General features: G+C 32.9%; 57 protein-coding genes and 1 riboswitch (2 of these 58 running past the window's edge). Of the genes, 49 read left to right on the top strand and 8 right to left on the bottom strand.

Annotated elements, in window-relative coordinates:
• From nusB to M4L39_RS03600, 14 genes are all read left to right on the top strand, one after another.
• Positions 1-224 carry the 3' portion of a transcription antitermination factor NusB gene (nusB, locus tag M4L39_RS03665; protein ID WP_277580802.1) on the top strand. Its footprint begins 163 nt before the window's first position, so only the last 224 of its 387 coding nucleotides appear in the window; its start codon lies beyond the left edge, outside the window; it ends in the stop codon at positions 222-224.
• 14 nt (positions 225-238) lie between these two features.
• The gene (gene xseA / locus M4L39_RS03660; RefSeq protein WP_277580801.1) at positions 239-1,576 is read left to right on the top strand and encodes an exodeoxyribonuclease VII large subunit; all 1,338 of its coding nucleotides are present in this window, start codon (positions 239-241) and stop codon (positions 1,574-1,576) included.
• Positions 1,569-1,805, top strand: a complete 237-nt coding sequence (locus tag M4L39_RS03655) for an exodeoxyribonuclease VII small subunit (protein WP_046465408.1) — start codon at positions 1,569-1,571, stop codon at positions 1,803-1,805. Before xseA ends, M4L39_RS03655 begins: the two co-directional genes overlap by 8 nt.
• Complete coding sequence (locus M4L39_RS03650) at positions 1,795-2,676, top strand: polyprenyl synthetase family protein (RefSeq protein ID WP_277580800.1); 882 nt, start codon at positions 1,795-1,797, stop codon at positions 2,674-2,676. Before M4L39_RS03655 ends, M4L39_RS03650 begins: the two co-directional genes overlap by 11 nt.
• 341 nt (positions 2,677-3,017) lie before the next feature.
• Positions 3,018-3,470 (top strand): transcriptional regulator AhrC/ArgR, encoded by a 453-nt coding sequence (gene ahrC / locus M4L39_RS03645; protein ID WP_002507526.1) that lies wholly within the window; start codon positions 3,018-3,020, stop codon positions 3,468-3,470.
• Positions 3,471-3,491: 21 nt separating this feature from the next.
• Positions 3,492-5,171, top strand: coding sequence for a DNA repair protein RecN (gene recN / locus M4L39_RS03640; RefSeq protein ID WP_277580799.1), 1,680 nt, complete (start codon positions 3,492-3,494; stop codon positions 5,169-5,171).
• A gap of 52 nt (positions 5,172-5,223) precedes the next feature.
• Positions 5,224-6,120 carry a phosphate acyltransferase gene (locus tag M4L39_RS03635; protein ID WP_277580798.1) on the top strand — a complete coding sequence of 299 codons (897 nt, stop codon included), beginning with the start codon at positions 5,224-5,226 and terminating at the stop codon, positions 6,118-6,120.
• Between the two features lie 262 nt (positions 6,121-6,382).
• Entirely contained in the window at positions 6,383-7,444 is a 1,062-nt protein-coding gene (buk, locus tag M4L39_RS03630) for a butyrate kinase (protein WP_277580797.1), read from the top strand.
• A gap of 10 nt (positions 7,445-7,454) precedes the next feature.
• On the top strand, positions 7,455-8,876 hold the full coding sequence (gene lpdA, locus M4L39_RS03625) for a dihydrolipoyl dehydrogenase (RefSeq protein ID WP_277580796.1): 1,422 nt from the start codon (positions 7,455-7,457) through the stop codon (positions 8,874-8,876).
• Between the two features lie 15 nt (positions 8,877-8,891).
• Positions 8,892-9,890, top strand: a complete 999-nt coding sequence (locus M4L39_RS03620; RefSeq protein WP_277580795.1) for a thiamine pyrophosphate-dependent dehydrogenase E1 component subunit alpha — start codon at positions 8,892-8,894, stop codon at positions 9,888-9,890.
• A complete protein-coding gene (locus M4L39_RS03615; RefSeq protein ID WP_277580794.1) occupies positions 9,883-10,866 on the top strand; it encodes an alpha-ketoacid dehydrogenase subunit beta in 984 nt (327 codons plus the stop codon). The genes M4L39_RS03620 and M4L39_RS03615 overlap by 8 nt, the downstream gene beginning before the upstream one ends.
• A 12-nt stretch (positions 10,867-10,878) precedes the next feature.
• Positions 10,879-12,147: a dihydrolipoamide acetyltransferase family protein gene (locus M4L39_RS03610; RefSeq protein WP_277580793.1), complete on the top strand. Its 1,269-nt coding sequence runs from the start codon at positions 10,879-10,881 to the stop codon at positions 12,145-12,147.
• Positions 12,148-12,613: 466 nt separating this feature from the next.
• On the top strand, positions 12,614-13,051 hold the full coding sequence (gene brxB / locus M4L39_RS03605) for a bacilliredoxin BrxB (protein ID WP_277580792.1): 438 nt from the start codon (positions 12,614-12,616) through the stop codon (positions 13,049-13,051).
• Between the two features lie 12 nt (positions 13,052-13,063).
• Positions 13,064-14,056, top strand: coding sequence for an aromatic acid exporter family protein (locus M4L39_RS03600; RefSeq protein WP_277580791.1), 993 nt, complete (start codon positions 13,064-13,066; stop codon positions 14,054-14,056).
• A gap of 158 nt (positions 14,057-14,214) precedes the next feature.
• Here M4L39_RS03600 and prli42 read toward each other — a convergent pair whose 3' ends face one another.
• Positions 14,215-14,313 carry a stressosome-associated protein Prli42 gene (gene prli42, locus M4L39_RS03595; protein ID WP_277580790.1) on the bottom strand — a complete coding sequence of 33 codons (99 nt, stop codon included), beginning with the start codon at positions 14,311-14,313 and terminating at the stop codon, positions 14,215-14,217.
• Positions 14,314-14,532: 219 nt separating this feature from the next.
• On the opposite strand from prli42, the gene M4L39_RS03590 reads away from it, so the two are divergent.
• The 4 genes from M4L39_RS03590 (at position 14,533) to M4L39_RS03575 (ending at position 20,123) form a co-directional block, all read left to right on the top strand.
• Positions 14,533-15,669, top strand: a complete 1,137-nt coding sequence (locus M4L39_RS03590) for a M20/M25/M40 family metallo-hydrolase (RefSeq protein ID WP_277580789.1) — start codon at positions 14,533-14,535, stop codon at positions 15,667-15,669.
• A 68-nt stretch (positions 15,670-15,737) separates the two neighbouring features.
• A complete protein-coding gene (gene gndA / locus M4L39_RS03585) occupies positions 15,738-17,147 on the top strand; it encodes an NADP-dependent phosphogluconate dehydrogenase (RefSeq protein ID WP_277580788.1) in 1,410 nt (469 codons plus the stop codon).
• Positions 17,148-17,455: 308 nt separating this feature from the next.
• Positions 17,456-18,481 (top strand): LacI family DNA-binding transcriptional regulator, encoded by a 1,026-nt coding sequence (locus M4L39_RS03580; protein ID WP_277580787.1) that lies wholly within the window; start codon positions 17,456-17,458, stop codon positions 18,479-18,481.
• Positions 18,474-20,123: a glycoside hydrolase family 13 protein gene (locus M4L39_RS03575; RefSeq protein ID WP_277580786.1), complete on the top strand. Its 1,650-nt coding sequence runs from the start codon at positions 18,474-18,476 to the stop codon at positions 20,121-20,123. The genes M4L39_RS03580 and M4L39_RS03575 overlap by 8 nt, the downstream gene beginning before the upstream one ends.
• Positions 20,124-20,204: 81 nt before the next feature.
• On the opposite strand, the gene M4L39_RS03570 is transcribed toward M4L39_RS03575, so the two are convergent.
• On the bottom strand, positions 20,205-21,077 hold the full coding sequence (locus M4L39_RS03570) for an AraC family transcriptional regulator (RefSeq protein ID WP_277580785.1): 873 nt from the start codon (positions 21,075-21,077) through the stop codon (positions 20,205-20,207).
• Between the two features lie 289 nt (positions 21,078-21,366).
• Positions 21,367-22,851: a glucose-6-phosphate dehydrogenase gene (zwf, locus tag M4L39_RS03565; RefSeq protein ID WP_277580784.1), complete on the bottom strand. Its 1,485-nt coding sequence runs from the start codon at positions 22,849-22,851 to the stop codon at positions 21,367-21,369.
• 150 nt (positions 22,852-23,001) lie between these two features.
• Here zwf and rnz point away from each other — a divergent pair, with 150 nt between their 5' ends.
• Positions 23,002-23,922, top strand: coding sequence for a ribonuclease Z (gene rnz, locus M4L39_RS03560; protein WP_277580783.1), 921 nt, complete (start codon positions 23,002-23,004; stop codon positions 23,920-23,922).
• A gap of 281 nt (positions 23,923-24,203) precedes the next feature.
• Here rnz and proC read toward each other — a convergent pair whose 3' ends face one another.
• Positions 24,204-25,019, bottom strand: coding sequence for a pyrroline-5-carboxylate reductase (gene proC, locus M4L39_RS03555; protein ID WP_046465391.1), 816 nt, complete (start codon positions 25,017-25,019; stop codon positions 24,204-24,206).
• Positions 25,020-25,161: 142 nt separating this feature from the next.
• Here proC and M4L39_RS03550 point away from each other — a divergent pair, with 142 nt between their 5' ends.
• Complete coding sequence (locus M4L39_RS03550; RefSeq protein WP_277580782.1) at positions 25,162-25,920, top strand: SDR family NAD(P)-dependent oxidoreductase; 759 nt, start codon at positions 25,162-25,164, stop codon at positions 25,918-25,920.
• Between the two features lie 142 nt (positions 25,921-26,062).
• Here M4L39_RS03550 and M4L39_RS03545 read toward each other — a convergent pair whose 3' ends face one another.
• On the bottom strand, positions 26,063-26,977 hold the full coding sequence (locus M4L39_RS03545) for an aldo/keto reductase (RefSeq protein WP_277580781.1): 915 nt from the start codon (positions 26,975-26,977) through the stop codon (positions 26,063-26,065).
• Positions 26,978-27,194: 217 nt separating this feature from the next.
• On the opposite strand from M4L39_RS03545, the gene M4L39_RS03540 reads away from it, so the two are divergent.
• The 3 genes from M4L39_RS03540 (at position 27,195) to xerD (ending at position 29,218) form a co-directional block, all read left to right on the top strand.
• Complete coding sequence (locus M4L39_RS03540; protein ID WP_277580780.1) at positions 27,195-27,737, top strand: NUDIX hydrolase; 543 nt, start codon at positions 27,195-27,197, stop codon at positions 27,735-27,737.
• A 105-nt stretch (positions 27,738-27,842) separates the two neighbouring features.
• Complete coding sequence (locus M4L39_RS03535; RefSeq protein ID WP_046465387.1) at positions 27,843-28,289, top strand: Fur family transcriptional regulator; 447 nt, start codon at positions 27,843-27,845, stop codon at positions 28,287-28,289.
• 41 nt (positions 28,290-28,330) lie between these two features.
• The gene (gene xerD, locus M4L39_RS03530) at positions 28,331-29,218 is read left to right on the top strand and encodes a site-specific tyrosine recombinase XerD (RefSeq protein WP_277580779.1); all 888 of its coding nucleotides are present in this window, start codon (positions 28,331-28,333) and stop codon (positions 29,216-29,218) included.
• 96 nt (positions 29,219-29,314) lie between these two features.
• On the opposite strand, the gene M4L39_RS03525 is transcribed toward xerD, so the two are convergent.
• A complete protein-coding gene (locus M4L39_RS03525; RefSeq protein WP_277580778.1) occupies positions 29,315-29,818 on the bottom strand; it encodes a DUF309 domain-containing protein in 504 nt (167 codons plus the stop codon).
• Positions 29,819-29,911: 93 nt separating this feature from the next.
• Here M4L39_RS03525 and M4L39_RS03520 point away from each other — a divergent pair, with 93 nt between their 5' ends.
• The 6 genes from M4L39_RS03520 to M4L39_RS03495 all read left to right on the top strand — a co-directional run bounded on the left by M4L39_RS03520 (position 29,912) and on the right by M4L39_RS03495 (position 35,457).
• A complete protein-coding gene (locus M4L39_RS03520) occupies positions 29,912-30,646 on the top strand; it encodes a segregation and condensation protein A (protein ID WP_277580777.1) in 735 nt (244 codons plus the stop codon).
• Positions 30,636-31,178 (top strand): SMC-Scp complex subunit ScpB, encoded by a 543-nt coding sequence (gene scpB / locus M4L39_RS03515; RefSeq protein ID WP_277580987.1) that lies wholly within the window; start codon positions 30,636-30,638, stop codon positions 31,176-31,178. The genes M4L39_RS03520 and scpB overlap by 11 nt, the downstream gene beginning before the upstream one ends.
• Positions 31,171-31,908 (top strand): pseudouridine synthase, encoded by a 738-nt coding sequence (locus M4L39_RS03510; RefSeq protein ID WP_277580776.1) that lies wholly within the window; start codon positions 31,171-31,173, stop codon positions 31,906-31,908. The genes scpB and M4L39_RS03510 overlap by 8 nt, the downstream gene beginning before the upstream one ends.
• Before the next feature lie 133 nt (positions 31,909-32,041).
• Entirely contained in the window at positions 32,042-32,767 is a 726-nt protein-coding gene (locus M4L39_RS03505; protein ID WP_277580775.1) for a response regulator, read from the top strand.
• Positions 32,751-34,526, top strand: coding sequence for an ATP-binding protein (locus M4L39_RS03500; RefSeq protein WP_277580986.1), 1,776 nt, complete (start codon positions 32,751-32,753; stop codon positions 34,524-34,526). Before M4L39_RS03505 ends, M4L39_RS03500 begins: the two co-directional genes overlap by 17 nt.
• 184 nt (positions 34,527-34,710) lie before the next feature.
• Positions 34,711-34,846, top strand: a riboswitch (FMN riboswitch).
• A gap of 65 nt (positions 34,847-34,911) precedes the next feature.
• Positions 34,912-35,457, top strand: coding sequence for an ECF transporter S component (locus tag M4L39_RS03495; RefSeq protein WP_277580774.1), 546 nt, complete (start codon positions 34,912-34,914; stop codon positions 35,455-35,457).
• Positions 35,458-35,725: 268 nt separating this feature from the next.
• On the opposite strand, the gene M4L39_RS03490 is transcribed toward M4L39_RS03495, so the two are convergent.
• A complete protein-coding gene (locus M4L39_RS03490) occupies positions 35,726-35,974 on the bottom strand; it encodes a ferredoxin (RefSeq protein WP_002507556.1) in 249 nt (82 codons plus the stop codon).
• A 109-nt stretch (positions 35,975-36,083) separates the two neighbouring features.
• Between M4L39_RS03490 and M4L39_RS03485 the strand changes: the two genes are divergently transcribed.
• The 4 genes from M4L39_RS03485 (at position 36,084) to ypdA (ending at position 41,633) form a co-directional block, all read left to right on the top strand.
• Positions 36,084-37,049, top strand: a complete 966-nt coding sequence (locus M4L39_RS03485; RefSeq protein WP_277580773.1) for a helix-turn-helix domain-containing protein — start codon at positions 36,084-36,086, stop codon at positions 37,047-37,049.
• A complete protein-coding gene (locus M4L39_RS03480) occupies positions 37,036-38,415 on the top strand; it encodes a RecQ family ATP-dependent DNA helicase (RefSeq protein ID WP_277580772.1) in 1,380 nt (459 codons plus the stop codon). The genes M4L39_RS03485 and M4L39_RS03480 overlap by 14 nt, the downstream gene beginning before the upstream one ends.
• Positions 38,416-38,563: 148 nt before the next feature.
• Positions 38,564-40,450 carry a LysM peptidoglycan-binding domain-containing protein gene (locus M4L39_RS03475; RefSeq protein ID WP_277580771.1) on the top strand — a complete coding sequence of 629 codons (1,887 nt, stop codon included), beginning with the start codon at positions 38,564-38,566 and terminating at the stop codon, positions 40,448-40,450.
• Between the two features lie 196 nt (positions 40,451-40,646).
• Positions 40,647-41,633: a bacillithiol disulfide reductase YpdA gene (gene ypdA / locus M4L39_RS03470; protein WP_277580770.1), complete on the top strand. Its 987-nt coding sequence runs from the start codon at positions 40,647-40,649 to the stop codon at positions 41,631-41,633.
• A gap of 109 nt (positions 41,634-41,742) precedes the next feature.
• Here ypdA and M4L39_RS03465 read toward each other — a convergent pair whose 3' ends face one another.
• Complete coding sequence (locus M4L39_RS03465) at positions 41,743-42,717, bottom strand: asparaginase (protein ID WP_277580769.1); 975 nt, start codon at positions 42,715-42,717, stop codon at positions 41,743-41,745.
• Positions 42,718-42,795: 78 nt separating this feature from the next.
• On the opposite strand from M4L39_RS03465, the gene cmk reads away from it, so the two are divergent.
• From cmk to M4L39_RS03385, 16 genes are all read left to right on the top strand, one after another.
• Complete coding sequence (gene cmk, locus M4L39_RS03460; RefSeq protein WP_277580768.1) at positions 42,796-43,455, top strand: (d)CMP kinase; 660 nt, start codon at positions 42,796-42,798, stop codon at positions 43,453-43,455.
• A gap of 307 nt (positions 43,456-43,762) precedes the next feature.
• Positions 43,763-44,944, top strand: a complete 1,182-nt coding sequence (rpsA, locus tag M4L39_RS03455) for a 30S ribosomal protein S1 (RefSeq protein WP_277580767.1) — start codon at positions 43,763-43,765, stop codon at positions 44,942-44,944.
• Between the two features lie 188 nt (positions 44,945-45,132).
• Positions 45,133-46,443 carry a ribosome biogenesis GTPase Der gene (der, locus tag M4L39_RS03450; protein ID WP_277580766.1) on the top strand — a complete coding sequence of 437 codons (1,311 nt, stop codon included), beginning with the start codon at positions 45,133-45,135 and terminating at the stop codon, positions 46,441-46,443.
• Between the two features lie 18 nt (positions 46,444-46,461).
• Complete coding sequence (locus M4L39_RS03445) at positions 46,462-47,460, top strand: NAD(P)H-dependent glycerol-3-phosphate dehydrogenase (protein ID WP_277580765.1); 999 nt, start codon at positions 46,462-46,464, stop codon at positions 47,458-47,460.
• 168 nt (positions 47,461-47,628) lie between these two features.
• Positions 47,629-47,901: an HU family DNA-binding protein gene (locus tag M4L39_RS03440; RefSeq protein ID WP_002483248.1), complete on the top strand. Its 273-nt coding sequence runs from the start codon at positions 47,629-47,631 to the stop codon at positions 47,899-47,901.
• 338 nt (positions 47,902-48,239) lie between these two features.
• Positions 48,240-48,809: a heptaprenyl pyrophosphate synthase subunit A gene (locus tag M4L39_RS03435; protein ID WP_277580764.1), complete on the top strand. Its 570-nt coding sequence runs from the start codon at positions 48,240-48,242 to the stop codon at positions 48,807-48,809.
• Positions 48,810-48,815: 6 nt separating this feature from the next.
• A complete protein-coding gene (locus M4L39_RS03430) occupies positions 48,816-49,517 on the top strand; it encodes a demethylmenaquinone methyltransferase (RefSeq protein WP_277580763.1) in 702 nt (233 codons plus the stop codon).
• A 26-nt stretch (positions 49,518-49,543) separates the two neighbouring features.
• The gene (locus tag M4L39_RS03425; protein WP_277580762.1) at positions 49,544-50,497 is read left to right on the top strand and encodes a polyprenyl synthetase family protein; all 954 of its coding nucleotides are present in this window, start codon (positions 49,544-49,546) and stop codon (positions 50,495-50,497) included.
• 141 nt (positions 50,498-50,638) lie between these two features.
• Positions 50,639-51,088 (top strand): nucleoside-diphosphate kinase, encoded by a 450-nt coding sequence (ndk, locus tag M4L39_RS03420; RefSeq protein ID WP_277580761.1) that lies wholly within the window; start codon positions 50,639-50,641, stop codon positions 51,086-51,088.
• A 477-nt stretch (positions 51,089-51,565) separates the two neighbouring features.
• Positions 51,566-52,732, top strand: a complete 1,167-nt coding sequence (gene aroC / locus M4L39_RS03415) for a chorismate synthase (RefSeq protein ID WP_277580760.1) — start codon at positions 51,566-51,568, stop codon at positions 52,730-52,732.
• Between the two features lie 38 nt (positions 52,733-52,770).
• Positions 52,771-53,838 carry a 3-dehydroquinate synthase gene (aroB, locus tag M4L39_RS03410; protein ID WP_277580759.1) on the top strand — a complete coding sequence of 356 codons (1,068 nt, stop codon included), beginning with the start codon at positions 52,771-52,773 and terminating at the stop codon, positions 53,836-53,838.
• Positions 53,839-53,847: 9 nt separating this feature from the next.
• A complete protein-coding gene (aroA, locus tag M4L39_RS03405) occupies positions 53,848-55,146 on the top strand; it encodes a 3-phosphoshikimate 1-carboxyvinyltransferase (protein WP_277580758.1) in 1,299 nt (432 codons plus the stop codon).
• 4 nt (positions 55,147-55,150) lie between these two features.
• The gene (locus M4L39_RS03400) at positions 55,151-56,398 is read left to right on the top strand and encodes a hypothetical protein (protein ID WP_277580757.1); all 1,248 of its coding nucleotides are present in this window, start codon (positions 55,151-55,153) and stop codon (positions 56,396-56,398) included.
• 18 nt (positions 56,399-56,416) lie between these two features.
• A complete protein-coding gene (locus M4L39_RS03395; protein ID WP_277580756.1) occupies positions 56,417-56,977 on the top strand; it encodes a YpiB family protein in 561 nt (186 codons plus the stop codon).
• Positions 56,978-56,981: 4 nt separating this feature from the next.
• Positions 56,982-57,584 carry a DUF1405 domain-containing protein gene (locus M4L39_RS03390; protein WP_277580755.1) on the top strand — a complete coding sequence of 201 codons (603 nt, stop codon included), beginning with the start codon at positions 56,982-56,984 and terminating at the stop codon, positions 57,582-57,584.
• A 37-nt stretch (positions 57,585-57,621) separates the two neighbouring features.
• Positions 57,622-57,671: the 5' portion of a zinc metallopeptidase gene (locus M4L39_RS03385; protein ID WP_002512429.1), read on the top strand. Its footprint extends 646 nt past the window's final position; only the first 50 of its 696 coding nucleotides appear in the window; the start codon lies at positions 57,622-57,624; its stop codon lies off the right edge, out of view.

Genomic DNA, 57,671 nt, shown 5'->3' with positions numbered 1-57,671 from the left:
ACGAAACGATTTTAGATGAAAAAATCCAACCAAACTTAAAAGATTGGACCCTAGACCGTTTATTGAAAACAGATCGCATTATCTTAAGAATGTCTACTTTTGAATTGTTACATAGTTCAACACCACAAAAAGTAATTATAAATGAAGCTGTTGAATTAGCGAAACAATTCAGCGATGATGCTCATTATAAATTCATCAATGGTGTATTGAGCAATATTGAATAAAAGAGTGATATAAAATGGCAGACTATTTAAGTGTTTCCGCATTAACTAAATATATTAAATATAAATTTGACCAAGATCCCCACCTACAATCTGTATTGATTAAAGGGGAACTCTCTAACTTCAAAAAGCATAGTAGTGGTCATCTTTATTTTAATGTCAAAGATAAAAACAGTGTCATTAGTGCAATGATGTTTAAAGGCAATGCTTCTAAAATTGATTTTGATCCTAAAGAAGGAGACGAAGTATTATTAGAAGCACGCGTTTCTGTTTATGAGCGTAGAGGGAATTATCAAATCTATGTTAATAAAATGCATATTGATGGTGTAGGTAATTTATACCAAAAATTAGAACAACTGAAAAAGAAATTAACTAAAGATGGTTTTTTCGATCAAAATCATAAAAAGTTAATACCTAAATATCCTAAAAAAATAGCAGTACTAACTGCAGGTACTGGCGCAGCTATTAGAGATATTCATACTACGATAAATAGTCGATATCCTCTAGCTGAACAAGTACAAATTAATACTTTAGTACAAGGTGAACAAGCTAAAAATGATATAGTCGAAAAGATAAAACAGGCCGATCAATTGAATGTTGATACAATTATTATAGGTCGTGGTGGGGGTTCTATAGAAGATTTATGGAACTTTAACGAAGAAGATGTAGTAAAAGCGATATATTTTTGTGAAACACCGATTATATCTGCTGTTGGACATGAAACCGATTTTACATTAAGTGACTTCGTAGCTGATGTACGTGCTGCTACGCCAACGCAAGCAGCAGTTATGGCCACACCAGACCAATATGAATTACGTCAATACTTAAAGCAAACGAACCTTTCACTCACTCGTTTTATCAAACAACATATGCAACAACAAAGAAAATATTTGGAACATGTAACTTCATATTACAAATTCCAAACACCAACTTTGTTATATGATCAGCAAATTCAAAAACGTGATGATTTAGAAAAGCAGTTAAGCCTATCAATGAATTTAAGGATTAAAAATGAACAACAACAATTACAATTGTTAACTAATAAATTTAACTTGAAGAATTTCAAACAAAATATTAATAGAGAACAATTAACAAATAATCAAAAGCGTACAGATTTAAATAAAGTCATGAACAATTTTATTACCAATCAACAAAATAAGCTTGCTAGTAAACTAGAAAGCTTAAATAATTTAAGTCCAACAAACACAATGTTACGTGGCTATACAATTGTAAATAAAGATGATGATGTAATAACGAGTACAAATGACTTAGCTGAAAATGATAACATTGTATTAACAATGAAAGATGGCATTGTTGATGCACAAGTTAAGAAAGTAAGGTGTAAAGATGAGTAATAGTAATACACAAAGTTTTGAAGAAATGATGAAAGAACTCGAAGGTATCGTTCAAAAACTTGATAATGAAAATGTATCATTAGAAGAATCTTTAAATTTATATCAACGTGGTATGAAACTATCTGCAACTTGTGATGAAACATTAAAAGATGCTGAAAAGAAAGTCAATGAGCTTATGACTGATGAAAATGTTGAAAACGAGGAGACGATTGATAACGATGGCGAATAACAAAATGAATAATTTAATAGAAGAAATTAATCAAAAGTTATCTACAACTATTCCAGAGTCTTCCCTTAACACTAATATAGAAGAGAGTATGCGTTATTCTTTAGAAGCAGGCGGTAAACGAATAAGACCTGTCTTATTATTATTAACTTTAGATATGTTATCAAATGAATATAAATCAGGATTATCAGCTGCCCTAGGATTAGAAATGGTCCATACGTATTCATTAATTCACGATGATTTACCACCATTAGACAATGATGATTATCGTAGAGGACAACTTACAAATCATAAAATTTTTGGTGAATGGAAAGCGATACTTGCTGGAGATGCATTGCTTACCAAAGCTTTTGAAATCATTACTAACGACCCTAGTCTAAATGATACAGTTAAGATTAAACTGATTAAACGTTTATCATTTGCGAGCGGTCACTTAGGAATGGTAGGTGGCCAAGTATTAGATATGCAAAGTGAAGGTTCATCTATAGACATAAATACACTCGAAAAAATTCATAATGCTAAAACTGGCGCGCTACTTAAATTTGCAGTTATGGCTGCCGTTGATATTGCCGAACCAGAGCAATCTGTAGCAAAACTTTTAGAAACATACAGTGAACACTTAGGTTTAATGTTTCAGATTAAAGATGATTTGCTCGATATTTATGGTGACGAAGCAAAATTAGGAAAAGCAGTAGGTAGTGATATTGAAAATGATAAAAGTACTTACGTATCTTTATTAGGTCAAACTGGTGCAGAAGAGAAGATGAAATTTCATACTGACGCTGCATACCAGTGTTTAAACGAATTACCGGATTCTTATAATACTCAAGATCTTGAAGCTATTATTGAATTGTTTAATAATCGTGAATCATAATACGGTGCATTAGATAATTAGTATAACGTTTTTCAATCTTTAAATTTTTCTCAGTTAATAAATACTTAACAGCTAAAAAAATCATGCTACATATATGTAGCATGATTTTTTTATTGAGTAAATATATATTATTCAATAATTATTCATCAATTTAATAATTATTTTACATAATACACTGAATTTTTACACCTATTATATGAATGGCTTGTAGTGACATTTTACTGATATATAGCATTATTAACGTTATATATTTAACGGCATTTCAAATTAACTTTAGTAGTAGAATTCACATGCTTGTGGTAAAATAAATGTATAAATATTCGTTTACAGAGGTGCTATACATGGCTAAAAAATCAGTGAGACATATAAAAATAAGAGAAATCATATCAAATGAAAAGATAGAAACACAAGATGAATTAGTAAAACGTTTAAATGAGTACGAATTGAATGTCACACAAGCAACAGTTTCAAGAGACATTAAAGAGTTACAACTTATAAAGGTACCGACGCCTGCTGGACAATATGTCTATAGTTTGCCTAACGACCGAAAATATCATCCTTTAGAAAAATTAGGTAGATATTTAATGGATTCATTTGTAAATATTGACGGAACTGGTAATTTATTAGTTCTAAAAACATTACCTGGTAATGCTCAGTCAATCGGTGCAATTTTAGACCAAATTGATTGGGAAGAAGTTTTAGGAACTATTTGTGGTGATGATACTTGCTTAATTATCTGTAGAGATGATTCAGCAAGCGAAAAAATTAAGACACGCATCTTTAATTTATTATAAGTATAAGGAAGTGATATAAGGATGCTACAAACTTTATCCATTAAACAATTTGCAATCATTGATGAATTAGAAGTGCATTTTGATGAAGGCTTAACAGTATTAAGTGGTGAAACAGGTGCAGGTAAGTCCATTATCATTGATGCGATTGGACAACTCATTGGCATGCGCGCTTCTTCAAATTATGTAAGACATGGTGAAAAGAAATCAATTATTGAAGGTATCTTCGACATCGATGAGAGTAAGGAAGCCATTTCCATATTACGTGATTTATCAATTGATATAGACGAGGATTTTTTATTAGTTAAAAGAGAAATCTTTAGTTCTGGAAAAAGTATGTGTAGAGTTAATAATCAAATTGTTACACTGCAAGATTTGCGAAAAATAATGCAAGAACTGCTAGACATACATGGTCAACATGAAACGCAATCATTATTAAAACAAAAATATCATTTACAATTATTAGATAATTATGCAGAGGATACATATAAATCTTTACTTAATGATTATGTATCTACTTTTGATCAATATAAAGCTAAAAAGAAAGAACTTGAAGATTTGGAAACTGCAGATCAAGCACTACTCCAGCGATTAGATTTGCTTAAATTTCAGCATGAAGAATTACAGGAAGCACAATTAACGGATGGGGAAGTATCACAACTCGAAACAGACATTAAACGTATTCAAAACTCTGAAAATTTAAGCTTAGCACTAAACAATGCACATCTAACACTAACTGATGAACATGCAATTACCGATCGTTTGTATGAATTAAGTAATCAACTACAGTCAATTAGTGATATCTTGCCTGATAAATATGACGGCCTTAAAGAAGAAGTAGATCAATTTTACTATACATTAGATGATGCAAAGCATCAGCTATATGATGAACTCACTAATACAGAATTTGATGAACAGTACCTTAATGAACTTGAAGCTAGAATGAACGTATTAAATAGTTTGAAACGTAAATATGGTAAAGATATTAGCGAACTTATTATTTATCAAGATAAATTGGACAATGAAATCAACAAAATTGAAAATTACGAAGAAAGCACATCACAATTACGTGAAGAAATAGAGTCACTTTATGATAAAGTTTTCAAGTTAGGTAAAAAATTATCTCAAAAACGTCGCGTTGTAGCTCAATCGCTACGAGATAATATAGTTGAGGAAATTCAAAATTTACAAATGAAAGATGCGAACCTAGAAATTTCCTTTAAACCGTTAGATACACCTAACCGTGAAGGTATTGAATTTGTAGAATTTTTAATTAGTCCTAATAAAGGCGAACCACTTAAAAGTTTAAATAAAATTGCTTCTGGAGGAGAATTATCTAGAATTATGTTGGCGCTCAAGACAATCTTTGTCAAAACAAGAGGTCAAACAGCAATTTTATTTGATGAAGTAGACTCTGGTGTTTCTGGTCAAGCAGCACAAAAGATGGCTCAGAAAATGAAAGATTTAGCACAACACATACAAGTAATATGTATTTCTCATTTACCACAAGTAGCTACAATGAGTGATCAACATTTATTTATTAGTAAAGCTTCTAAAGATGATAGAACAACTACTCATGTTAAAGAATTATCTGGTGAAGAACGTATTGATGAAGTCGCAAGAATGATTTCTGGAGCAAGTGTTACTGAGCTTACGCGTCAGAATGCTAAAGAAATGATAGAACAAAATCACCTTAATGATTAATAATACGAACGTATAAATACTACTTTACTTATAGGGAAAGGTGTTGGTTTTCATGCAATATCAACATTTAATTAATCCGTCTACAACTTTAAAGGGTAATATAGCCATTTTATATGCTAACGATGAAAAGATGCTGTCAGTCGTGCTAGAAGCACTTACTTTAACAGATATAGAAGTGTTTTTATATGATACACAAGATCCAACTGAAATTATAAGATCTTTTAACATAGATGCACAATTATTAAACAGAATTCACATTAATACGTTTGTTGATGAAAATGAATTATTTAAACAATGTGCACAAGATTTATCACGCGGTAAAGTGTCGATATTAATGAAAGGCAATTTAACGTCTTCATCATTACTGTCATTTGTTTTAAGTAATAAGAATTTTTTAGAACATCATGGTTTTCTGAGTCATGTCGCATGTTTCGATATACCAAATTATCATAAAGCATTAATGATGAGTGATGTTGCGTTAAACATTTCACCGTCGGTAGAAGAAAAAAGACAAATTATTAAAAATTTATCAGTATTTAGTAAAGCATTAGGTTATGGTCAGTTTAAAATAGGTTTATTATCATCTGTCGAAAAAGTTACAAGGAAAATCCAATCTTCTACAGATTCTGAAAAAATCAAAAATATTTTTAATAGAGACTCGGATGATTATTTGATTGTTGACGGCCCTCTAGCCTTTGATAACGCGATAAGCATGGAAAGTGTTATTAAAAAGAATATAAAGTCTACTGTAGCTGGTGACGTCGATGCATTACTTGTATCACATATTGATGTTGGCAACGCATTATATAAGTCATTCACATATTTTGCTGATGCACGTGTAGCAAGTCTAGTTTTAGGCGCAAAATTTCCCATTGTACTTACTTCTAGAGCTGATAATAAACAAAACAAACTCGATTCGTTATTGTTAGCACTAAAGGTTTTAAAATGACCTTGTTATCAAAGGCTCATTTTTCTTGTTGCAATAAAAAATAGGTTATTAATTTTATATTTTGTCTATTTGATGTAAAATATAAGTGGATATTATAAATAGTTTAATATAAGCCTTTTATATGCAATGACTTTTCAATATTGACTGTTTATTTCAACTTAAAAGCAGATAAACTAGCCGTTGCATAATGATAAAATCCATGTTCTTTGAGCAAATAAAGTTAGTAGTTTTCTATTTTATTTTCAATAAAGAAGGTGAGGCAATGTCTCAAATTTTAGTGCTTAATTTAGGTAGCACATCTTCTAAGGTTGCTATTTATACAGATGCGTATTGCAAGTATAATGACACAATACGGCATGACCTCGAAATTACTTCCTTAAATCTGATAGAGCAAATCAAACATCGACGATTTGAAATTGAACGTTTTGTAAAAAAAGTAGCTGACGTGAAATTTAGTGACTTTGATGGCATTGCGTGTAGAGGCGGATTATTAAAACCTATAAGTGGTGGTGTCTATGCAATTAACGAAATGATGTATAATGATCTTCGGACATTTAAATACGGCGACCATGCATCTAATTTAAGTGGTATTATCGGTTACGAATTAAGTCGAGATCTTCTAATACCTGTTTTTACAATTGACTCTGTAGTTGTAGATGAATTGATGGATATTGCTAGAGTTACAGGTATCAAAGGCATAAAACGAAGGTGTATTTTTCATGCATTAAACCAAAAAGCTGTTGCAAGCTTATATGCAAATTCATCCGGTAGAACATATAAACAAGTTAATGTTATTGTCGCTCATATGGGCGGTGGTATAACAATTGGAGCACATAGACAGGGGCTTGTTGTTGATGTAAACGAAGGCTTGCTAGGTGAAGGTCCTTTTAGTCCTGAACGGGCAGGTTCTATTCCAAATGATTTGTTATATGAATATGGCTATACAAACAATTTTACACCGCAAGAAATGAATCGCTTTTTAAGCAAAGAATGTGGTTTTGTTAATATGTTTAAAACCAATGATACAAAAGTGTTATCACTTCAATATGAATCAGATAGTGATGTAAAATTAGCGTTTGATGCTTTAGCATATCAAGTTGCGAAAGCGATTGGCGAAAGAGCAATCGTTTTTAAAGGGAATGTTGATCAAGTTATCCTTACTGGCGGATTGGGTTACAATAAAATATTAACATCATTAATCCAATCTTATGTTGATTGGATAGCACCCGTTACAATTTATCCAGGTGAAAAAGAAATGGACGCTTTAGCGACACGCACATCGCTTGTTTTAAAAGGTAAAGAAATTGCCAAAGTTTATAGTTAGGAGTGCAAACATGTCAGAAGAAAAATATGATTTAGTAATATTAGGTGGAGGAACAGCCGGTTATGTATCGGCGATCCGAGCATCTCAACTAGGAAAAAAAGTTGCACTTGTAGAAAAGTCTTTAATCGGAGGCACTTGTTTACATAAAGGATGTATCCCGACAAAAGCACTTTTGAAATCTGCTGAAGTTATGCATACGGTTAAAAATTCTAGTGAATTTGGTGTTGATATAAACGATTTTAAGTTGAACTTTTCACGTGTTCAAGAACGTAAACATGAAATCGTCCATCAAATGTTTAACGGTGTGAAACATTTGATGGACCATAATAAAATCGATGTATTTAATGGTACTGGTCGCTTATTAGGACCTTCAATATTTTCACCACAAAGTGGCACTGTTTCTGTAGAATTTGAAGATGGTCAGTCAGAGTTAATTCCGAATAATAATGTGTTGATTTGTACAGGTTCTCAACCTATGGAGCTTCCATTTTTACCATTTGATCATAATATTGTGCTATCTAGTGATGACATTTTAAAACTTGAGCATTTACCAAATTCTATCGCAATTGTTGGAGGCGGTGTAATTGGTTTAGAATTTGCATCATTACTAATAGATTTTGGTGTCGAAGTAACAGTGATTGAAGCTGGAGAACGTATTATACCAACTGAAAGTAAATCAGTAGCAAAAGTATTGAAACAAGAATTAACTGAGCGAGGCGTAATATTCTATGAAAATACGCAACTAGCTGAAGAAAATATTGAAATTGATGAAAATAATATAACAATAACGCTGAATGAAACGTCAGTTACATTCGATAAAGCACTTGTATCGATAGGTCGTAGACCAAACACTGATGATATCGGCTTAAATAATACTAAAATCAAGTTGACTGATAAAAAACATATCATCGTCAATGAATATCAACAAACTGAGGATAAACATATTTACGCTGCTGGTGATTGTATTGGTAAATTGCAACTTGCGCATGTAGGTTCAAAAGAGGGAATCATTGCTATTGAACATATGTTTGATGCATCGCCCTTACCGATAGACTACTTAAAAATGCCAAGATGTGTTTACAGTCAACCTGAAGTCGCAAGCATTGGCAAAAATTTAGAAGAAGCTAAAGCAGAAAATATTAAAGCACGTGCAGTTAAAGTTCCGTTTAAAGCAATTGGTAAAGCTGTAATTGAGGACACACAAAATCAAAGTGGTTTTTGTGAAGTCGTGATCGATCAAGAAAATGATACTGTATTAGGGCTGAATATGATTGGACCTCATGTCACAGAACTGATTAATGAAGTATCATTATTCCAATTTATGAATGGTTCAACATTAGAACTTGGTTTAACAACCCATGCACATCCTTCTCTTTCTGAAGTATTAATGGAATTAGGATTAAAAGTTGAGAATAGATCGATTCACGTTTAATAAGGAGGCAATAAAATGTTTGATTATAAATCAGTAGGCTTAGAAAAAGAAGACCTACAAGCAATGTACAAATGGATGGACTTAGGTCGTAAAATAGACGAACGTATGTGGCTACTAAACCGTGCAGGCAAAATCCCCTTTGTCATTAGCTGCCAAGGACAAGAAGCAACACAAATAGGTATGGCTTATGCTATGCAAAAAGGTGATATTTCTTCACCTTATTATAGAGATTTAGCACTCGTAACTTATTTAGGTATGACACCTCTAAATTCTATGTTAGCCGCTTTTGGTAAACGTGATGATATCAACTCAGGTGGAAAACAAATGCCTTCTCATTTTGGTCAAAGCGACATAGGCATGCTTTCTCAAGGTTCTCCAGTAGGAACTCAAATTTTACACGCTGTTGGTGCTGCTTTAGCATTGAAAATGGATAACCAACCGAACATAGCAATGACAACTGTCGGTGAAGGTAGTTCAAACCAAGGTGATTTTCACGAAGGTTTAAACTTTGCAGGAGTACATAAATTACCGTTCATTTGTGTAATTGAAAACAATAAATATGCGATTTCAGTTCCTGATTCACTACAATATGGAGCTGAAAAACTTTCTGACCGTGCTATTGGCTATGGAATACATGGCGAGCATGTGGATGGAAATGATCCAATAGCTATGTATAAAGTGATGAAAGAAGCTAGAGAACGTGCTTTAAATGGTGGAGGATCAACACTTATAGAAGCTATGTGTACAAGAATGACTGCCCATTCATCTGATGATGATGATAAATACCGTTCAAAAGAAGAGCGCGATGAGCTTAAATCTTTAGACTGTAACCTTAAATTCAAAGCATTTTTACTTGAAGAAGGATTTATTGATAAAGACTGGTTAGATGAACTAGAAAAAGAACATAAAGAAATTGTCAATCAAGCAACTAAAGAAGCTGAGCAAGCGCCTTATCCATCAGCAGATGAAACTTATACACACGTTTACGAAGAAGGAGGCGCAAACAATGGCTAAATTATCCTATTTAGAAGCTATCCAGCAAGGGCTAGATCAATCAATGGAAAAAGATGACGCCGTTTTCGTATTAGGAGAGGATGTCGGCAAAAAAGGTGGCGTATTTGGGGTCACTTTGGGATTACAAGAAAAATATGGTGAAGCTCGTGTATTAGACACACCATTAGCAGAATCTAATATTGTTGGGACAAGTATAGGTGCAGCAATGTTAGGTAAACGTCCTGTTGCTGAAATTCAGTTCGCTGATTATATTTTACCAGCTACAAACCAAATCATTAGTGAAGCTGCTAAGATGAGATACCGTTCCAATAATGATTGGCAATGTCCAATTACAATTCGTGCGCCGTTTGGTGGCGGAATTCATGGCGCACTTTATCATTCACAAAGTGTCGAAGCGATATTTGCATCTACACCTGGCTTGACTATTGTAATACCTTCTACACCTTATGATGCAAAAGGCTTACTATTGTCATCAATTGAAACAAACGATCCAGTACTATTCTTTGAACATAAAAAAGCATATCGATTATTAAAAGAAGAAGTACCAGAAGCCTATTATACTGTGCCTATCGGTAAAGCCGATGTGAAACGTGAAGGCGATGATATTACTGTTTTCACTTATGGTTTATGTGTGAACTACTGTATCCAAGCAGCAGATATGTTATCTGAAGATGGTATTAATGTAGAAGTTGTTGATTTGCGTACAGTTTACCCTTTAGATAAAGAAACAATTATTGAACGTGCAAAATTGACTGGTAAAGTATTATTAGTTACAGAAGATAACTTAGAAGGTAGTATTATTTCTGAAGTATCTGCGATTATATCTGAAAACTGTTTATTTGATTTAGATGCACCGATAATGAGACTTGCGGGACCAGACGTTCCATCAATGCCATTTGCACCAACTCTTGAAGACGAGTTTATGATCAATCCAGATAAAATAAAAATTAAAATGCGAGAACTCGCAGAATTTTAAGGAGGCACAATCATGGAAATCAAAATGCCTAAACTCGGTGAAAGTGTGCATGAAGGAACAATAGAACAATGGCTTGTATCTGTAGGTGATACTGTTGAAGAATACGATCCATTATGCGAAGTTATCACTGATAAAGTAACAGCAGAAGTGCCATCTTCATTTTCAGGAACAATAAAAGAAATTATAGTAGAAGAAGGCACAACTGTAGCGGTAAATGAAGTCATATGTCTTGTTGACATTGGTGATGAATCACAAGAAACAAACAATGCAAATACACAACAAACATCAGAATCTAATGAGGCTCAAGATCCTGATTCAATTGACATAAATGCTAACGTGAATAATACTTCATATGAAGATAAACCAAAAAATAATGGACGCTTTTCACCGGTAGTCTTTAAACTTGCTTCTGAAAATCAAATCGAGTTATCTGAAGTTATTGGTACTGGTTTTGAAGGACGCGTTACAAAAAAAGACATTGAAAAGGTAATTAAAGCTGGTACGAACAAAACGCCTTCTACGATTGTTGCACCTAAAGATTCACCAAAAGTTACAAAGCAGGCATATTACAATGAACCATCTCCTGGATCATCGATTCCAGTTAATGGTGTTCGTAAGCAAATTGCCCAAAACATGGTGAACAGTGTTAATGAAATACCACATGCATGGATGATGGTGGAATCAGATGCTTCCAATTTAGTGAAAACGCGTAATTATCACAAGCAAAGTTTCAAAGAAAGTGAAGGTTATAATTTAACTTTCTTCGCATTTTTCGTAAAAGCTGTTGCTGAAGGCTTAAAAGCATATCCACTATTAAATAGTAGCTGGTTAGATTCAGAAATCATTATGCACAAAGATATAAATATTTCTATTGCTGTTGCAGATGAAGATAAATTATATGTGCCTGTAATAAAAAATGCAGATGAAAAATCCATTAAAGGTATTGCTCGTGAAATTAACGAGCTTGCACACAAAGCGCGTAACAAAAAATTACGCTCTGATGATATGCAAGGCGGTACTTTTACTGTGAATAACACAGGAACATTTGGTTCTGTTTCATCTATGGGTATCATCAACCATCCTCAAGCAGCAATATTACAGATTGAATCTATTATTAAAAAACCTGTTGTTATTGATGACATGATTGCAATTCGCAATATGGTTAATTTATGTCTATCGATAGATCATCGTATATTAGATGGTCTTCAAGCAGGTAGATTCATGAATTTTGTAAAAACACGTATTGAACAATATTCAATTGAACATACAAGCATATATTAATATATTTGACTAGGTATTCTGATTATTTTTAAGTTTAATAACAAATGTCAACAAAGTCTCTGACTTTGTTGACATTTTTTTGCAGACTTTCCGTGTGCACTGTCTCAGCCTGTAATCTTCGTCTAGTGATTTCCCTTCAGGAATCGGCCCAAATCACTACTTTTTTTAATCAAAAAATAAGATAATCTATTTAAATTAAACAGGGGTGGTGTTTTAATGTTAAATAAGCCTATGGATAAAAGAGAACAACTTGTAAAAGGGGCAGAAATAGTCTGAATGACCGCTTTTGTTTTAAAATCAAGATATATTTATTTTGATGATTTAACATGTGTTTTATCAACCGTTCGAGACATAAATTCTATGAATTCAAGCAATGCTTTTATATATAATAATCACACATGTTGAAGTATTACGAATATATTAGTAGAATAAAAGTAATAATTCAGAAATGAAAGGTGACGTTATTATGGATTTAAATTTTGATTTATATATGACTGATGTTGTTAATCAAGCAAGAAATGAGATAGAACAAGCTGGATACGAGCAATTAACATCTCCAGAAGAAGTAGACAAAGTATTACAACAAGATGGAACGACACTTGTGATGGTTAACTCGGTATGTGGTTGTGCCGGTGGTATTGCTAGACCAGCAGCAACACATGCTTTACATTATGATAAAACACCTGACCGTCTTGTAACTGTATTCGCTGGTCAAGATAAAGAAGCAACACAACAAGCTAGAGATTATTTTGAAGGTTATGCACCATCAAGTCCATCGTTTGCATTAATCAAAGATGGCAAAATTGCCCAAATGGTAGAACGTCACCAAATTGAAGGTCATGACGTTATGGATGTCATCACACAATTACAAAACACATTCGACACTTATTGTGACGAAAAATAGAGGGACTAACACATGACACGTTTAAATCCATACCGCATCGGATTTAGAACGATAAAGACTGCAATTGGCATGGCGTTAGGTATTATTATCGCAAAATTAATCGGCTTAGATAATTTTGCATCTAGTGCCATTTTAGTAGTTCTTTGTATTAAACATACAAAGGTGCATTCACTACAAGCAATTGTATCTCGTTTTGTATCTTGTCTTATGATACTAGCACTTGGTTCTATTGTTTTTAATTTATTAGGACAAAATGCAATTGTATTAGGTATCATTGTACTGCTTTTTATTCCTTTAACTGTTGTATTTAAAGTTCAAGAAGGTGTTGTTACAAGTTGTGTTATCTTACTTCATGTTTTCAATGCTAAAACGATTGATATGGATTTATTTTTCAATGAAGTTATCTTATTAATTGTTGGTCTGGGCATCGCATTCTTAATGAACGTTATTATGCCAAGTTTAGATAGTAATTTAAAACAATATAAACAACAAATTGAAAATCAATTCACTGATATTTTTCAAATGTTCAGTAAGGCTTGTAAAAACCCAAATCCAAGCTTAGATATCTCCTTTGAGAAGTTAAAAACTACGATTCGCAAAGCAAAATCAATCGCATTTAGAGATGTTAAGAATCATTATGTTAGGAATGAAAATTCTTATTATCATTATTTTGATATGCGGGAAGAACAATTAGAACTATTACGAAGAATGGCTCTAATCCTTCAAAATATTGAAATAAACGATTGCTTATTATCCAAAATATCTAATTTATTTGCTGAAGTAGGAACAAATGTAAATAGTAATGATTATACTGCGTTAAGATTACATTCGTTATATGAAATTCGAATAGAGTTAAATGAATTAGACTTACCTACATCACATGAAGCTTTTCGAACACGTGCAAACTTATTACAACTTTTAAATGAACTTGAATCATATTTATTACTAAAATCACAATTTGGATCATTGAGATTACATAATGACCCTAAAATTGCAACATCCTAAATATGAAAGCCATACAAAATCCTTATAATTTCAAGGATTTTGTATGGCTTTATTCATTTTTTAACTGAACTCATCAACTATACAAATATTAGTGATTCATCACTTCAAATAATAAAATAACGTTTAATTAACATTTATACTTTCAAAAACCATTGTGATTAATTCACTAATGGAACGACACTTGTCAATACCAATGCAAGTATAATAGCTACTAACATGACTACAATAATGACTTTTAGAACTTTGTTGTTACTCAAAGATGATTCCTCCAAATCTCGAATATGGAATTAAAGCATAGATAAAATACACTGTATCTATCAATATAAATCAATTACAACATATTCAGTTTCAAACTACTTTATAATATTATAATATCATACGAACCCTCTAGAATTGAAACATATTAGTTTTGCTTACGTACGCATTTCGTTACACTAAAATGTATGGCATATAAATAATGGAATGGGGATTTTCGAATGATAAACAAACAACGACTCTTAAATACTTTTTTGGAATTAGTGCAAATTAATTCTGAGAGTGGATATGAAATGGAAATTCAACAGTTACTCAAAGCTAAATTTGAAAAATTGGGATTAAAGGTAGTTGAAGATAATGCAGGAGAAAATGAAAATTTGGGAGCAAATAATTTAATTTGCACATTAAAGGCTACGACAAATGATGAAAATATAGATAATATCTATTTCACAAGTCATATGGATACAGTTGTGCCTGGTGTTAATGTAAAACCGATAGTAAAAGATGATGGTTATATCTATTCAGATGGAACTACAATTTTAGGTGCTGATGATAAAGCTGGATTAGCGACTATTTTAGAATTAATTTACATATTAAATGAACAAGATACACCACATGGTAAGATTCAATTTGTGCTTACTGTTTCAGAAGAATCTGGTTTGGAAGGCGCAAAAGCATTGGATACATCTTTACTCGATGCTAAATATGGCTATGCTATCGATGCAAGTGTAGACGTGGGAACAACTGTTATTAATGCTCCCACGCAAAAGAAAATCAATACTACAATTCATGGTAAAAAGGCTCATGCGAGTGTACCTAATAAAGGTGTAAGTGCGATTAATATTGCTGCTAAAGCTATCAGTGCGATGAAATTAGGTCAGATAGACAAATATACAACAGCAAATATAGGCCGTTTTGAAGGCGGTTCAGCAACAAACATTGTTGCTGACAAAGTAACACTTATGGCTGAAGCACGATCACACTCAGACGAAAGTATAAACGCTCAGGTAGCTCATATGAAATCTGTTTTTGAAAAAACAGCTGAAAAATATGGTTGCTCTGCTACAGTTGAAATTATTAATAGTTACCCTGGCTTTAAAATTGCACAAGATGCCACAGTTACTAATGTAGCTAAAGCCAGTGCAGTTGCTTTAGGATTAACGCCGAATACAGTTATGGCTGGTGGGGGTTCTGATGGTAATATAATCAATCAATTAGGTATACCTACTGTCATATTAGGTGTAGGTTACGAGCACATCCATACAACTGAAGAACGTATGTCAATTGATGCTTTAAATCTATTAGCAGAACAGCTTATAAAAATAGTTGAAATAATTGCTCAAAAATCTGAAAACTGATTAAGTGAATATAAGTGATGCTTTATGATACAATATATGAGAAAACTTTAATAAGAGAGGTTAGTTAAATGACACAACAAATTGGTGTAGTAGGTTTAGCCGTAATGGGTAAAAACCTTGCTTGGAATATTGAATCACGAGGATATAGCGTTTCAGTTTTTAACCGTTCATCTTCTAAAACAGATGAAATGGTAACAGAATCTGAAGGTAAAAATATACATCCGACGTACTCTATAGAGGAATTTGTGAATTCTCTAGAAAAACCCCGTAAGATTTTATTAATGGTGAAGGCAGGACCAGCAACAGATGCAACAATCGATAGCTTATTACCATTACTAGATAATGATGATATTTTAATCGATGGTGGTAACACTAATTATCAAGATACAATCAGACGTAATAAAGCACTAGCTGAAAGTGGTGTTAACTTCATCGGAATGGGCGTTTCTGGTGGTGAAGTTGGCGCGCTTACTGGTCCTTCATTAATGCCTGGTGGACAACAAGAAGCATTTGATAAAGTAAGTGACATTGTAGAAGCAATCTCTGCTAAAGCTGAAGATGGCGCTGCATGTGTAGCTTATATTGGACCTAACGGTGCCGGTCACTACGTTAAAATGGTACACAATGGTATTGAATATGCAGATATGCAGTTAATTGCTGAAAGTTACGCAATGATGAAAGACTTACTTGGTATGTCTCATGAAGAAATTTCACAAACATTCAAAGACTGGAATGCTGGCGAACTTTCAAGTTACTTGATTGAAATCACTGGTGACATTTTCACTAAATTAGATGATGATGGTAATGGTCCATTAGTTGAAAAAATCATGGATACTGCTGGCCAAAAAGGTACAGGTAAATGGACTTCTATTAACGCTTTAGAATTAGGTATTCCATTAACAATTATTACTGAATCAGTATTTGCACGCTTTATATCTTCAATTAAAGAAGAACGTGTGAATGCTTCTAAACAATTAAATGGACCAAGTACTAAATTTGAAGGTAACAAAGAAGAATTCCTTGAAAAAATCCGTAAAGCACTATATATGAGTAAGATTTGTTCATACGCACAAGGCTTTGCTCAAATGAGAAAAGCTAGTGACGACAATGAATGGAATTTAAAACTTGGAGAGCTTGCTATGATTTGGCGTGAAGGTTGTATTATTCGTGCGCAATTCTTACAAAAAATTAAAGAAGCTTATGATAACGATACAGAATTACAAAATCTATTATTAGATCCATACTTCAAAGATATCGTAACAAACTATCAAGATGCATTACGTGATGTTGTAGCTACTGGTGTACAAAATGGTGTTCCAACACCAGGTTTCTCTGCAAGTATTAACTATTATGATAGCTATCGTTCAGAAAACTTACCAGCTAACTTAATTCAAGCTCAACGTGATTATTTTGGTGCACATACTTACGAACGTAAAGACCGTGAAGGCGTATTCCATACACAATGGATTGAAGACTAATAAATATTTTTATATAACATTTCAAAAGACGTGAAACTACTTCGCGTTTGAAACTACTAGCAAAGTCTTAGAACTTTACTAGTAGTTTTTTTATGCAAATTTTCAAGTCATAGCCATAATATGCTATAGATTACCAAATGAATGAGTTTCATTAAAAGAATATAAATAAACCATAGTCGCAACAAAAAACAGCAACTTTGTGCAATCGTTTGCACAAATACTTTGACATTCCCTTTATATTTACTTATCATTACAAATATAGTATTGAAAGCGCTTTAACTTTATACATTAGTAAAGGATGACTCAATTTGGTAACTATAAAAGATGTTGCACAAGCAGCAAATGTAGCACCATCGACAGTTTCACGCGTCATTAGTGGTAACAATCGTATAAGCGATACTACTAGAGTAAAAGTATTATCGGTGATGAAAGAATTAGGCTACCAACCAAATCATGCAGCACGAACATTAGTCACAAAACAATCTAAAACAATAGGTATCATTCAAAAAAGTGGGCGCAATGAAACAAGACAAAATCCATTTATCATAGATGTCCTCTCAGGTGTTTATAAAACTTGCAAAGCACATGGTTATGCAACAATATCAACCACAAGTGAGCAATATCAAAATATTGAATTAGAAGTGAAGCAGATGATTTCTTATCATGCCGTAGATGGGTTTATTTTATTATACTCAAGAGAAAACGATATGATAGAAAATTTACTATCACAATATAATATGCCATATGTTGTTGTAGGAAAGACTCTATCGAATCAACAAGTTATTCATATAGATAATGATAATGTTGAAGCATCGGAACAATTAACACGCTATCTCGTAAGTCTTGGGCATACTGATTTTTTATTTTTAGCTGAACGTGGAAATTATGAAGTTATTAAAGATCGAATTAAAGGATTTTCTAGTGTCCTTAAGCAATATGCACAAATCGGTCGTATCGAATATTTTGATATGAACTACCAAAGCATAAAATCATATTTTTATCATTTAATCCTACATAACGCATTACCTTCAGTCATTATTACATCAGATACAATGCTCAATCATATTGTGCTTAGTGTATTGTATGAATTACAACTTCATGTACCAACAGATCTACAAACAGCAACATTCAATGATTCTTACTTAACTGAATTTGCAGCACCACCACAAACTGTAGTCGATATTCATCCTGACTTATTAGGTGAAGCAGCAGGTGACTCAATCATTCAATTAATAAGTGATGAACATATTATCGATTTTAATAAAGTTATCCCAACAGATATTATTAAACGAGCCTCAACACAACAAATAAAAAAGGAGCAATCACATGAATAAGCAGTGGTGGAAAGAAGCAGTAGCGTATCAAGTTTATCCTCGAAGCTTTAACGATTCAAATAACGATGGTATTGGAGATTTACAAGGGGTTATTGAAAAGCTAGATTATATACAAGGTTTAGGCATCGACATCATCTGGTTAAGCCCAATGTATAAATCACCAAATGATGATAACGGTTATGATATTAGTGATTATCAAGATATAATGGACGAATTCGGAACAATGGCAGATTTCGATCAATTATTAGACGGTGTACACCAACGTGGAATGAAACTCATCTTAGATTTAGTAGTCAATCATACTTCGGATGAGCATCCATGGTTTATTGAATCTAAATCTAGTAAAGATAACCCAAAAAGAGACTGGTATATCTGGGGGGATCCAAAAATGGATGGATCTGAACCTAATAATTGGGAAAGTATTTTCAATGGTTCTACATGGGAATATGATAAAACAACTGATCAATATTATTTTCATTTATTTAGTAAAAAGCAACCTGATTTAAATTGGGAAAACAAAGACGTTAAAGCAGCTATCTTTAGGATGATGAACTGGTGGTTTGAAAAAGGTATTGACGGGTTTAGAGTGGATGCAATTACGCATATCAAGAAAACATTTGAAGCAGGCGATTTACCAGTTCCTGAAGGAAAAACGTACGCGCCTGCGTTTGACGTAGATATGAACCAACCTGGCATACATGATTGGTTACAAGAAATGAAGGACCAATCCCTAAGTAAATACGATATTATGACCGTGGGTGAAGCAAATGGTGTGAATCCTAATAATGCGGATGAGTGGGTTGGCGAAGACAAAGGTAAGTTTAATATGATTTTCCAATTTGAACACTTAGGTTTATGGAATACTGGCGATGTAAAATTTGATGTTAAAGCATATAAAAATGTATTAAATAGATGGCAAAAGAAACTTGAAAATGTAGGGTGGAATGCATTGTTCATAGAAAATCATGATCAACCTAGACGTGTGTCTACATGGGGTGATGATGAAAAGTTTTGGTATGAGTCAGCTACAAGTCATGCAGTTGTATATTTCTTACAACAGGGCACACCATTTATATATCAAGGTCAAGAAATCGGTATGACCAATTATCCATTTGAAAGTGTGGAAACATTTAATGATGTTGCTGTAGTTAATGAGTATAATATCGTTAAGGCACAGGGTGGCGATTTAACTGAACTGTTAAACAAACACAAAATGGAAAATAGAGATAATTCGCGTACACCAATGCAATGGACTAATACTACAAACGGTGGTTTTTCTGAACATGATCCTTGGTTCCCAGTTAATCCTAATTACACTGAGATCAATGTATCGTCACAGCAGCAAGATTCAAATTCAATATTGAGTTTTTACAAATCTCTTATACAACTAAAAAAATCACATGATGTTTTTACGTATGGTACTTTTAATCTGATAGACGCTGAAAACGAACGCACATTTGCTTATATTAGAGAATTAGAAGGTAAACGTGTACTTGTAGCAGGAAACTTAACTGATAAGACTGCAACTTTGAAATTCAATGAAAATATAAATGAAAATAGTATTCACCTCCATAATTACAAAGATAATAAATTAAATTTAAATGCATTACGTCCATTTGAAGCTTTTGTAATAGCTTTATAAAAAGTTAGTTTATTTAAATTAAAAAAAACACCTCTAATGATATTTGAATTATTTTGAATTCAAATTATGTCGGAGGTGTTTTTATAATTCGTTGTCATGATATTGTTCTTGATCTACAGGCATCCATAGCTGAACTTTAGTGACAGCATCATCAAAAGATAATTCTAAAGGATAAACTTCCACATACAGGCTGTTATGTTCATATGGTAAGGTCATTTGAAGGCTTGTTTCGATATAATACCAAGCTTCGTTTATGACATAGTCTAAATCACCTTGTAAGTTAAATTTAGCATATTGTCTTTCTGGTAGGAAACGACTTTCTAAGTGTGCAGGATATCTTTCACTTGGCACACCCACAAATATTTCCATACCTTGATCTAACGGACAATTGACTACAAATAACTCATGTGGACTTACATCATTATAACGTTGGAGCTCTTTTATTTTTCCATCGACTAATAAATCTTCTAAAAAGTCAGGTACTTTATATGGATTTTCTAATTCATCTGCATCTAAAAATTGATTATAACCCACTAATGACAGTCCTTGCGTATCTTCTAATCTGTAATTATAAGGTGCAGTTTCTGTTGTTGTCAGTTTAATATAAAGTCTTGGCTGCATTTTGAGTTCATCCCGTTTGGTATTCACTTGGATGGGTGAGACCCCATGAAAATCACTAAAGTCATTTGCGAACGCATTTGTATCACTATAATTATATTTTTTAGCAACATCCATTAAACGACTTGAACCATTAATAATCTCTTTTGCTGCTAACGTCATTCTACGTGATCTCGAATATTCGCTCGGAGATTGACCAACGATCATTTTAAATGATTGATCAAGATGATAAGGTGAAAGACCAACGTAATCACTGAGTTCTTGCAAATGAAAAGGCTCTAGCAAATGATCTTCTATATAAACAATTGCCTGTTGTATTTGCTTGATAACGTCCAAAACTTTCACTCCTAATTTTCAAATGACTCATTCGCCATCATTGCTTTTAAATTTATTATTGGAAACCTTTAGCATCGTTTACCTAATTAATTATATTCTACATCATTTTACTTATACTTACATCTCAAAAATATTAAATAGAGTAATATGTAAATAAGCAAACTAGTAGGCTTCTGTAATTTGTTCAATAGCTTAAATCATAACACAAAAAAAGGTTAAGAAAAAAGCAACAACACCAGTGATTTTTTACACTAGTGTTGTTGCCTCATGTTATAGAAAGATAAACAGATTAATGAATATCGTCCCACCAATGGAAACCATCTCTACTTAAGAGTAATTCGCTTTCTAATGGACCATTTGATCCCGCTTCATAGTTAGGGAATTCCGGTTCATTTTGGTCCCATTCTTCTTGTATTGCATCTACAAATTTCCAAGTGGATTTTAACTCTTCCCAATGGGTAAAGTTAGTAGCATCACCATTTAGACAATCAAATAGTAAATTTTCGTAAGCATCGACAGTATTCATTTTATCTTGTGCGCTCATTGCATAAGATAATTGAACAGGTTCTGTTTCAATACCTTGAACATTTTTCTTCGCGTTTAAATGTAATGATACACCTTCATTAGGTTGGATGTTGATGACAAGTAAATTTGAATCTAATTTTTTATCTGTTTCATAATATAAATTCATAGGCACTTCTTTAAACTCAACAACAACTTGAATCGATTTACTCTTCATACGTTTACCTGTTCTAATATAAAATGGCACGCCCGCCCATCTAAAGTTATCGACAGTTAATTTACCTGAAACGAAAGTAGGGGTTGTTGAATCTTCAGCAACTCGGTCTTCATCTCTGTATCGTCTTACTTTTTGTCCATCAATTGTACCTTCGTCATATTGTCCACGAACAAAGTTTTGACGGACTTCTTCTGATTCTAATTTACGTAATGATTTGAGCGCTTTAACTTTTTCAGCTCGTATATCTTCACTGTGCAAACTAATTGGTGCTTCCATTGCTAATAACGCAACCATTTGTAACATATGGTTTTGGACCATATCTTTTAAAGCACCACTTGATTCATAGTAACCACCTCTATCTTCAACACCTAATACTTCTGAAGATGTTACTTGAATGTTAGAAATGTATTTGTTGTTCCATAATGGTTCGAACATTGCATTAGCGAAACGAAGTACTTCTATATTTTGTACCATGTCTTTACCTAAGTAATGATCAATACGATAAATCTCTTCTTCTTTAAATGAACGACGTAATTGTTCATTAAGTTGTTCTGCTGACTCTAAATCAGTACCGAATGGTTTTTCTATAACTAAACGTTTGAAACCAGTAGTCTCGGTTAATCCAGATGATTTCAAATAATCAGAAATCACACCAAAGAAATTAGGAGCCATAGCTAGGTAGAATAATCTATTACCTTGAAGTTGGAATTCAGTATCTAATTTATTACTCACTTCTAGTAGTGATTGATAACTTGCTTCATCACTCACATCATGTTTGTGATAGAATACATGTTCCATAAATTTATCAAGATGTTTTGTATCTTTAACATGTTCTTGAATTGATGATTTCACTTGACTACGGAAATCATCATTTGTTAAGTCTCTTCTACCTATCCCGATGATTGCAACTTGTTCATTTAAGTTTTCTTGTTGATACAAATGGAATAATGATGGAAATAATTTTCTGTGACTAAGATCACCAGTTGCTCCAAAAATTGTTATTAAGCATGGAATATCTTTGTTTCTAGTATTCAAGATCAAAACCTCAATTCTTTTTATAAATCTCTATTTATTATAGACCAATATTCAGTATTGTTCATACAAATTTGCTCGGAAGTATTTAATTTTAATATATTTTTTATTCTTTTATGTGATAAAATGTGAACAAGAAGAGGAGGCATATGCATGGAAATCACATTTTTTGGCACGAGTGCAGGTCTACCAACCAAAGAAAGAAACACCCAAGCAATTGCATTAAATTTAGAACCTTACTCAAATAATATTTGGTTATTTGATGTGGGCGAAGGGACGCAACATCAAATATTGCATCATTCAATCAAATTGGGTAAAGTTGATCATATTTTCATTACGCATATGCATGGGGACCATATATTTGGTTTGCCCGGACTATTAACGAGTCGTTCATTTCAAGGTGGAGAAGGTAAGCCACTCACAGTAGTTGGACCAAAGGGTATTCAACAATTTATAGAGACAGCATTACAATTATCCGAATCCAGATTAAATTATCCAATCACATACATAGAAATTGAAGATCAATTAAACTATCATCACGATGGGTTTAATGTGAGTGCACATCTATTAAATCATGGCATTACATCTTATGGCTATCGAATTGAAGCGCCTTATACACCGGGTAAAATTGATGTTCAAGCTTTAAAGGAAATTGGTTTGGAACCTGGGCCTAAGTATCAAGATATTAAAATTAATGAAACTTTTGAACATAATGGGTTAATTTATGATTCTAATCAATTTAAAGGCGATGCTGTTAAAGGTCCTGTTATCGCTATATTTGGCGACACGATGCCTTGTAAAAATGAATTGTTAATAGCTCAAGATGCAACAGTAATGGTACATGAAAGTACTTATATAGAAGGCGATAAAATGTTAGCAAACAATTATCACCACAGTCATATTGACGATGTGTTTGAGTTAATTGATGAAGCTCAAGTTGAATATAGTTTAATTACACACATAAGTAATCGCTATACAAAAGAAGAAGTGGAAACGATTAGTCAATCATTAAAGTCTCGAGACACAACCCCACCATTCATGTTTGTTAATGATTTTGATTCATGGTCATTTTAGTTACAGCTAATCCAAAATAGTAATGTAGATATATAACGAAAGCGTAAGTTCTTAATTTAGGAACTTGCGCTTTCAATCTGTCAACAATATCTTTAATTTAGGTAGATTATATGTTCCTTCATATTTTGTTCACGCTTTCTGCGGCAAAATTCGCAACATAAAAGGTTAAAATATTGTGAAATTAAAATAACATCAATTCATTAGCAAAATGCAATGAATTGATGTTATTTTTTATAGTTATAAGTGAGTTAAAATAGCATTGATATCTAACTTTAATTTAACTAATCGTCGTCTCGACTTGATAATTCAATACTTCTATTAACAGCAGCACGTAAACAATCTTCGAATATGCCCTCGATATCATGCTCTGATAAAGCATTTAATCCCGCTTGGGTAGTGCCACCTTTAGAAGTTATATTTTTTCTCAATTGCTCCATACTCAATTCAGATCGTTCAATCATTTTACTTGTGCCTATAATTAAATTACGGATAGATTCTTCGACTTGCGATTTCTCTAAACCTAGTTGCGTGCCTGCTGTCACATATTGTTCGAATACATGATATAAAAAAGCTGGACCGCTTCCTGTAATTGCAGTAACTTGATGCAAGTTATCTTCAGAAACTTCTATTGCTGAACCAAATGCATTGATTAAATCATCAACTTCTTCTTTAGATTTTGGTCCAAAATTATTAGAAAAACTGATGCCCGTTACAGAATGACCTACATGGGCATTTGTATTTGGCATAATACGAGCAATTGGATTATCAGCACCAATTTTTTCGCGAATATAGCTTATTGGTAAACCAGCCATAATAGAAATGAATTTATTATTTTCTGTTACGTTAGGTCTAATACGCTCAGATAATACATCAAAATCATAAGGTTTTGTACCTAAAAATACATAATCAGCATCTTTTAATAATGCTTCATCATCATAACTATAATTCACACCTAATTTTTCTGCATAATCTTTAAGTGCAACTTCGTTAGAACGATTTGTTAAATAAATATTGTTAGAATCAATCACTTTTGAATTAACGATACCTGTAAAAATGGCATGAGCCATGTTACCAGCACCATAAAATACTAGTTTCATGTGAATATTTCACTTCCTCTTAGTTTTTATGTTTCTATACTAACATAGATTTATAATATAACTAATATTTATATTATATACATGACATATCATAACCATTTCAATTATACTAACTGTACATTGACAAAGGGTAGTGATAATTATGATTGGCAAACATTATATTTTAACTGGAGGAACGAGTGGTTTAGGTAAAGCAATATTAAAGATACTATTAAAGAAACGGGTGTTTGTGACAGTAATCGTACGTAACCCACAAAAATTAGATGATATTATAGCGCAGTATGGTACAGAACATTTGTCTATCATACAATGCGATTTACAATCACAAGCTCAAATTCTAAAGCTTAAACATCATTTTCAAGACCAATCAATCGATGGTTTAATTTATTCATCTGGGTTAGGTTATTTTAAATCAATAGAGCAACATAGTATTGATGAAATGTTAGAAACATATACTTTAAATATAATGAACTTCAATATACTTTTGACTACAATACAACCATTTCTAAGTACTCATCCATCTATCGTGGGTATTGGCAGCCAGTCTGCTTTTTTAACACAAGCTTATGCTGCACATTACGGGGCAAGCAAATCTGCTTTTAACCAAGTCTTGAATGCACTTCGCATTGAAAGACCTAACTATCATGTCCTAACTGTAAATACTGGCCCCATTGCTACACCATTTCATGAAAAAGCAGATCCATCGTTAGCATTTGCACAAAAATATAAAAGTATTATGTTAGATTCAGATAAATTAGCACAGCAAGTCGTAAAAGGGATGCTTACGAACAAAACAGAAATCAATGAACCTAAATGGATGCATTTTATGTTAAAGATTTATCAACTTGCACCACGTTTTATTGAAAAACATTTCACGATATTTTTTAAAAACAAAGCTTAATTACTACTATTATCTTTATCTTTTATTAAAATTAAATTGCAATATAAAAAAGAGTTAGTTGAACTTAAATGGTAATAGATGATGCACATGACATCTACTTTCATAAGTACCAAACTAACTCTTTATTTAATGGTATGATTTATTATTTTACATGTTGTGTATATTCAAGATTCTTTACACGATTACGTGCCGCTTTTAGTTTCTCTAAACTAATTTCTTTTGATAATTCGTAATTCTTCACATTTTCATCTAATTGGTCAACACTGCTAGCACCCATAATTATAGAACCTAGAGCATCATGTGACGTGAGATAGTTAAATGTTAAACCAGTTAAATTATTTTCAATTTCTTTAATAGAGGCTATCGTTTCACCTAATTCTTGGTAAGTATACTCAAATATACCTTCTGCAAATTTAGAATCTAACGCTTGATTACTATTAGTAGTTAACAAGCCTTTGAAAACAGGCCCACGCGCAAGTACTTTAACATTTTTAGCATGCACATCATCTAATAATACTTCTAGTCTATTATCAATTAAGTTAAATTGCGACATTAATGTTTCGATATCGCTGTGTTTTAAATAATAATCAATGACATTAGGTCGAATTGAAGATATACCATACGCACGAACAATGCCTTCTTTTTTTAATTCATCAAATGCGCTAATTGTTTCATCTAATGGATCCTCAATCGTGCCGCCATGTAATTGATATAAATCTAAGTGATTTAATCCTAGTCTTTGTAAGGAGTCTTTTACAGCAGCTTTGATATGTTTTTTAGAAGGATCCCAAAATGAAGTGCCGTCATCAGCTAAATGATTACCTACTTTTGTACCAATAACAATATCGTCTCGATTTTGATATTTTTTCAAGGCTTTTCCTACAATATCTTCGTTTACACCTTTATCATAAATATCAGCCGTGTCAAAATAGGTGATGCCTTGTTCAATGGCACGCTCTATAATAGGTTCTGCTTTTTCATAATCAGTACCTAAACTCATACAGCCTAAACCTAATTCTGAGACTTCAATACCACTTTTTAAAATATTTTTTTGCATGTCGTTTCTCCTTTCGATACACTTGATGATAGGGCATAGACGTGACAACGTAAGTCGTTATGAATTACTTTTATGCGTTGCGTAAACTTTAGATATAAATAAAATAGTGTCACTTAGATTTTAATAAATATTGCTTTTATCACTTTGGCTATTCCCTGAAACACTATCGTGTTAATCTTAACAATAACCTAATTCAAATAAAAGGAACGTGATTATAATGAAACTATTCGAGAAAACATTACATAAAGAGTCCATTTACAAAGGCGCAATTATTGATTTAGAAGTCCATGATATAGAATTACCCGATGGTCAAACGTCAAAACGTGAATTGGTCTTCCATAACGGGGCAGTTGCCGTATGCGCAATCAATCTAGATAACCAAGTTATTCTCGTCAGACAGTTTCGCAAACCAGCAGAAAAAACATTATTAGAAATACCAGCTGGAAAATTAGAGATAAATGAAGAAAGAGAGTCAGCAGCAAAAAGAGAATTAGAAGAAGAAACAGGCTATATCGCTGAAGATTTAGAATTGATTACTGAAATGTATGGGTCTCCAGGCTTCTCTAATGAAAAAATTTCTATTTATCTTGCCAAAGACCTTAAAATAGGTGAAATGAATTTAGATGATGATGAATTTATTGAAATCGAAACTTATGATATTGAAGAAATAACATCTATGCTCCAAAACCAAGAAATTGAAGATGCTAAAACGATTATTGCTTTACAATATCTATTACTTAATTATAATCATTCCAAATAACACGCCTACACACTTGCGTATTTTATCAATTATTGGTATTTTATATATATAAATCATTATGTAAATTGAAATGATTATAATTATTAGTAGGGGAGTGAGGCTTCCGTGGAAGAACGATTAAATCGCGTGAAGCAACAATTACAACAATCATCTTATAAATTAACTCCGCAGCGCGAAGCAACGTTAAGAGTTTTAATTGAAAATGAGAAAGATCATTTAAGTGCTGAAGACGTTTATTTAAAAGTTAAAGATAAAGCACCTGAAATAGGACTTGCGACTGTTTATCGTACGCTAGAATTATTAGCAGAATTGAAAGTTGTCGATAAAATTAATTTTGGTGATGGTGTTGCCCGTTTTGATTTACGTAAAGAAGGCGCTAAGCATTTCCACCATCACCTTGTTTGTATGGAATGCGGTAAAGTAGAGGAAATCGAAGAAGATCTATTGCCTCAAGTGGAAGAAAAAGTAGAGCAAGATTTTAACTTTAGAATTTCAGACCATCGCTTAACATTCCATGGTGTATGCTCGGATTGCCAAGCTCAAGGTAAATAAGCTCAACATCATACACTATTTTATAAATAGAGGTGGTACCATTGGATACTATAATTGAAGAATATTTGAAATTTATCCAACTAGAAAAAGGGTTGAGTTCGAATACAATTGGCGCTTATAGAAGAGATTTAAAAAAATACGCCACATTTTTAGAAGAACAAAAAATAGGTCATATAGACTTTGTAGATAGACAACTCATCCATCAATGTCTTGGTTATTTACACGATGAAGGTGCTTCCGCAAAATCATTGGCACGTTTCATATCTACAGTACGCAGTTTTCATCAATTCGCATTACGAGAGAAATATGCTGCAAAAGATCCGACTGTATTAATCGAAACACCAAAATATGATAGAAAATTACCGGATGTCTTAGAAATAGATGAAGTACTTGCTTTGCTTGAGACTCCGAACTTATCAAAAATTAACGGCTATAGAGATCGTACGATGTTAGAACTATTATATGCTACAGGTATGCGCGTTTCTGAACTTATACACATTGAGCTAGAAGATGTCAATTTAATCATGGGCTTCGTCAAAGTGTTTGGTAAAGGGAACAAAGAACGCATTATCCCATTAGGTGACGCTGTAATAGAATATTTAAATACATATTTAGATACAACACGCCCTCAATTATTGAAGCGTACTGTGACAAATGTGTTATTTTTAAATATGCATGGCAAACCTTTATCAAGACAAGCTATTTGGAAGATGATTAAACAGAATGGTGTAAAAGCGAACATCAATAAGACTTTGACGCCACATACATTAAGACATTCGTTTGCTACACATTTACTTGAAAATGGTGCTGATTTACGTGCTGTACAAGAAATGTTAGGTCATTCTGATATTTCGACGACACAACTTTACACACATGTCTCAAAATCACAAATTCGTAAAATGTATAATGAATTTCATCCACGTGCATAAACACAAACCAGTTTATTCGTTGAATAGCTAGCTTGTGTTTTTTTGTTTGCGCTGTCATTTTATTATGAATTGTTTTATTCATTTAACTTAAGCTAATTATTTCTTAGCACGGCGTATATCGAGTGCTTGTTGTCGCGCTTTGTCAACTTCTGAACGATCTCTTTCTAAGTGATGATTTACAATATAACTATCTTCTATCATATGTGGTGTTCTGACAAAATCAGGATATTTTTTGAAAATGTCATATTCCATCTCTTTTGTTATTGGTAATTGAATTGGCACAAATTGATTAGCATTACCCACAGACTGAATTAATTCTATAATAATTTTTTTATATTCATCTGTATAGATACCTAAATCGATGGATTGTTCACTTTTTTCTATAACGTTTAACGCTTTTTTAAAAGATCGTAAAGCGCCAACATGATTATGTCTGCGATAATGATAGCAGCCTGTTGCTAACAAAATCAAACTTACAATCGCATCGTCCTTACTAAATTGTGGGTTTTCTTTCCAAGCTTCTTCTAAAATGTCGTGACACAAAAAGTAATGCTGATTCGTATGAAATTGATAATAAAAATCTTGTAATGCATTTTCCATAATTAAAACCGCTCCAAATTTAAATGTTTTCATTAAACATGCTATAATATTTTAGTGAAATACGCACTTAACTTGCTATATGAGGTAGATAATATGTACGAAGTAAAACTAGATGCTTTTAATGGACCCTTAGATTTATTATTGCATCTCATTCAAAAAATTGAAATTGATATTTATGATATTCCCATGAAAGAATTAACAGAACAATATATGCAATATATACATGCGATGAATCAATTAGAGATTAATGTTGCTAGTGAATATTTGGTTATGGCATCTGAACTGCTTATGATTAAAAGTAAAATGCTGTTACCTCAATCAGAAGAAGTCGACGAATTAGAAGAAGATCCACGTGAAGATTTAGTGGGACGATTAATTGAATATCAAAATTATAAAGAATATACTGAGATTTTAAATGAAAAGAAATCTGAACGTGCTTATTATTTTTCAAAGCACCCAACCGACTTAACACACCTAGAATCTAATGAAACTTGGGATTCAAATAATACAATTGATTTAACAGAATTAATCATCGCTTATCAAAAAGTTAAAAATCGCGTTGAATTCAACACGCCTAAAACTGTAGATATCCGTAAAGAAACATTTACGATTCAACAAGCAACTTCTCAAGTTAATGCGCGTTTACAACAACATGATTCGTTTAATTTTTTCAGTTTGTTTAATTTTACAGAACCTGTTGAAATGGTAGTCACACATTTTCTAGCAATACTTGAAATGTCTAAATCAGGCATTGTAAATATAGAACAACTCAAAAATTTCGACGATATCAATATTATAAGAGGGGTAAACTATGGCATTGAACGATAAAGGTATACTAGAAGCATTACTTTATACAGCAGGTGACGAAGGTTTAGATGAAAAACAATTACTCGAAATTTTAGAGATTGACCAAACACAATTGTCGTTACTTGTTTCTGAATACACATCAGATGGCTTAGAAATTCAACACTTTGGTCAAACTTATGTACTTACGACAAAAAAAGATGCAGCAAATTATATTGAAAAGTTAATAGAACAAAAATCAAAAATGAAATTATCTCAGGCGGCAATGGAATCATTATCTATTATAGCCTACAATCAACCTTTATCACGAAGCGATATCGAGATGATTAGAGGTATAAATTCTGACGGCGCTGTTAAAACCTTAATTGCTCGAGGGCTAATAGAAGCTAAAGACGAAGCGGATTCCAGAAGTCAACAATTATATACCACTGAACTATTTTTAAACGTATTTGGCATTGAACATTTAGATGATTTACCAACCACTGATGAGGAAGATGAAGAAATAGAAGCTTTCTTCAGTAATTTAGTAAATCAAAAAGGAGAAAATAATGAATAAAGAGACAGAAAGATTACAAAAACGAATTGCAAACAGCGGTCACACGTCACGTAGAAAAGCAGAAACATTAATTACAGAGGGCAAAGTTTTAGTCAATGGCTCAGTTGTAACAGAGTTAGGTACAAAAGTTAAACCTTCGGATACGATTGAAGTTGAGGGTATTAAATTAGAACAACAAGACAAACTATATATTTTATTTTATAAACCAGCACAAGTTATCACTAGTGTATCTGACGATAGAGGTAGAAAAGTGGTTACAGATTACTTTAAACAAATTAAAACAAGAATTTATCCAGTGGGTCGTTTAGACTATGATACGTCAGGTTTACTTTTATTAACTAACGACGGCGAATTCACTAATTTAATGACACATCCGAGTTATAAAATTAAGAAAAAATATGTTGTTAAATTAAAAGGCTATTTAATGCGTGAAGAAGTTAAAGCTTTAGAATATGGTGTCGAACTAGAAGATGGTCATACACAACCAGCTACTGTAAAAGTAAAGAACCAAGATAAAGATAAAAATTCAACGCTTGTTGAAATTACAATTACAGAAGGACGCAATCGACAAGTCCGCCGCATGTTTGAACACTTTGGTCACGAAGTTACAAAATTACAACGTATTGAAGTTGGGCCGCTTAACCTTAAAGGGCTTAACGCAGGTGAGGGCAGGGTCTTAACCCCTCACGAAGTAAAAGTGATGCGCCAACTTGCAGAACATGGTAAATAATTGTTATTACGTTTAGCATGATTTAAATCATGAGAAAAGTTTCACAAGCTTTTTCTTCGTAGTCACTTTTCCTGCTAAACGTATGATATAATGTGATTAAATTGAAAGTTAGCAGTGTGGGAGGTACATATGTATGTCAAATGAAATACTTATCGTAGATGATGAAGATCGAATCAGAAGATTATTAAAATTATACCTTGAAAGAGAATCTTTTGAGATACATGAAGCAAGTGATGGTAATGAAGCGTATAAAATGGCGATGGAACATGATTATTCATGTATATTATTAGATCTTATGCTTCCAGAGATGGATGGCATCACTGTAGCTTCACGACTCAGAGAACACAAAGAAACACCAATTATTATGTTAACTGCTAAAGGTGAAGAAACAAATAGGGTAGAAGGATTCGAATCTGGTGCAGACGATTATATCGTGAAACCATTTTCACCTCGTGAAGTGGTATTACGTGTCAAAGCGTTGTTAAGACGTACACAAGTGGCGCATACAGAACAAAGTGAACCTCATGCGCGTGATTTAATTGAATTCAATCATCTTGTCATTGACAACGACGCACACAGAGTATTAGCAGATGATAATCAAGTTAATTTAACACCAAAAGAATATGAATTATTAATATTTCTAGCTAAAACACCTAACAAAGTCTTTGATCGTGAACAGCTTCTAAAAGAAGTATGGCATTATGAATTCTACGGTGACTTGCGTACTGTAGATACTCACGTTAAACGTTTAAGAGAAAAGTTAAATCGAGTATCTGATGCAGCAGCTCAAATGATTCAAACTGTTTGGGGCGTCGGTTATAAATTCGAGGTTAAATCTAATGATGAATCGGCTAAATAACGTAGTAATAAAACTGTGGTTAACTATTATTTTAATAGTAACGACAGTTTTAATTTTACTTAGTGCTGCATTAATAACATTTATTCAGTCCTATTTCACGCAAGAAACCGAAGATTCATTACTCAAAGATGCGCAGCGTATCAGTCAATTGGTGGAAAGTGCAGATGACAAAGTTACAGCTATTGAGTATAGTCGTAAATTGATAGAAAACCCAGACGGACTTATTATTATGAATGATAAACATATGGTGAGCCAACATAAAGATAAAATCAAAGACAAGATGTTCAAAGAAATTAAAAACAATAAAGATTATAATCAAGTGTTTGATAAAGGAAAACAAATTTCAGAACACGTTACTGTCAAAATTAATGGGCAACAGCGAACTTATGTGTTAATTGGTTATCCTTCTAAAAATTTAACTGAACAAGATAATAATCAAAATAATAGCTACAGTGGCGTATTTATTTATCAAGATTTAAAAACAATTGAAGAAACCAATAATGTTATTACTGTTATAATCTTAATTATCGCTATTATCTTCTTAGCTATAACTACTGTTTTTGCCTTTTTCTTATCATCTCGTATAACAAAACCGTTACGAAATTTACGAACACAAGCCTTGAAAGTTTCAAAAGGGGATTATGCTCAAGTCGTACCCGTCAATACGCGTGATGAAATTGGTGAATTATCTCGTACATTTAATACGATGAGCTCTGAAATCCAACAACATATAGATGCCTTGTCATCTTCTAAAAATATTCGTGATAGTTTAATCAATTCTATGATTGAAGGTGTATTGGGTTATAATGACAAAAAAGAAATTATTATTTCTAATACAATGGCTCAAAACACACTTCAAATACTTGATGAACCTGAACTGAAAAAGCTTGATAAACAAAATGAACGTACTTTCAAAAATAAGCAAACACAATTTGAAGAATATGAAATAAATACACGTTATTTAGTAATAATAACGAGTTATATTGATCAAATTCAACCAGATGGTCGTAGTGGTATCGTAGCTATCATTCGTGATATGACAAACGAACATAACATAGACCAAATGAAAAAAGATTTTATTGCTAACGTTTCTCATGAATTACGTACTCCTATTTCATTGTTACAAGGTTATACTGAGTCTATTGTGGATGGAATTGTTACAGAGCCCGATGAAATACATGAATCACTATCTATTGTACTGGATGAAACAAAACGCTTAAATCGACTCGTAAATGAGCTTCTCAGTGTTGCACGTATGGATGCTGAGGGTCTAACAGTAGAAAAATCTGTGCAGCCTATTGATACATTACTAAATAAAATGCAACAAAAATATCAAAGTCATGCAGAGAGCTTAGGTTTAAGCATCAATTTAAATCCAAATACGCATGAACAGCTATGGTACTATGACTTAGATCGAATTGAACAAGTCTTAACTAATTTGATTGACAATGCGACAAGGTATACCGAACCAGGAGATGCCATCACTATTAGTTACGGAGAGTCAAAGACAGAAAATATATTATATATTACAGACACAGGTTCTGGTATTGCACCAGAGCATCTACAACAAGTGTTCGAACGGTTTTATAAAGTTGATTCCTCTCGTAAACGTGGCAAACAGGGTACAGGCCTAGGTTTATTTATATGTCGCATGATTGTAGACGAACACGGTGGTAATATTGGTGTTAAAAGTAAACTAGGCAAGGGAACAACCTTTATTATCAAATTACCAAAGTTAGCAAATAATGAAACATTATAGGTAACACTTGTGTGTTACTACTTCAACTAAACTCATCAAATATTAATATAAAGACTTATGGATTTACTGAAAGGTGTATATTTTTAATGATTCAGAGGCTTTTAACCTCTTTTCAGCATATTTAGAGCAATTGTATTGTTTTTACCTGAGTAATAAGCTATGATATATTTATAAAATTTAAGATATTCATCTTCGGGGTAGGGTGCAATTCCCAACCGGCAGTAATCAAAGCCTGCGACCCATTTATTTTCATTTAAATAAATGGCTGATCTAGTGAAAATCTAGAGCCGACAGTAAAGTCTGGATGGGAGAAGATGGAGGGTTATTTGTTGTGCTGTTAGATCCTCCTATTCGATGAAAGATGAATGGAAGGAGATAATTTAATATGCAACAACAAACAAAACAACTTATTACGATAAGCATGTTAAGTGCGGTTTCTTTTATATTGATGTTTATAAAATTTCCAATACCATTTTTACCGCCTTATTTAACTTTAGACTTTAGTGATGTCCCTGCATTATTAGCTACATTCACGCTCGGTCCAATTGCTGGTATCATTGTAGAATTCATCAAAAATTTATTGAACTTTTTATTCAATCTTGGAGATCCAGTTGGTCCAGTTGCTAACTTTTTAGCAGCATCTAGTTTTTTAGTAACAGCTTATTATGTCACTAAAAACAAATATAACCTTAAATCACAAATCATAGGTCTTACTGTAGCAACAATAGTGATGACAATTATTTTAAGTATCTTAAACTACTTTGTGTTGTTACCTTTATATGGCATGATTATGAATTTATCTAATGTTGTAGAAAACGTTAAAATTGTCATTGTATCTGGCGTTATTCCATTCAACATTATTAAAGGCGCTATTATTTCTATAGTATTCATTATTTTATTTAAACGTTTAAAAAATGTACTACCAAAATAAATTTTAAAATACCTGAGGGATTAACACTCAGATAAATATAAAAACAGGGCGATTTCTATTGAAACAATACAGAAATCACCCTGTTTTTATATTTTAATTAACTAATATCTTAGGCATAAAAATTAGCATGTTCCATGCAATGTGAACACGCTAACCTTAAACGTGCCCATTAGCAATTATAGTTAGTAATCAATCTATCTAGGCAAACGCTTATTATATATTATTAAGTATAAACCTCATACTTATTTGTATGGAACCAAACTTGCTTTTATTCAAACTTTAATGCGTCTCCATCAAATGATTCTTCTTCAATTTTAATTGAATCAGTAGGGCAACCATCTAACGCATCTTCCATATCCTCATATAATTCTTCCGGTACCTCTGCTGTACCTTTGTTGTCATCTAGTATCACGTAAGCAATACCTTCATCATCATAGTCATATATATCAGGGGCAGCGGCACCACAAGCACCACATGCAATGCATGTATCCATATCAACGATTGTATATTTAGCCAATTTCTTCGCCTCCTTTGACAAAAATGCTACACTAATAGCACAATTATTATTGTAGTCACTGTTTTAAGATTTTTCAAATGTTTTCGTTTTATAGAATGAGGGAGTAAACATGTATAATATAATCCAATTTGCACAAACACATGCACACAATTACAAAACTGAAAAAAGTATATTTAATATTATCACAGGGAAAAAGTCACATCAAACCTTTTTTGACGCCTGTAGTCAACAACTCTTGTCATTATATCACAGCATGCCTAACTTGAAATATCAGTCCTTTGAGCGATATTTCAATCAATTGAATAATCCAAATAATAACTATCAAAATATCGCTAATCATCCCCGACATACATTCGATAGTTTAACCAACACATTTAAAGCCATACAATTATTAACTCAGACCCTATCTAATACACAGCATAAGGTCTATCAATTCGTACCTGTTACTCAACATAGTACTGTACACCAACAAGTTAAATTTGTATATAAGGAAATTTTCAACAATCATTTACAAGATCAATTCATTGAAGAACTTTCGACATTATTCCAATCTATGCTGAATAAAAATAATGCAATTTATATTCACTATTATTTACAAGGTTTTGAAGAAAGTATGTATACACGACAACAAGTCAGTTTAATAGAGGACATACCGCAAGAACGTTTGTTTGAATTAGAATTAACAGATTTAGTCACATTAATGCACGAGATTGAGAACGAATCTAACTATCCATTGTTGAACAAACTTATTGTTTTACCATCATTATTAAATAAAACAGAACAAACCTATGTTGGTTTACAAAATGGGTTAAACTTCGAACAACTCGCAGCACAGCAAAACGTTAAACCTAATACGATAGAAGACCATATTTTAGAGTTATTTATTAAAGGCTACATATCAAATTATGAAGATTTTTTAACGCATTCAACTTATTTAGAATTCATAACTTATTATATTTTAAATCGTAGCGAAAGGTTACGCAATTATAAAGAAATATTTTCTGACCTCAGCTATTTTGAATTAAAATTGATTATTGTTGGAATAGAGAGGGGTGAAATCAATGTTACAGCATGAGCTAAAAAAGTGGTTTGGCTTTGAGACTTTTAAACCTGGTCAACAAGAGATTATAGAAAGCGTACTGAACCATGAAGATACACTAGGTATTTTACCTACAGGAAGTGGTAAAAGCCTTTGTTATCAATTACCAACTTATATACGTCAACAACCGACACTTATCATCTCACCGCTCATTTCTTTGATGGATGACCAAGTCATGCAACTCAAACTACATGGCGAACATCATGTTTGTTGCATTCATTCAGGTATGGATGAAAATGAGAGAAAAAGAAATATTGAAGCCCTGACAAAAAGTCGATTTATCTATTTAAGTCCAGAATTTATACTACAACCACAAAATTTTAAACTCATAAAGAATTTGAATATCGGGATGATTGTATTAGATGAAGCACATTGCTTATCAGAATGGGGATATGATTTCAGACCTCATTATGCACTTATAGGTAAAATTATCGAGCGTTTCTCGACAGCAACTGTGCTTGCTCTGACTGCAACAGCGCCAAATTATTTAACTTATGATTTAAATACTATGTTAAAAAAGGCTTTTCATGTCATTAAAACGAGTATGAATAGAAACAATATTTCTTTAACTCATAAAAATTTCGCAGATGATGAAGCCAAATTAAAATGGTTACTTCCAGCATTAGAAAGTTCAGGGCCTACAATTATATATGTTTCTTCTAAAAAAGTATGCCTTACTTTAGCAAAAGAAATATATAACTATGGTTTTTTAACAGGAATTTATCACGGAGATTTATCCTATCAAGAGCGACACACAGTTCAGCATCAATTTTTAAACAATGAAATACCGATCATTGTGGCAACCAGTGCGTTTGGGATGGGCATTAATAAAAAAGATATTCGTACGATTTTTCATTTTCACTTATCGACAAGTCCATCCAACTATATGCAAGAAATTGGACGTGCTGGTCGTGATGGGGCAAACAGTCAAGCAATTAGTCTATTTCAACCTGATGATAGTTTTTTACTAGAAACGCTATTATTTACGGATATGATGACCACTGAGGATGTAGACGCCTTTGAAATAGGTGCCTTTGTAACTCCAGATAAATTAGAAATACTTGAAATTCTAAATAGCTATTACTCATTTACTGAACTGCGCACGATATTCGACAGGACATACCAACGAAAACGTCAAGGTTATATACGTATGCTGGGGTACAAAAATCTAGATCAATGCCGACGCACATATATGATGGAATTCTTTGGTGAAACATTAAGTGAAAGGCCTGAACAATGCTGTGATAATGATTCTTATTTAAATGCAATTAATATAATTAATAGAAAAAAAGTAAAAAGAAAAATGGATTTTAATGAAAAAATACAAAATTTGTTTAAATAATAGACAAATACTTTACTTCACTTTTTCAAACAAGCTATAATGCTACATATATACTAGTTTAATAGTAATTTTTTGCATAAAAAGTTATACATATTTACTTATTTTTAGGGTATAACAGTATATACTTAAATTAAAACGAGGAAGGATGATGAATTTGTCTAACAACAATTTTAAAGATGATTTTGAAAAAAATCGTCAATCCATTGATCCAAAAGAACATCAAGACAATGCAAAGGATTCCGTTAACGATTCAGTTGACAACGTAAAAGAGGAAGTTTCTGATAAATCAGACGAACAATTCCCTCCTAGAAACGCTCAAAGAAGACAGCGCAGACGTGATACAGCAACAAATCAAAATCCAAACAACGAGTCTGAACAAGGCAACGATGATGTTCAAGGCGAAAATCAATCACCACAAGATACTAATTCATCAGAATCAGATTTTGATAATAATAACACAACAAAAGATCCTTCGAAGAACAATGATTTAAACCATGGATCTACAAATAATCAAAATACAAAAGAAGACCAAAATGATTCTAATGAAAACATTGAATCGCAAAAAGATAGTGGATCTAATAAGAAAGGCGCTGCTGTAGCTGGTGGTGCTGCTGCAACTGGTGCAGGTGCATATGCTACTAGCAAGCACAATGATAATAAAGATTCACAAAATGACTTAAATGATAATGAACAAAATATCAACAACTCAGATAACGAACAAGTAGACAAATCAGATGATGCTCCGCATTCTGAAAATGATAACAATAGTTCTAAGAAAAAAGGCGCTGCTGTAACTGGAGGTGCCGCTGCCGCTACTGGTGCAGGTGCTTATGCTGCTGGCAAGCATAGTGATAATAAAGATGAACATAAGCAAGATAACAGCCAAGAGAATGACAATAAAGAATCAGATCAAAATAAAAGTGAACTTGATAAAGAAGAGCAAGATAAAAAAGGTTCTAAGAAAAAAGGCGCTGCCGTAGCTGGTGGTGCCGCTGCTGCTACTGGCGCAGGTGCTTATGCTGCTGGCAAACATAAAGGCAACAAAGATAATAAAGATAATCACAGCGAAAACGAAACACAAGATAAAGAAAAAAATGAAAAGAGCAAAGAAAAGAATGGTTCTAAGAAAAAAGGTGCTGCTGTAGCTGGTGGCGCAGCAGCTGCCGGAACAGGCGCTGCCACTGCACATTCTAAAGCTGGCGGTGGAAATGGCAACGGCGGTAATGGTAATGGCGGCGACGGTAATAACGGCGATAACAATGACGATGATAATAAGAAAAAGAAAAAAGGCGGTTTATTAGGTAAATTATTACCAATATTAGCTGCGATATTAATATTAGCTGCAATTGCTATTTTCGGCGGTATGGCTTTAACTGGCGATGACGGTGATGACAAAAATAGCGATGACAAAAAAGTAGCTGATAATAAAGATAGTAAATCTGATTCTGAAAAAGATAAAGACGAAGATAAAAAATCAGAAGATGATAAAGCCAATAAAGATGAAGATAAAGACAACTCATCTGCAAACTCAGAAGACAGCAATAGTAGTTCAGATTCTGCTAATTCTGATAGCGAAAACTCTGACCAAGCAAACAGTGACGCTAGTTCTAATCAAGCAAATAGTGATGCTAATTCTGATCAAGCAAATAGTGATGCTAATTCTGATCAAGCAAATAGTGATGCTAATTCTGGTGCAGCTAGCAATAGTTCACAAGATGCAACAAATAGTACGCAAAATAGTCAAGGTCAAAGCGAACAAAACAGTCAAAGCGGTCAAGATCAACAAAGTGATCAATCTAACGCTCAAAGCAATTCATCTTCAGACCAATCACAAACAACTAACAACCAAGATAGCGAACAAGCAAATAGTAACTCTGGACAACAATCGCATGTAGTTAATGGTCAAAACTTATACAGAATTGCTATTCAATATTATGGTAGTGGTTCACCAGAAAATGTCGAAAAAATAAGACAAGCAAATAATCTACAAGGTAATGAAATCCATAATGGACAACGCCTTGTTATTCCACAATAGTTCATCACCTGATAAGTGAAACTTAATTAGACGATCAGACTCCTTAAATTAGTGAGTTTGGTCGTTTTTTTGTATTACAATTTTATGATTCATATAGCGTCAGTCTATTTTGTGCTAAAATATTCGATTTCTATCATTTGGTTTTTTCTAAACTACTGGTATAATATATGGGTGGTATAAGGAGGACAAATAAACTATGCAAACAGTTGAAAGTATAATTATTGGTGGCGGTCCTTGCGGATTAAGTGCTGCTATTGAACAAAAGAAAAAAGGTATTGATACTTTAGTTATTGAAAAAGGGAATGTTGTAGATGCAATCTATAATTACCCTACGCATCAAACTTTCTTTTCATCAAGTGATAAATTAAGTATCGGGGATATTCCGTTTATTGTTGAAGAAAGCAAACCACATAGAAATCAGGCTCTAGTATATTACAGAGCAGTGGTTAAGCATCATCAATTGCGAGTTAATGCTTTTGAAGAAGTCCTCACAGTAAAAAAAATTAATAACCGTTTTACGATTACAACTACTAAAGATGTCTATCAATGTAGATTCCTTACTGTAGCAACTGGTTATTATGGTCATCATAATCATCTTGAAGTGGATGGCGCTGAGCTTCCAAAAGTAATGCATTATTTTAAAGAAGCACACCCTTACTTTGATCAAAACGTTGTAATTGTCGGAGGTAAAAACTCTGCTGTAGATGCTGCTCTAGAATTAGAAAAAGCTGGCGCAAACGTAACAGTTATTTATCGTGGAGAAGATTATCCAAAAGCAATTAAACCATGGATTCTACCAAACTTTGAATCTCTAGTACGTCATGAAAAAATTAACATGGCATTTAATTCAAATGTTACTAAAATAACAGAAGACAGTGTGTTTTATGAGCAAGGAGATCAAACAATTGAAATTGCTAACGATTATGTCTTCGCTATGATAGGCTATCATCCAGATTATGATTTCCTACAATCCATCGGTATAGATATCAACAGTAATGAGTTTGGTACTGCGCCGGTTTATAATAGAGAAACTTATGAAACGAATGTTGAAAATTGCTATATTGCTGGTGTCATTGCAGCAGGTAATGATGCAAATACAATATTTATAGAAAACGGCAAATACCACGGCGGTATTATCACTCAAAGTATTTTATCTAAAAAACAAACACCACTTGAATCCTAAAAATATAACAAACTAGAGGCTGAGATATCAATATATATCTCAGCCTCTAGTTTGTTATAATACTAGTCATAAATTCCACATAATAAAAGCATTTAATTTTCGAAAATTATTATAACTGTGATTCAAAATATTTTTTTAACTGCTTAGAGTTTAATTGATTACTTAAGCCTACTAACAGTTTGAGTCGTGCTTTGGGGCCGTTTAACCCGTTTGAAAAAACAACACCTCTTTCAACTAGGGTAGCACCGCCTCCTTCATAGGCATAAATAGGACCAACAATGCCATTAAATGAGCGTGAGACAAGTACAATAGGAATCGATTTATCCAAACACTTATCTAGGCCTTCTAAACAAGTAGGTGGTAGATTACCTTGGCCTAGTCCTTCGATAATAATGCCGTCAACTTGATGTTTGCTATAAAAGTTTAATACATCGCTATTCATACCCATATAAGCTTTCACTAATGGAATATCTAAGTCGTGGTTAATATCATTTAAAATTATATGTTCATATGGTTTATGGTGAAATTGAACACTATTTTTTGTCACTACGCCCAATGGTCCATGATTAGGACTCTGAAATGTATTCGTATTGGAGGTATGCGTTTTAGTCACATTTCGCGCAGTATGAATTTCATCATTAAAAACAACCATAACTCCCATATCTCTTGCATTATCACTTGAAGCTACTCTAATAGCTGAGATGAAATTGTATAAACCATCTGAACCAATTTCATTTGAAGAACGCATGGCGCCCGTAATTGTTATCGGTTTTGAAACATTTATAGTAAGATCTAGTAAATATGCTGTTTCTTCTAATGTATCGGTACCATGTGTAATAACAAACCCATCATAATCTCCATTTCTAATAGCATCTTCAATAATATGCTTTAGTGTTTCTACATATTCTATGTTCATATGTGGGGATGGAACGTTAAACGGTGTAATTTCTGTTACATCCGCATATTTCCCAATAATATCTTGATGGTTGGATATTGGATTGTCTGTATTTGTTACTACTTTATTGGCTTCATCTTGTGACATGCTAATCGTCCCACCAGTATGTATGAGCAGAAGTTTTTTCATATGGGCATTCCTCCTATTTATAACTTACATATTTATGATAAAATATTATACATAAAACAACAAGGAAGGGTTACTAAAATGAAATTAATTAATATCGCACTTGATGGACCTGCTGCTGCAGGCAAAAGTACAATAGCTAAACGCGTTGCTGCACAACTCTCAATGATTTATGTAGACACTGGCGCAATGTACCGAGCTATAACTTATAAATATTTACAACAAAATAAGACTGAGGACTTGTCACAATTGATAGATTCATCTAAATTATCATTAACATATGATGAAGAAAAAGGTCAGAGAGTCATTTTAGATAACCGTGATGTTACTGATTTTTTAAGAGAAAATGACGTAACAAACAATGTTTCATTTGTAGCATCTAAAGAAGCTGTGCGTACCTTTGCAGTTAAAAAGCAACAAGAATTAGCAACAAAAAAAGGTATTGTTATGGATGGTAGAGACATAGGGACAGTTGTATTGCCAAATGCAGATTTAAAAGTTTATATGATTGCTTCCGTTGAAGAACGTGCAATGCGTAGACAAAAAGATAATGAACAAAGAGGCATCGACTCGAATGTTGAACAATTGAAACAAGAAATTGCCGAGCGAGATAATTATGATATGACGCGTGAAATTTCACCTTTAAAAAAAGCAGAGGATGCAATTACAGTAGATACTACAGGTAAAAGTATTGAAAAAGTAACTGAGGAAATTTTGTCATTAGTTACTGAAATCAAATAAAATAATAGTTTTTTTATAAATACAGCGTATTATAATGCCGTTTCTTTTTAAATTGTGTAAAAAGGTTATATAATAACTAATATAGGGTATATAAATAAAGTACATTTTTATATCAATTAGATCTGCATATATATAAATAAATGTAAATTTTAGGTGAAAATTTCAAAGCTTTAGTTAACTAGAAACCCTGATTTTACAACTTTTTAACAAATAGAATTTGAATTCCTATAATAAAGAGGAATTTCTTGACAATTCTGTCAGTTTATAAGATGTTATAATTATGTAGTGTAATAAGGAGGCAGACAAGATGACTGAAGAATTCAACGAATCAATGATCAAAGAAATTAAAGAAGGGGATACAGTTACTGGTGAGATTCAAGAAATTGATGAAAAACAAGTGATTGTGAACGTTAATGGTGCTAAATTTAATGGTATCATCCCTATTAGTCAACTTTCTACGCATCATATAGACAATCCAGGTGATGCTGTCAAAGTTGGTGATGAAATTGGTGCATATGTTACAAAAGTAGAGTACGATGAAGAAAATGAGACAGGTGCTTATATTCTTTCTAAACGTCAACTTGAAACAGAAAAATCATATGAATTTTTACAAGAACAATTAGACAACAATAAAACTATTGAAGCTAAAGTCACTGAAGTAGTAAAAGGTGGTTTAGTTGTCGATGTTGGTCAAAGAGGGTTTGTTCCAGCTTCATTAATTTCAACAGACTTCATTGAAGATTTCTCTGATTTCGAAGGACAAGTTCTTAAACTAAAAGTAGAAGAACTAGATCCAGCTAATAATCGTGTCATTCTTAGTCGTAAAGCTGTAGAGGCATTAGAAAATGCAGAGAAAAAAGACGATTTATTAAGTTCGCTTAATGAAGGCGATATTATCGAAGGTAAAGTTGCACGCTTAACTAACTTTGGTGCTTTTGTAGATATCGGTGGCGTAGACGGACTTGTTCACGTTTCTGAATTATCGCATGAACACGTTAAATCTCCAGAAGACGTAGTATCTATTGGGGATACAGTTAATGTAAAAGTAAAATCAGTTGATAGAGATTCGGAACGTATTTCATTATCAATTAAAGATACTTTACCAAGCCCATTTGAATCAATAAAAGGTGAGTTTAACGAAGGTGATGTCATCGAAGGAACAGTTGTTAGACTAACTAACTTCGGTGCCTTTGTTGAAATCAAACCAGGCGTTCAAGGTTTAGTACACATTTCTGAAATAAGACATACTCACATCGCTTCACCAAGCGAAGTATTAGAACCTGGAGAAGTAGTAGGCGTCAAAGTACTAGGTGTCGACGTAGAAAAAGAACGCATTTCATTATCTATTAAAGCAACGTTACCTTCAGAAAATGTCGTCGAAAGTGACAGTGCCACTACGAAATCTTACTTAGAAAGTGGTTCTGACGATGATGACAATCCTACTTTAGGTGATGTTTTCGGAGATAAATTAAAAGACTTCAAGTTTTAACGTATAAATTTAACACTAATTTTAAATCTTGTCCTAACATCTATTTAGGACAAGATTTATTTTTATGTAATCTCTAAAATCATTTTTTTAAACTAACCTAATAATATTAGTACAGATTAAATATTTCTTTTGATTTGTTTACCCCTTATGATAGAATTATAGAGATTAAAAAAGAGAGGAAGTTAGTTATGACTAAACCTATAGTAGCAATTGTAGGCAGGCCAAATGTAGGCAAATCTACAATTTTCAATAGAGTCGTAGGTGAACGTGTATCTATCGTAGAAGATACACCCGGTGTGACTCGAGACAGAATTTATTCATCAGGCGAATGGTTAACACATGATTTTAACGTCATCGATACAGGTGGTATTGAAATTGGTGACGCGCCATTCCAAACACAAATCAGAGCACAAGCAGAAATTGCAATTGATGAATCTGATGTCATTATTTTTATGGTCAATGTACGAGAAGGTTTAACACAAAGTGACCAAGTTGTAGCTCAAATGTTATATAAATCAAAAAAACCTGTTGTTTTAGCAGTAAATAAAGTGGATAATCCAGAAATGAGAAATGAAATCTATGATTTCTATGCTCTTGGTTTTGGCGACCCTTATCCGATTTCTGGTTCGCATGGTTTAGGACTAGGTGATCTTTTAGATGAAGTTGTAAAACACTTTAAAGAAGAAGAACCTGATCCATATGATGATGACACAATTCGTTTATCAATTATCGGACGTCCAAATGTTGGTAAATCTAGCTTAGTTAATGCAATACTAGGTGAAGAACGTGTTATCGTTTCTAACGTAGCAGGAACAACACGTGATGCAGTCGATACTGAATATACTTATGACGATCAGGACTATGTCTTAATCGATACAGCAGGTATGCGTAAAAAAGGGAAAGTATATGAAAATACAGAAAAATATTCTGTATTACGTGCCCTTAAAGCAATAGAACGTTCAAACGTTATTTTAATTGTTATTGATGCTGAGCAAGGTATCATCGAACAAGATAAACGCGTGGCAGGGTATGCTCATGAAGAAGGTAAAGCAATTGTAATCGTGGTAAACAAATGGGATACAGTTGATAAAGAAACTAATACTATGAAAAAATTCAAAGATGAAGTTCGTAAAGAATTCCAATTCTTAGATTACGCTGAAGTTGCCTTTGTTTCTGCAAAAGAAAGTCAACGACTTAGAACGTTATTCCCATATATTACACAAGCCAGTGAAAACCATAAAAAACGCGTTAAGAGTTCAACTTTAAATGAAGTAATTACCGACGCTATTTCTATGAACCCAACTCCGACTGATAAAGGTCGTAGATTGAACGTATTCTATACTACGCAGGTAGCAATTGAACCACCAACCTTTATCGTATTTGTAAATGATGTAGAATTAATGCACTTTTCTTATAAACGTTATTTGGAAAATCAAATCAGAGCAGCATTTGGTTTTGAAGGCACGCCCGTGCATATTATACCTAGAAAGAGAAATTAATTATCGGAGGAGATATTCATGTCTAAAGTAACAGTCTTTGGTACAGGAAGTTTCGGTACAGCTTTAGCAAATGTTTTAGCTGAAAATGGACACCAAGTATTGATGTGGGGCAAAAATGAACAAACAATTAATGAAATTAATGAACAACATATCAATAGTAAATATCTAAAAACAGCTAAGATCAATGACTCAATAAAAGCAACATTAGATATTAAAGCTGCTATAGATTTTTCTGAAGTCTTTTTAATGGCATTGCCTACAAAAGCAATGAGAGCAGTAGCAAGCGAAATTGATTCACTTTTATTAGCTCCAAAAACATTTATACATGTAGCAAAAGGAATAGAAAATGATACTTATAAACGTGTTTCTGAAATGTTAGAGGATTCTATTTCAGCAGAACATAATGCAGGTATCGGTGTATTATCAGGACCAAGTCATGCAGAAGAAGTTGTCATCAAACAACCAACGACAGTTGCTGCATCTTCCAAGTCACCCGAAGTAAGTAAATTAACACAAGACTTATTCATGAATGATTACTTACGTGTCTACACAAATGACGATCTTATAGGCGTTGAATTAGGTGGCGCATTAAAAAATATCATCGCTGTAGCAAGTGGTGTAATCTCAGGTATGGGCTTCGGCGACAATGCTAAAGCAGCACTCATGACGAGAGGTTTAGCTGAAATTAGCCGTTTAGGTGAAAAACTAGGTGCTGACCCTATAACTTTCTTAGGTTTAGGAGGCATTGGCGACTTAATCGTCACATGTACATCTACGCATTCTAGAAACTACACTTTAGGATTTAAATTAGGTGAAGGAAAATCATTAGACAAAGCGTTAGATGAAATGGATATGGTTGTCGAAGGTGTATATACCACAAAATCAGTTTATCATTTAGCAAAAGCGCAAAATGTTGAAATGCCAATAACTAATGCACTTTATAGCGTTTTATTTGAAAATAGACCTGTAGATGAGAGTGTTAGGGATCTTATGGGTCGTGGCAAAAAATCAGAATAGATAAGCATTATTACACTTTTTAACAAATATATAGCAATTTGTTGTTAAAATCCTATTATTTCAACGTTTTCTGCGCATAAATCATTGCAGTTGCAGTATTCGTTGTGTTAAAGTCATACCATAATGATATTAAGTATCATTATAAACCCTAGGGGAGGTGAATTCATAATGAACAAGACAGATTTAATCAATGCTGTTGCAGAACAAGCTGATTTAACTAAAAAAGAAGCTGGTTTAGCTGTAGATGCAGTATTCGAATCAATTCAATCATCACTTTCTAAAGGTGAAAAAGTACAATTAATTGGATTCGGTAACTTCGAAGTACGCGAACGTGCTGCTCGTAAAGGCCGTAACCCACAAACAGGTAAAGAAATTGATATCCCTGCAAGCAAAGTTCCAGCATTCAAAGCTGGTAAAGCATTAAAAGACGCAGTTAAATAATTCTTTACTAAAACTAAAGCCCTTTTATAAGGGGCTTTTTCTTTTTTATATACATTTTTAATCTAAGAACGTTAAACAATCTGCATTTATTTATACTTAATATGATATCATTCGATATAACGGTGATATAAATTAAATATTGTAATAGTCAATAGTCACAATGCTTAATATCAATTAAATTATACATACATAAATCGAAATTTTAAATGTTTCATTGCACTAAAAATGTATTAATACAAATACATCATACATAAATATTTACCGCTTTAACTATCGTTGATTTTATTTTTCTCTATATAATGTTAATATGTATATGGATAATAACGTGAGGTGTGAACATGGAAACGACATTAAGCATATTAGAAAAACAAATTGTACATCGACTTAAAGGTATACATCATTTTGAATCTATAGACATTGATGAAAACTTAGCTCAAATTCTCGATTCATATGATATCCCTGAAGAAGCTAGATTAGCTTGCCTCACAATAGATACTGCGATGCGTCATTTAGACGAAGTTTCTACAACGTTATCGTCTAAAAAGTCTATTTTAATTGGTGACTTATTGAGCGCACATTTTTATACATTATTAGCAAAGTTAAACGCTCCAACTTATCAAAAAGAAATTAGTGCAGCAATCGTTGAAGTGAATGAAATAAAGTCGTCAATACATCACGATGCACTTACTAAAGAGAACATCAGTCAATATATATTAAAAGTTGAAAACCTATTTCCGCGCATTACAATTCAACATTTTGCTCCTGATGCCAATCTTGACTCAATCAATGATAAATTATTAGCGAACTTAGCTGAAAAGCATCCTTCTTATTTAAGTAAATTTTCTAAAAATGAATTAATTACATTTTTAGGTGAAATAAAGTCTGAAATACATTCAAAAAAGAGGTAATTAACTATGGCAGATAATAAAGCAAAAAAAGAACAAGTACATGACGTTTTTCAAAACATTTCTGGAAAATATGATCGCCTAAATAACATTATTAGCTTTGAGCAGCATAAGACATGGAGAAAACGTGTTATGAAAGAGATGAACGTTAAACCTGGTAGCAGAGCTTTAGATGTATGTTGTGGTACTGCTGATTGGTCTATCTCACTTAGTAAGGCTGTAGGACCAACTGGTGAAGTTATAGGTGTAGATTTCAGTGAAAACATGCTCGAAGTTGGCAAAGGTAAAACAAAAGATATGCATAATATACAACTTGTACATGGTGATGCAATGAATCTGCCATTTGAAGACAATGAGTTTGATTATGTGACTATTGGTTTTGGCTTACGTAATGTACCTGACTATCTAGCTACACTTAAAGAATTATACAGAGTACTTAAACCTGGTGGTATGGTTGTTTGTTTAGAAACTAGCCAACCAACAACGCCAATATTCAAACAGGGTTATAAACTCTATTTTAAATTTGTAATGCCTATTTTTGGTAAAGTTTTTGCAAAATCCAAAGATGAGTATGAATGGTTACAACAATCTACTTTTGATTTTCCAGACAAAGAAAAATTAAAACGTCTGTTTGGTCAAGCAGGTTTCAGTAACATAAAAATACGTAGCTTTACAGGTGGCGTTGCAGCGATGCACCTTGGCTATAAATAAAAATGAATCAACCAAAGGTGATTAACGTGTCAAAGTTAAACATGAATAGTGAAATAAAAAAAATCGAAAAGCGATTAGAACAATCTCTTAAAAGCAATGATAAAGTACTAGAAGATGCTTCTTATCATTTGTTTTCTTCAGGTGGCAAACGCGTTAGACCTGCCTTTGTAATTTTAAGTAGCCAATTTGGTATAGAAATGAATGAGGATGTTTATCGAGTAGCTGTTGCACTTGAATTAATTCACATGGCAACTTTAGTTCACGATGATGTCGTAGATAAGAGTGATAAACGTCGAGGAAGCTTAACTATAGCTAAAAGATGGGATCAAAATACTGCTATCCTTGCTGGGAACTTTTTACTCGCATCTGGCCTTGAACATATTTCAAATATTGAAGATAACCGTATTCATTCGCTGATTTCAAGCGCAATCGTTGAAGTATGCATGGGTGAACTATTTCAATTCCAAGATCAATTCAATGGTTATCAAACAATCACAAGTTATTTGCGTAGAATTAATCGCAAAACAGCATTACTGATACAATTATCTACAGAAGTAGGTGCGATTGCTTCTGGTGCAGATCTGAAAACAGTTCACAATTTAAAAATGATTGGCCATTACATTGGCATGAGTTTTCAAATCGTTGATGATATTCTCGATTTTACAAGTACAGAAAAAAAACTAGGGAAACCAGTTGGTAGTGATTTGATGAACGGTCACTTTACTTTACCTGTATTATTAGAAATGAGAAGGCACCCAGAATTCAAAGCACAGATACGACAACTTACTCCTGACACAGATCAAGAAACGTTTGACTATTGTATCCAACGCATTCAATCATCCGATGTTATACAACAATCACAAATAATCAGTGATAAATATTTAGATAAAGCGTTAAACCTACTTAATCAATTGGAGAGCGAAGCTGCTAAACCATTATTTAAGAGATTAATTAAAAAAGTTGGAAAAAGAAATGCATAAGTTACATGAAAAGCATTGAAAGCGCTTTAATTACCTGTTAATATATTAATGTATCTCAAAACATAATATTTTATTGATACATACTTCACGTACATTATTACTGTACAATTGATACATAACAAACAGGGGGATTAACACATTATGGAAAGAACATTTCTAATGATAAAACCAGACGCGGTACAACGCAATTTAATAGGAGAAATTATTTCTCGTATTGAACGTAAAGGACTAAAACTTGTAGGCGGTAAATTCATGACTGTACCACAGTCACTTGCAGAAGAACATTATGCAGAACACACAGATAAACCGTTCTATAACAAATTGATTAGCTTCATCACTTCTGCACCAGTATTTGCTATGGTAGTTGAAGGGGAAGATGCAGTTAATATTTCGCGTCATATTATTGGTAAAACTAATCCATCTGAAGCTACACCAGGCACGATTAGAGGAGACTTAGGTTTAACAGTAGGCAGAAACATCATTCATGGTTCAGACTCGGTAGAATCAGCTAAAAAAGAAATTAACCTTTGGTTTAAAGCTGAAGAATTAAGTGATTATACTGGATCACGTGAAGCATGGTTATACGAATAATTTTAACTTCAATAAATCATATCCTTTATAATAATTCAATATTATGATATAAAAAGCTAACTGAAATTTAATTAATTCAGTTAGCTTTTTTATTTATCCTATAGCATAGCGTCCATTAAAACGCTAAAGTGAGTCTGGAGATTAATACGACATTCTATCGTGTAAATGTAAATTATAGATGATACATCAGCTGACTGTTATCTATAAAGTACTTGGGGAAGCGAGAATACGAAATCAAATTTTAAATTCTAATTTCTGTTCCGCTCTCAAGTAGTAGATACTACTGAAAAATGATAGTATTTCTATATAAAATCAAAAGTTCTTACTATAAAAAATATTCGAATGTTACACTTAAATCATAGAAGTTTTCATAAGATTCAATATTTGTAAATTTTTCTGTTAATTTGAACAATTGAATGTGATAAGATATAGAGAATATTATAATTTAAAGTACTAAAGGAACGGAGTGGGAAAAGTATGAGATATTTAACTTCTGGTGAATCACATGGGCCACAGTTAACTGTAATTATTGAAGGTGTACCAGCAAATTTAGAAATCAACGTATCAGATATTAACGAAGAAATGTTTAAACGACAAGGCGGTTACGGTAGAGGTCGTCGTATGCAAATTGAAAAGGATGCAGTTGAAATTGTCTCAGGTGTACGTAATGGCTATACTTTAGGTAGTCCAATCACATTGATTGTTACAAATGATGATTTTACGCATTGGAAGAAAATTATGGGTGCTGATCCAATTAGTGAAGAAGACCAAGACAACATGAAACGTGTGATTACCAAACCACGTCCAGGCCATGCTGATTTAATTGGTGGTATGAAATACAATCATAGAGATTTAAGAAACGTTTTAGAACGTTCTTCAGCAAGAGAAACTGCTGCACGTGTTGCAGTAGGTGCAGTTTCTAAAATTTTATTAAAACAACTAGATATTAACTTTTATAGTAGAGTGGTTGAAATTGGTGGCATCAAAGATGATACCGAGTATGATCTTGAAACAATTAAAGCTAATATCGATAAAAATGATGTTCGTGTTGTAAATGATGAGATAGCTCAAGAAATTCGCGATAAAATTGACTCAGCTAAAAAAGCAGGCGATACAATCGGCGGCGTAGTGCAAACAATCGTTGAAGGCTTACCAGTAGGTATTGGTAGCTATGTCCATTACGATCGTAAGCTTGATGGTAGAATTGCTCAAGGCGTTGTAAGTATTAATGCATTTAAAGGTGTAAGCTTTGGTGAAGGCTTCAAAGCAGCTGAAAAACCAGGTAGTGAAATTCAAGATGAAATTTTGTACGATACTACGAAAGGTTACTACAGAGGTTCGAATCACTTAGGTGGCTTTGAAGGTGGTATGTCTAATGGTATGCCTATCGTAGTTAACGGTGTAATGAAACCAATACCAACACTTTACAAACCGCTTAACTCTGTTGATATTAATACAAAAGAATCATTTAAAGCTTCTATTGAGCGTTCTGACAGCTGTGCTGTACCTGCGGCAAGTGTTGTAGTTGAGAATGTCGTAGCATTTGAAATTGCAAAAGCATTACTTGAAGAATTCCAAAGTAATCATATTGATCAATTAAAATCACAGATTGATGAACGTCGTTTATTAAATATAGAATACTAAGTAGCAATTTAAAATTTATGAAGTAACTAGGTGAGCATATGAAATTAGAAACTACTTATACATCCAATAACTATCCAATTATTGTAGAACACCATGCATTAAATCAATTACATGAATATATAAATAATTATAAAGATGTTGTGTTGGTTGTTGATGAAACGGTAAATAATAATTGGAATGAAACGATAGACTTTATCACTTCTGAATATGGCGCACATAAACTTATCATTCCTTCTGGTGAAGCAACGAAATCATTATCCTTTTATGAAGAAACGATTGAAGTATTGCTCAGTAAACAATTAACGCGAGATACTTGTTTACTAGCAGTAGGCGGAGGCGCTACTGGTGATTTTACAGGATTCCTTGCTGCAACCTTACTAAGAGGTGTTGATTTTATTCAAGTACCAACGACGATTCTTGCACATGATTCAAGTGTAGGTGGCAAAGTGGGAATTAATTCTAAACATGGCAAGAATTTAATAGGTGCCTTTTATAGACCTAATGCCGTAATATATGATTTGAACTTTTTAGCTACTTTACCTTATGGAGAAATTTTAAGTGGTTATGCAGAAGTTTATAAACATGCCCTGTTGAGTGACACACAAGCTGTGCAAAATATTGAATCGCAATACCCTGATCAATCAGCACTCGCTTCGTTAAATGAAATTGAATATTATTTATTTAAAGGTATCGAAACGAAATTAAATATTATCGTCAAAGATGAAAAAGAATCCAATGTCCGTAAATTTTTAAATTTAGGTCACACATTTGGACATGCAGTTGAATATAATTTTAAAATTCCACATGGCCATGCAGTCATGATCGGTATTATTTATCAGTTTATCGTTGCTAATAAAGTCTTAAATAGAGATTTTGATGTATCTCATTATATTAATTATTTAGTGTCATTAAATTACCCACTAGATATCATTAATGAATTTGAGTTTGAAGCTTTATATCAGCTGATGTTAAAAGATAAGAAAAATGATCAACAAGGAGTTCAAATGGTATTATTGGATGGCATTGGCAATCCTGTGGTAAAACACATAGATAAACCAACACTTCTAAATGCCTTTACAGATTTTCTAACATATTTTAAAAAGTAGGTGGCTTTTTTGACAAACAGTAAAACAATTGATATTAACGGACCATTAGTCGGGGAAATAGAAATACCAGGAGATAAATCTATGACACATAGAGCCATTATGTTAGGTTCTCTTGCGTCCGGCACTTCTACAATATATAAACCGCTTCTTGGTGAAGATTGTCTAAATACAGTGGAGATTTTCCAACAATTAGGTGTTGAAATCACAGTTGGCGAAGATAAAATAGAAATCAATTCGCCTGGATATAAACACTTCAAAACACCTCATCAAGTACTGTATACAGGTAATTCTGGTACAACAACACGTTTAGTGGCAGGTCTGTTAAGTGGTTTAGGCATTGAAGCTGTTATATCTGGTGATGAATCCATTGGTAAAAGACCAATGGACAGAATTATGAAACCTTTAAGCTTCATGAATGCTAATATAACAGGTGTCGATAATAATTACACACCGTTAATCATTAAACCTGCACAAATTAACGGCATGTCTTACCAAATGGAAGTTGCGAGTGCACAAGTAAAAAGTGCAATTTTATTCGCAAGTTTGTTTGCAGAAGAGGCCACGGCCGTTAAAGAATTAGGCACAACACGTAATCATACAGAAACAATGTTCCAACATTTCCACATTCCTGTTACTACTGATGGTAAAACGATAGAAATGCCAAAACGAGGTATCGAATATATCCAGCCCGTAGATTTTCATGTGCCAGGCGATATTTCTTCTGCAGCATATTTTATAGTGGCAGGCTTGATAACAAAAGACAGTGATATTACAATTCACAATGTTGGCATAAACCCAACACGTTCAGGTATTATTGATATCGTGAAACAAATGGAAGGGAACATTACGCTATTCAATCAAACGAATGGCCCAGAGCCAACTGCTTCAATTCGTATACAATATTCACCTAATATGAAGCCAATTCACATTGATGGTGATTTAGTACCAAGAGCAATTGACGAAATTCCAATTGTAGCATTACTATGTACTCAAGCTGAAGGTACAAGTATCGTAAAAGATGCAGAAGAATTGAAAGTCAAAGAAACAAATCGTATTGATACGACAGCGAATATGCTAAATTTATTAGGATTTATGTTACAACCAACAAGCGATGGTATGATTATTCATCCTTCTACTTTTAAACAAACAGCAACAGTCGATAGTTTTACTGATCATCGTATTGGTATGATGCTTGCAATTTCATCATTATTAATAGATAAATCACTAACTATTAATCAATTTGATGCCGTAAATGTTTCTTTCCCAGGTTTCTTACTGAAGTTAAAACAATTAGAAAAAGAGGGATAAAAGTATGGAAGATATCTATAAACTCATAGATGATATCAACTTACAAAAATTAGATAACTTAGACACTCGTGTGAATGAAGCGTTAAGTTCTCCAAAGGACGATGCACTTTTTATACTTGGTGAAACGTTATATAATTACGGTTTAATGCCTCAAGGGCTTGAAGTATTCCGTACGTTATACCATAAATATCCTGATGAAAGTGAATTACTTATCTATTTCATCGAAGGTTTAATGGCTGAGAATCAAACTGATGAAGCTTTAGAATATTTAAACCAAGTTGAATTATCAACTGAACGTTTAATGTTAGAAGCTGATTTATATCAACAATTAAATATGCTAGAAGTTGCGATAGATAAATTAGTTGATGCCATAGAGATTGAACCAAATGATCCAATCATACACTATGCACTTGCTGAATTATTGTATTTTGACGGACAATACTTACGTGCAGTTTCGGAATATGAAACTGTGCTTGAAACAGGCGAATACGAAGTGAATGGCACAAATTTATTTTCTCGCTTAGCAGATTGTAGTTTGCAAAGTGGAAACTACAGTGATGCGATTAAAATGTTTGATGAAATTAATGAAGAAGAAATGGTGTCTGAAGATTACTTTAAAAAAGCGATTGCTTATGAAAAAAACGAACTTTCTCAAGAAGCGATTAATTTAGTTCAAACTCTATTATCCAAAGATCCAGACTTCTTACAAGGCTATTTTTATCTGCAACAGCTTTATGAAAATGAACATAACCATGCAGAAGCCATTGAGATTGGTAAAGAAGGCTTGAGATTAAGTCAATTTTATAAAGAATTGATGGTATCAACAGGCGCTATAGCAATTGAGCATGGCGATGCGAATGAGGGTGTACAATTATTACTACAAGCCTTAGAAGTTGATAATGCTTACCAAGAGCCACTTTTAATTCTAAGTGATTTATATAGACATGAGGAAGACTATGAGTCACTTATAGCACTATTGAAATATGTTGATGAAGAAGATTTAGATCCTGTCTTTATGTGGCATTTAGCATTTGCATTGGGACAAGAGGAACGAGACAAAGAAGCGCAACATTTCTTCGAATTAGCATATCCAACATTGCACACGCAATCTGCGTTCCTAAGCGATTATTATTTCTATCTAGTTGAAATCGGACAAATTGAACAAGCAAAATCAATGCTAAATCAATTACTTGAATTAGATCCAAGTAACGAAACATGGCATGATGAAGCAGAAAGATTATTATCTTTCTAGTCAAGGAAGGTGAGTAAGATGAGCAATACCCTACAACAAGTGAAAGCTAATTTTATTGAATATCTTCTTTTTCAATACCAGTTTAAATCTAGGATTAGTGTGTGGGTATTAAACTTAATTAAGTCCTCACCTGAGTTACTTCAACAAATTCATTTTGTGGACGAACTTATTTCTGACCATCATATTTTGGAAATTGCTATGGAACATACTGAGCAACAAGGTATTAAGTTCACACTTACTGACCAGCAATTGATTAATAGTGATGAAATCTTCAATTATGTAGCAACTGATGCCGTGTCTTTTGATATTAAACTGCATTTTAGTAAAGTACAATCTAGGGAGACTCGTTTAGATGAATTATTATTAATGCAATTGTTACATTCACCGTACTATGCTATGTATATGCAAGACATTTATAGTATCCCACTATCAAAACAAAGCGAGTCCTCTATTATCACGCATTTACAAGATAATATTGATTTAAGTTTACAATTGCATGATAAAGCGCTGTTTTATCAATTAACTCAAATCCTTAACACGTTTGAGTTAAGAAATGGAAATAAAACAATGAAGGATTGACCTTATGAATATAAAATCTCTATGGCATTTACTCATTTATAATAAAGGTGTACTTTACTTTCTATTTATTTGTAATTTATTAGGTACAATATATGGTTATATTTGGTATGGTGATCAACTGAGTGTATCGAGTTGGCAATTCATACCATTTGTACCTGATAGTCCAACCGCTTCATTATTTTTATGTATTGCATTAATTGGACTTATCGTAGGTAAAAACTTACCAACTATTGAAGCTTTAGCTTTTGTATCGCTGATAAAATATGGTGTATGGGCAGTTATTATGAACATCATTATGTTTGTACAATACGACTCAGTTACAATTATTGGCTGTATGCTTATATTTTCTCACGGTATTATGGCTATAGAGGCATTTTTCTTTTACCCAAGATTTAAAATCACTATTCTTGCTTTTACTATTGCTGTGATATGGGTATTCCATAATGACATTATTGATTATGTATTTATGCAATATCCTTACTATGATTTCATTGCTAACCATGTTGAAGGTATTGCTTACCTCGCATTTTGGTTAAGTGTCATACCTTTAGTGCTATATTTAAATTTAACTCGATTTAAAAAGGATAAAATATTTGACCATCATTAACGTTCACAGTAAAATGTTTATAAAGGAGTGAGGATTTTTGTCTTTTATCTATATGATTATATACTTTGTTATTCTAATGGTATTGCC

This window comes from Staphylococcus equorum (assembly GCF_029531845.1).
In the GTDB taxonomy this organism is placed as follows: Bacteria; Bacillota; Bacilli; order Staphylococcales; family Staphylococcaceae; genus Staphylococcus; species Staphylococcus equorum_C.
The sequence above is the reverse complement of the archived record's forward strand: the minus strand, read 5'-3'. Positions and strand labels throughout refer to the sequence as shown.

Bases quoted from the DNA above. Each gene is read 5' to 3' on its own strand.
- xseA (WP_277580801.1), top strand. From the start codon at position 239: ATGGCAGACTATTTAAGTGTTTCCGCATTAACTAAATATATTAAATAT.
- M4L39_RS03655 (WP_046465408.1), top strand. From the start codon at position 1,569: ATGAGTAATAGTAATACACAAAGTTTTGAAGAAATGATGAAAGAACTC.
- M4L39_RS03650 (WP_277580800.1), top strand. From the start codon at position 1,795: ATGGCGAATAACAAAATGAATAATTTAATAGAAGAAATTAATCAAAAG.
- ahrC (WP_002507526.1), top strand. From the start codon at position 3,018: ATGGCTAAAAAATCAGTGAGACATATAAAAATAAGAGAAATCATATCA.
- recN (WP_277580799.1), top strand. From the start codon at position 3,492: ATGCTACAAACTTTATCCATTAAACAATTTGCAATCATTGATGAATTA.
- M4L39_RS03635 (WP_277580798.1), top strand. From the start codon at position 5,224: ATGCAATATCAACATTTAATTAATCCGTCTACAACTTTAAAGGGTAAT.
- buk (WP_277580797.1), top strand. From the start codon at position 6,383: ATGTCTCAAATTTTAGTGCTTAATTTAGGTAGCACATCTTCTAAGGTT.
- lpdA (WP_277580796.1), top strand. From the start codon at position 7,455: ATGTCAGAAGAAAAATATGATTTAGTAATATTAGGTGGAGGAACAGCC.
- M4L39_RS03620 (WP_277580795.1), top strand. From the start codon at position 8,892: ATGTTTGATTATAAATCAGTAGGCTTAGAAAAAGAAGACCTACAAGCA.
- M4L39_RS03615 (WP_277580794.1), top strand. From the start codon at position 9,883: ATGGCTAAATTATCCTATTTAGAAGCTATCCAGCAAGGGCTAGATCAA.
- M4L39_RS03610 (WP_277580793.1), top strand. From the start codon at position 10,879: ATGGAAATCAAAATGCCTAAACTCGGTGAAAGTGTGCATGAAGGAACA.
- brxB (WP_277580792.1), top strand. From the start codon at position 12,614: ATGGATTTAAATTTTGATTTATATATGACTGATGTTGTTAATCAAGCA.
- M4L39_RS03600 (WP_277580791.1), top strand. From the start codon at position 13,064: ATGACACGTTTAAATCCATACCGCATCGGATTTAGAACGATAAAGACT.
- M4L39_RS03590 (WP_277580789.1), top strand. From the start codon at position 14,533: ATGATAAACAAACAACGACTCTTAAATACTTTTTTGGAATTAGTGCAA.
- gndA (WP_277580788.1), top strand. From the start codon at position 15,738: ATGACACAACAAATTGGTGTAGTAGGTTTAGCCGTAATGGGTAAAAAC.
- M4L39_RS03575 (WP_277580786.1), top strand. From the start codon at position 18,474: ATGAATAAGCAGTGGTGGAAAGAAGCAGTAGCGTATCAAGTTTATCCT.
- rnz (WP_277580783.1), top strand. From the start codon at position 23,002: ATGGAAATCACATTTTTTGGCACGAGTGCAGGTCTACCAACCAAAGAA.
- proC (WP_046465391.1), bottom strand. From the start codon at position 25,019: ATGAAACTAGTATTTTATGGTGCTGGTAACATGGCTCATGCCATTTTT.
- M4L39_RS03550 (WP_277580782.1), top strand. From the start codon at position 25,162: ATGATTGGCAAACATTATATTTTAACTGGAGGAACGAGTGGTTTAGGT.
- M4L39_RS03545 (WP_277580781.1), bottom strand. From the start codon at position 26,977: ATGCAAAAAAATATTTTAAAAAGTGGTATTGAAGTCTCAGAATTAGGT.
- M4L39_RS03540 (WP_277580780.1), top strand. From the start codon at position 27,195: ATGAAACTATTCGAGAAAACATTACATAAAGAGTCCATTTACAAAGGC.
- M4L39_RS03525 (WP_277580778.1), bottom strand. From the start codon at position 29,818: ATGGAAAATGCATTACAAGATTTTTATTATCAATTTCATACGAATCAG.
- M4L39_RS03520 (WP_277580777.1), top strand. From the start codon at position 29,912: ATGTACGAAGTAAAACTAGATGCTTTTAATGGACCCTTAGATTTATTA.
- M4L39_RS03510 (WP_277580776.1), top strand. From the start codon at position 31,171: ATGAATAAAGAGACAGAAAGATTACAAAAACGAATTGCAAACAGCGGT.
- M4L39_RS03505 (WP_277580775.1), top strand. From the start codon at position 32,042: ATGTCAAATGAAATACTTATCGTAGATGATGAAGATCGAATCAGAAGA.
- M4L39_RS03500 (WP_277580986.1), top strand. From the start codon at position 32,751: ATGAATCGGCTAAATAACGTAGTAATAAAACTGTGGTTAACTATTATT.
- M4L39_RS03495 (WP_277580774.1), top strand. From the start codon at position 34,912: ATGCAACAACAAACAAAACAACTTATTACGATAAGCATGTTAAGTGCG.
- M4L39_RS03485 (WP_277580773.1), top strand. From the start codon at position 36,084: ATGTATAATATAATCCAATTTGCACAAACACATGCACACAATTACAAA.
- M4L39_RS03480 (WP_277580772.1), top strand. From the start codon at position 37,036: ATGTTACAGCATGAGCTAAAAAAGTGGTTTGGCTTTGAGACTTTTAAA.
- M4L39_RS03475 (WP_277580771.1), top strand. From the start codon at position 38,564: ATGAATTTGTCTAACAACAATTTTAAAGATGATTTTGAAAAAAATCGT.
- ypdA (WP_277580770.1), top strand. From the start codon at position 40,647: ATGCAAACAGTTGAAAGTATAATTATTGGTGGCGGTCCTTGCGGATTA.
- M4L39_RS03465 (WP_277580769.1), bottom strand. From the start codon at position 42,717: ATGAAAAAACTTCTGCTCATACATACTGGTGGGACGATTAGCATGTCA.
- cmk (WP_277580768.1), top strand. From the start codon at position 42,796: ATGAAATTAATTAATATCGCACTTGATGGACCTGCTGCTGCAGGCAAA.
- rpsA (WP_277580767.1), top strand. From the start codon at position 43,763: ATGACTGAAGAATTCAACGAATCAATGATCAAAGAAATTAAAGAAGGG.
- der (WP_277580766.1), top strand. From the start codon at position 45,133: ATGACTAAACCTATAGTAGCAATTGTAGGCAGGCCAAATGTAGGCAAA.
- M4L39_RS03445 (WP_277580765.1), top strand. From the start codon at position 46,462: ATGTCTAAAGTAACAGTCTTTGGTACAGGAAGTTTCGGTACAGCTTTA.
- M4L39_RS03440 (WP_002483248.1), top strand. From the start codon at position 47,629: ATGAACAAGACAGATTTAATCAATGCTGTTGCAGAACAAGCTGATTTA.
- M4L39_RS03435 (WP_277580764.1), top strand. From the start codon at position 48,240: ATGGAAACGACATTAAGCATATTAGAAAAACAAATTGTACATCGACTT.
- M4L39_RS03430 (WP_277580763.1), top strand. From the start codon at position 48,816: ATGGCAGATAATAAAGCAAAAAAAGAACAAGTACATGACGTTTTTCAA.
- ndk (WP_277580761.1), top strand. From the start codon at position 50,639: ATGGAAAGAACATTTCTAATGATAAAACCAGACGCGGTACAACGCAAT.
- aroC (WP_277580760.1), top strand. From the start codon at position 51,566: ATGAGATATTTAACTTCTGGTGAATCACATGGGCCACAGTTAACTGTA.
- aroB (WP_277580759.1), top strand. From the start codon at position 52,771: ATGAAATTAGAAACTACTTATACATCCAATAACTATCCAATTATTGTA.
- M4L39_RS03400 (WP_277580757.1), top strand. From the start codon at position 55,151: ATGGAAGATATCTATAAACTCATAGATGATATCAACTTACAAAAATTA.
- M4L39_RS03395 (WP_277580756.1), top strand. From the start codon at position 56,417: ATGAGCAATACCCTACAACAAGTGAAAGCTAATTTTATTGAATATCTT.
- M4L39_RS03390 (WP_277580755.1), top strand. From the start codon at position 56,982: ATGAATATAAAATCTCTATGGCATTTACTCATTTATAATAAAGGTGTA.